Annotated in this window: 53 protein-coding genes; 28 read left to right on the forward strand and 25 right to left on the reverse strand. The window is 31.7% G+C overall.

Features of this window, described 5'->3' with window-relative positions; genetic code table 11:
* Positions 1-158 precede the first annotated feature (158 nt).
* A complete protein-coding gene (locus AC2D8I_RS13210) occupies positions 159-638 on the reverse strand; it encodes a Dps family protein (RefSeq protein ID WP_484706493.1) in 480 nt (159 codons plus the stop codon).
* A gap of 121 nt (positions 639-759) precedes the next feature.
* On the opposite strand from AC2D8I_RS13210, the gene AC2D8I_RS13215 reads away from it, so the two are divergent.
* Entirely contained in the window at positions 760-1,698 is a 939-nt protein-coding gene (locus tag AC2D8I_RS13215; protein WP_484706494.1) for a LysR substrate-binding domain-containing protein, read from the forward strand.
* A gap of 125 nt (positions 1,699-1,823) precedes the next feature.
* On the opposite strand, the gene AC2D8I_RS13220 is transcribed toward AC2D8I_RS13215, so the two are convergent.
* The 5 genes from AC2D8I_RS13220 to AC2D8I_RS13240 form a co-directional block, all read right to left on the reverse strand.
* The gene (locus AC2D8I_RS13220) at positions 1,824-2,861 is read right to left on the reverse strand and encodes a transporter family protein (RefSeq protein ID WP_484706495.1); all 1,038 of its coding nucleotides are present in this window, start codon (positions 2,859-2,861) and stop codon (positions 1,824-1,826) included.
* Positions 2,862-2,903: 42 nt separating this feature from the next.
* Positions 2,904-3,272, reverse strand: coding sequence for a hypothetical protein (locus AC2D8I_RS13225; RefSeq protein ID WP_484706496.1), 369 nt, complete (start codon positions 3,270-3,272; stop codon positions 2,904-2,906).
* Between the two features lie 107 nt (positions 3,273-3,379).
* Positions 3,380-3,577: a hypothetical protein gene (locus AC2D8I_RS13230; RefSeq protein ID WP_484706497.1), complete on the reverse strand. Its 198-nt coding sequence runs from the start codon at positions 3,575-3,577 to the stop codon at positions 3,380-3,382.
* A gap of 147 nt (positions 3,578-3,724) precedes the next feature.
* The gene (locus AC2D8I_RS13235; protein ID WP_484706498.1) at positions 3,725-4,522 is read right to left on the reverse strand and encodes a TIGR00266 family protein; all 798 of its coding nucleotides are present in this window, start codon (positions 4,520-4,522) and stop codon (positions 3,725-3,727) included.
* A 65-nt stretch (positions 4,523-4,587) separates the two neighbouring features.
* On the reverse strand, positions 4,588-5,049 hold the full coding sequence (locus AC2D8I_RS13240) for a DUF4442 domain-containing protein (protein WP_484706499.1): 462 nt from the start codon (positions 5,047-5,049) through the stop codon (positions 4,588-4,590).
* Between the two features lie 142 nt (positions 5,050-5,191).
* Here AC2D8I_RS13240 and AC2D8I_RS13245 point away from each other — a divergent pair, with 142 nt between their 5' ends.
* The 4 genes from AC2D8I_RS13245 to AC2D8I_RS13260 all read left to right on the forward strand — a co-directional run bounded on the left by AC2D8I_RS13245 (position 5,192) and on the right by AC2D8I_RS13260 (position 8,920).
* Positions 5,192-5,638 (forward strand): DUF4870 domain-containing protein, encoded by a 447-nt coding sequence (locus AC2D8I_RS13245; protein ID WP_484706500.1) that lies wholly within the window; start codon positions 5,192-5,194, stop codon positions 5,636-5,638.
* A 70-nt stretch (positions 5,639-5,708) separates the two neighbouring features.
* On the forward strand, positions 5,709-6,053 hold the full coding sequence (locus AC2D8I_RS13250; protein WP_452597166.1) for a PadR family transcriptional regulator: 345 nt from the start codon (positions 5,709-5,711) through the stop codon (positions 6,051-6,053).
* The gene (locus tag AC2D8I_RS13255) at positions 6,046-7,923 is read left to right on the forward strand and encodes a PspC domain-containing protein (RefSeq protein WP_484706501.1); all 1,878 of its coding nucleotides are present in this window, start codon (positions 6,046-6,048) and stop codon (positions 7,921-7,923) included. Before AC2D8I_RS13250 ends, AC2D8I_RS13255 begins: the two co-directional genes overlap by 8 nt.
* Before the next feature lie 166 nt (positions 7,924-8,089).
* Complete coding sequence (locus tag AC2D8I_RS13260; protein WP_484706502.1) at positions 8,090-8,920, forward strand: GIN domain-containing protein; 831 nt, start codon at positions 8,090-8,092, stop codon at positions 8,918-8,920.
* A gap of 53 nt (positions 8,921-8,973) precedes the next feature.
* Here AC2D8I_RS13260 and AC2D8I_RS13265 read toward each other — a convergent pair whose 3' ends face one another.
* The 10 genes from AC2D8I_RS13265 to AC2D8I_RS13310 all read right to left on the reverse strand — a co-directional run bounded on the left by AC2D8I_RS13265 (position 8,974) and on the right by AC2D8I_RS13310 (position 16,961).
* Entirely contained in the window at positions 8,974-11,193 is a 2,220-nt protein-coding gene (locus tag AC2D8I_RS13265) for a tetratricopeptide repeat-containing hybrid sensor histidine kinase/response regulator (RefSeq protein WP_484706503.1), read from the reverse strand.
* A gap of 121 nt (positions 11,194-11,314) precedes the next feature.
* Entirely contained in the window at positions 11,315-12,280 is a 966-nt protein-coding gene (gene trxB, locus AC2D8I_RS13270) for a thioredoxin-disulfide reductase (protein ID WP_484706504.1), read from the reverse strand.
* A 216-nt stretch (positions 12,281-12,496) separates the two neighbouring features.
* Positions 12,497-12,838 (reverse strand): heavy-metal-associated domain-containing protein, encoded by a 342-nt coding sequence (locus AC2D8I_RS13275; protein WP_484706505.1) that lies wholly within the window; start codon positions 12,836-12,838, stop codon positions 12,497-12,499.
* A 119-nt stretch (positions 12,839-12,957) separates the two neighbouring features.
* Entirely contained in the window at positions 12,958-13,317 is a 360-nt protein-coding gene (locus AC2D8I_RS13280; RefSeq protein ID WP_484706506.1) for a hypothetical protein, read from the reverse strand.
* A gap of 21 nt (positions 13,318-13,338) precedes the next feature.
* A complete protein-coding gene (locus AC2D8I_RS13285) occupies positions 13,339-14,313 on the reverse strand; it encodes a permease (RefSeq protein ID WP_484706507.1) in 975 nt (324 codons plus the stop codon).
* Between the two features lie 22 nt (positions 14,314-14,335).
* Positions 14,336-14,572 carry a thioredoxin family protein gene (locus AC2D8I_RS13290; RefSeq protein WP_484706508.1) on the reverse strand — a complete coding sequence of 79 codons (237 nt, stop codon included), beginning with the start codon at positions 14,570-14,572 and terminating at the stop codon, positions 14,336-14,338.
* A 250-nt stretch (positions 14,573-14,822) separates the two neighbouring features.
* Positions 14,823-15,407 (reverse strand): sigma-70 family RNA polymerase sigma factor, encoded by a 585-nt coding sequence (locus tag AC2D8I_RS13295; RefSeq protein ID WP_484706509.1) that lies wholly within the window; start codon positions 15,405-15,407, stop codon positions 14,823-14,825.
* Between the two features lie 79 nt (positions 15,408-15,486).
* Positions 15,487-16,113 (reverse strand): low molecular weight phosphatase family protein, encoded by a 627-nt coding sequence (locus tag AC2D8I_RS13300; protein ID WP_484706510.1) that lies wholly within the window; start codon positions 16,111-16,113, stop codon positions 15,487-15,489.
* A gap of 35 nt (positions 16,114-16,148) precedes the next feature.
* Positions 16,149-16,598, reverse strand: a complete 450-nt coding sequence (locus tag AC2D8I_RS13305) for a DUF6428 family protein (protein ID WP_484706511.1) — start codon at positions 16,596-16,598, stop codon at positions 16,149-16,151.
* Positions 16,599-16,628: 30 nt separating this feature from the next.
* Positions 16,629-16,961: an ArsR/SmtB family transcription factor gene (locus AC2D8I_RS13310; protein ID WP_484706512.1), complete on the reverse strand. Its 333-nt coding sequence runs from the start codon at positions 16,959-16,961 to the stop codon at positions 16,629-16,631.
* A gap of 266 nt (positions 16,962-17,227) precedes the next feature.
* Here AC2D8I_RS13310 and AC2D8I_RS13315 point away from each other — a divergent pair, with 266 nt between their 5' ends.
* The 7 genes from AC2D8I_RS13315 (at position 17,228) to AC2D8I_RS13345 (ending at position 28,186) form a co-directional block, all read left to right on the forward strand.
* A complete protein-coding gene (locus tag AC2D8I_RS13315) occupies positions 17,228-17,641 on the forward strand; it encodes an HYC_CC_PP family protein (protein ID WP_484706513.1) in 414 nt (137 codons plus the stop codon).
* Positions 17,642-17,775: 134 nt separating this feature from the next.
* On the forward strand, positions 17,776-21,570 hold the full coding sequence (locus AC2D8I_RS13320; RefSeq protein WP_484706514.1) for an efflux RND transporter permease subunit: 3,795 nt from the start codon (positions 17,776-17,778) through the stop codon (positions 21,568-21,570).
* A complete protein-coding gene (locus AC2D8I_RS13325; RefSeq protein WP_484706515.1) occupies positions 21,560-22,795 on the forward strand; it encodes a TolC family protein in 1,236 nt (411 codons plus the stop codon). The genes AC2D8I_RS13320 and AC2D8I_RS13325 overlap by 11 nt, the downstream gene beginning before the upstream one ends.
* 3 nt (positions 22,796-22,798) lie before the next feature.
* Complete coding sequence (locus AC2D8I_RS13330; RefSeq protein ID WP_484706516.1) at positions 22,799-24,580, forward strand: efflux RND transporter periplasmic adaptor subunit; 1,782 nt, start codon at positions 22,799-22,801, stop codon at positions 24,578-24,580.
* Between the two features lie 18 nt (positions 24,581-24,598).
* Positions 24,599-25,159, forward strand: coding sequence for a helix-turn-helix domain-containing protein (locus tag AC2D8I_RS13335; RefSeq protein ID WP_484706517.1), 561 nt, complete (start codon positions 24,599-24,601; stop codon positions 25,157-25,159).
* A 77-nt stretch (positions 25,160-25,236) separates the two neighbouring features.
* Positions 25,237-25,611 carry a heavy-metal-associated domain-containing protein gene (locus AC2D8I_RS13340; RefSeq protein WP_484706518.1) on the forward strand — a complete coding sequence of 125 codons (375 nt, stop codon included), beginning with the start codon at positions 25,237-25,239 and terminating at the stop codon, positions 25,609-25,611.
* Positions 25,612-25,702: 91 nt separating this feature from the next.
* A complete protein-coding gene (locus AC2D8I_RS13345) occupies positions 25,703-28,186 on the forward strand; it encodes a heavy metal translocating P-type ATPase (protein WP_484706519.1) in 2,484 nt (827 codons plus the stop codon).
* A 75-nt stretch (positions 28,187-28,261) separates the two neighbouring features.
* Here AC2D8I_RS13345 and AC2D8I_RS13350 read toward each other — a convergent pair whose 3' ends face one another.
* From AC2D8I_RS13350 to AC2D8I_RS13360, 3 genes are all read right to left on the reverse strand, one after another.
* Positions 28,262-28,966 (reverse strand): DUF2490 domain-containing protein, encoded by a 705-nt coding sequence (locus AC2D8I_RS13350; RefSeq protein ID WP_484706520.1) that lies wholly within the window; start codon positions 28,964-28,966, stop codon positions 28,262-28,264.
* A 2-nt stretch (positions 28,967-28,968) separates the two neighbouring features.
* On the reverse strand, positions 28,969-29,610 hold the full coding sequence (locus AC2D8I_RS13355; RefSeq protein ID WP_484706521.1) for a class I SAM-dependent methyltransferase: 642 nt from the start codon (positions 29,608-29,610) through the stop codon (positions 28,969-28,971).
* Between the two features lie 248 nt (positions 29,611-29,858).
* A complete protein-coding gene (locus tag AC2D8I_RS13360; protein WP_484706522.1) occupies positions 29,859-31,490 on the reverse strand; it encodes an ABC-F family ATP-binding cassette domain-containing protein in 1,632 nt (543 codons plus the stop codon).
* 220 nt (positions 31,491-31,710) lie between these two features.
* Between AC2D8I_RS13360 and AC2D8I_RS13365 the strand changes: the two genes are divergently transcribed.
* The 3 genes from AC2D8I_RS13365 (at position 31,711) to rplS (ending at position 33,599) form a co-directional block, all read left to right on the forward strand.
* Positions 31,711-32,277 (forward strand): hypothetical protein, encoded by a 567-nt coding sequence (locus AC2D8I_RS13365; RefSeq protein WP_484706523.1) that lies wholly within the window; start codon positions 31,711-31,713, stop codon positions 32,275-32,277.
* A 140-nt stretch (positions 32,278-32,417) separates the two neighbouring features.
* The gene (trmD, locus tag AC2D8I_RS13370) at positions 32,418-33,095 is read left to right on the forward strand and encodes a tRNA (guanosine(37)-N1)-methyltransferase TrmD (protein ID WP_484706524.1); all 678 of its coding nucleotides are present in this window, start codon (positions 32,418-32,420) and stop codon (positions 33,093-33,095) included.
* A 150-nt stretch (positions 33,096-33,245) separates the two neighbouring features.
* The gene (rplS, locus tag AC2D8I_RS13375) at positions 33,246-33,599 is read left to right on the forward strand and encodes a 50S ribosomal protein L19 (RefSeq protein WP_484706525.1); all 354 of its coding nucleotides are present in this window, start codon (positions 33,246-33,248) and stop codon (positions 33,597-33,599) included.
* Positions 33,600-34,225: 626 nt separating this feature from the next.
* Here the strand turns inward: rplS and AC2D8I_RS13380 are convergent.
* The 6 genes from AC2D8I_RS13380 to AC2D8I_RS13405 form a co-directional block, all read right to left on the reverse strand.
* A complete protein-coding gene (locus AC2D8I_RS13380; protein WP_484706526.1) occupies positions 34,226-34,459 on the reverse strand; it encodes a DUF6095 family protein in 234 nt (77 codons plus the stop codon).
* The gene (murQ, locus tag AC2D8I_RS13385) at positions 34,437-35,267 is read right to left on the reverse strand and encodes an N-acetylmuramic acid 6-phosphate etherase (protein ID WP_484706527.1); all 831 of its coding nucleotides are present in this window, start codon (positions 35,265-35,267) and stop codon (positions 34,437-34,439) included. The genes AC2D8I_RS13380 and murQ overlap by 23 nt, the downstream gene beginning before the upstream one ends.
* A gap of 99 nt (positions 35,268-35,366) precedes the next feature.
* Positions 35,367-36,182: a DUF4249 domain-containing protein gene (locus AC2D8I_RS13390; protein WP_484706528.1), complete on the reverse strand. Its 816-nt coding sequence runs from the start codon at positions 36,180-36,182 to the stop codon at positions 35,367-35,369.
* 1 nt (position 36,183) lies between these two features.
* A complete protein-coding gene (locus AC2D8I_RS13395) occupies positions 36,184-38,559 on the reverse strand; it encodes a TonB-dependent receptor (protein ID WP_484706529.1) in 2,376 nt (791 codons plus the stop codon).
* A gap of 130 nt (positions 38,560-38,689) precedes the next feature.
* Positions 38,690-40,912, reverse strand: coding sequence for an NADP-dependent isocitrate dehydrogenase (locus tag AC2D8I_RS13400; protein ID WP_484706530.1), 2,223 nt, complete (start codon positions 40,910-40,912; stop codon positions 38,690-38,692).
* 155 nt (positions 40,913-41,067) lie between these two features.
* Positions 41,068-41,640 carry a pentapeptide repeat-containing protein gene (locus tag AC2D8I_RS13405; RefSeq protein WP_484706531.1) on the reverse strand — a complete coding sequence of 191 codons (573 nt, stop codon included), beginning with the start codon at positions 41,638-41,640 and terminating at the stop codon, positions 41,068-41,070.
* Positions 41,641-42,270: 630 nt separating this feature from the next.
* Here AC2D8I_RS13405 and AC2D8I_RS13410 point away from each other — a divergent pair.
* From AC2D8I_RS13410 to AC2D8I_RS13470, 13 genes are all read left to right on the forward strand, one after another.
* Positions 42,271-42,729, forward strand: coding sequence for a hypothetical protein (locus tag AC2D8I_RS13410; RefSeq protein WP_484706532.1), 459 nt, complete (start codon positions 42,271-42,273; stop codon positions 42,727-42,729).
* A gap of 33 nt (positions 42,730-42,762) precedes the next feature.
* Complete coding sequence (locus tag AC2D8I_RS13415; protein WP_484706533.1) at positions 42,763-44,124, forward strand: DUF5458 family protein; 1,362 nt, start codon at positions 42,763-42,765, stop codon at positions 44,122-44,124.
* 301 nt (positions 44,125-44,425) lie between these two features.
* Positions 44,426-44,854, forward strand: a complete 429-nt coding sequence (locus AC2D8I_RS13420) for a GPW/gp25 family protein (protein WP_484706534.1) — start codon at positions 44,426-44,428, stop codon at positions 44,852-44,854.
* 18 nt (positions 44,855-44,872) lie between these two features.
* Positions 44,873-46,648: a hypothetical protein gene (locus tag AC2D8I_RS13425; RefSeq protein WP_484706535.1), complete on the forward strand. Its 1,776-nt coding sequence runs from the start codon at positions 44,873-44,875 to the stop codon at positions 46,646-46,648.
* 5 nt (positions 46,649-46,653) lie between these two features.
* Complete coding sequence (locus AC2D8I_RS13430) at positions 46,654-49,092, forward strand: AAA family ATPase (protein ID WP_484706536.1); 2,439 nt, start codon at positions 46,654-46,656, stop codon at positions 49,090-49,092.
* Positions 49,077-50,066 (forward strand): hypothetical protein, encoded by a 990-nt coding sequence (locus tag AC2D8I_RS13435; protein ID WP_484706537.1) that lies wholly within the window; start codon positions 49,077-49,079, stop codon positions 50,064-50,066. The genes AC2D8I_RS13430 and AC2D8I_RS13435 overlap by 16 nt, the downstream gene beginning before the upstream one ends.
* A gap of 18 nt (positions 50,067-50,084) precedes the next feature.
* Entirely contained in the window at positions 50,085-50,981 is an 897-nt protein-coding gene (locus AC2D8I_RS13440; RefSeq protein WP_484706538.1) for a TssN family type VI secretion system protein, read from the forward strand.
* A gap of 167 nt (positions 50,982-51,148) precedes the next feature.
* Positions 51,149-52,300, forward strand: coding sequence for a hypothetical protein (locus tag AC2D8I_RS13445; RefSeq protein WP_484706539.1), 1,152 nt, complete (start codon positions 51,149-51,151; stop codon positions 52,298-52,300).
* Between the two features lie 59 nt (positions 52,301-52,359).
* Positions 52,360-52,866: a hypothetical protein gene (locus tag AC2D8I_RS13450; RefSeq protein ID WP_484706540.1), complete on the forward strand. Its 507-nt coding sequence runs from the start codon at positions 52,360-52,362 to the stop codon at positions 52,864-52,866.
* Positions 52,867-53,322, forward strand: a complete 456-nt coding sequence (gene tssO, locus AC2D8I_RS13455) for a type VI secretion system TssO (protein WP_484706541.1) — start codon at positions 52,867-52,869, stop codon at positions 53,320-53,322.
* Positions 53,323-53,327: 5 nt separating this feature from the next.
* A complete protein-coding gene (locus AC2D8I_RS13460) occupies positions 53,328-54,272 on the forward strand; it encodes a PKD domain-containing protein (RefSeq protein ID WP_484706542.1) in 945 nt (314 codons plus the stop codon).
* Positions 54,269-56,674: a type VI secretion system protein TssR domain-containing protein gene (gene tssR / locus AC2D8I_RS13465; protein ID WP_484706543.1), complete on the forward strand. Its 2,406-nt coding sequence runs from the start codon at positions 54,269-54,271 to the stop codon at positions 56,672-56,674. Before AC2D8I_RS13460 ends, tssR begins: the two co-directional genes overlap by 4 nt.
* 2 nt (positions 56,675-56,676) lie before the next feature.
* Positions 56,677-57,444: a DUF5457 domain-containing protein gene (locus AC2D8I_RS13470; protein WP_484706544.1), complete on the forward strand. Its 768-nt coding sequence runs from the start codon at positions 56,677-56,679 to the stop codon at positions 57,442-57,444.
* Positions 57,445-57,671: the final 227 nt, after the last annotated feature.

Here is a 57,671-nt window from a genome sequence, read left to right on the forward strand (position 1 = left end):
AATCTTCTGGTTTCATAAATGTGTTAAAGTTAATAAATAAAAAAATCTCGAGGGTGAATTAAACCCCGAGATTTTTAAACTTACACAGTTTATGAGATACTGCCATAAATATTAATCTTATTGCGCTTTTTATTTTATTAGTTTTGAAAATATATCAATTAAATACTTTCTTCTAACCAAGCGTTCATCATCCAAACTGTTTTTTCTTGCTCTGTAATAAAATCACTCATCATAGAGTTGGTACCTTCATCATTAGCATTTCCTGCTTTTTCTAAAATTTGTCGTTCCAGCTTCAATAATACCGTTAACGAATTTACGATTAAACGTACTGCCTTATCATCTTTAGAAATATTTTTTCCAATAGGTACTTTTGTTATAGCATTGTAATCTTCAAAAGTATGTAATGGCGTTTGCCCTAAGGTTAAAATTCGCTCTGCGAGCAAATCGACTTTTACATTGGCATCTGTGTACAATTCTTCAAATTTTATATGTAAATCAAAAAAATTCTTTCCCTTTATATTCCAGTGAATTCCTCTTAAGTTTTGATAATACGTTTGAAAATTAGCCAATAAATGATTTAAATCATCTGCTAATTCCTTAGTTATCTCCGTTGCTAAACCTAAACTATTATAATTCATTTTATTGATACTTTTGTTTTTTATTAAATGTATTCAAATTTAATTCTTAATTAAACATTAAAACCTATAACCTTTATCGATGCTTTTTATATTTTTATAGTCTAAAACTATCTAATCAATTATGACTATTACACAATTATCTTATGTTTTGGCTGTAGCAGAACATCAAAATTTTACCAAAGCTGCTGCAAAGTGCTTCGTGACACAGCCAACCCTAAGTATGCAAATTCAAAAATTAGAAGATCAATTGGATATATTAATTTTCGACAGGAGCAAAAAACCAATAGAGCTTACAGAGGTTGGGCGAAAAATAGTAAATCAGGCAAGAAATATTGTAAATGAATCCAATAGAATACAAGATATTGTAGATCAACAAAAAGGATATATTGGAGGCGAGTTTAAATTGGGCATTATTCCCACTATTATGCCTACTTTACTTCCTATGTTTTTAAAGACTTTTATAAAAAAACACCCCAAAGTAAAACTTATCATTGAAGAATTAACAACAGAGGAAATAATTTCTAGAATAAATGACGGACATTTAGACGCAGCTATAGCTGCAACACCGTTAGAAAACGAAAACATAAAGGAGCGTGTTCTATATTTTGAACCCTTTGTAGCTTATATTCCCAAAAACCATAGGCTATCTGAAAAGAAAAAAATAGATGTTTCCGATTTAAACATTCAAGACATGTTATTGCTTGAGGATGGGCATTGCTTTAGAGATGGTGTAATTAACCTTTGCAATGTATTCAAAGATCACAATGATGATATCTTTCAACTAGAAAGTGGTAGTATAGAAACGTTAATGAAACTATCGAATGAAGGCCTAGGCATGACCCTACTCCCCTACTTACATACTTTAGATGTAAACGACTCTGCCAAAAGCAACATCCATTATTTCAACGATCCATCTCCTGCTAGAGAAGTGAGTATTATTTACCATAAAAGCGAATTAAAGATGCAAATAATAGAGGCGGTACAAAGCGTAATCTCTGGTATTATTAGAGGTGCGATCGCATTTCAAAATGTAGAAATAGTAAGCCCATTATCAAAATAAAAATAGTACTGTTATTTTTTGTAGCACAAATATCCTTAAGTACAATATTTAAAACAATGTGATTTTAATAAAAAAGCTGTATAAATTTATACAGCTTTTTTATTTATTGATATATAGAATGCTAATTACATAGCATACTGTAACCCTAAAGTAATTGTTTCTTTAGTTTTTAACTGTACCCCATTTACATCTTGAAATACTGGTGTTGCAAACTCAAAACCAAAGCGTAAGTCTTTAAGAGTTCCTTTAGGTACTATAATATTAAAACCTAGCCCTGTATTTACAAACGTGCCACCAGAATTATTAGTATCGGCTGTAATAACCATCATAGGATTTAAATTTGGATTAACTCCTGAAATTTCGTCTACAACAAGACCTTCAATTCGTGCCGAAAAACTAATCCAATCACTCGCGTTTAAAGCAAACCAATTATTTAAGCTATAACGATTCCCTAATCTGTAATCGTTATCATTTTCTCCTAGACGTAGCACTCCTTTTAGTTGCGTCCCAAAAGACATTATATCCCAAACTTTCCAATAGGTTAATCCCAGTTCTGTATCAAAAGTACCACTTCCTATTTGCATTGGGTAAGGTAAAATAACATCATTCCCATTCGATGCAGGTATAACATCTTCATTTTCGATAGAACCTGTAGGAATAGACACTCCTATTTGTCCGTGTAACTTGCTCCCGTTTTTATTATAGAGCTTGTATAACATGGCCAGTTTTACATCACTAAATCCAGAAGACTCAGTTGTAAAAGTCTGCCCCATAGCTGTTATATGATCCATTTCCATAGTGATATAGTTAAACATTGCGGCCAAAGTTATTTTATCGCTTGGCGCATACATACCGCCTAGCATATGCATCTGCATAGGCATTTTTGTGGGAGTAACCATATATTTACCGCCGTTAGGAAGCAATACACTAGAAAACGAAACATCTTCGTCTCCTAAAATAAGATCTTCCATATTCATAGACATATAGCGGTAAGAAAACATAAACTCACCTTTTCCATGCGTATGATCTCCCATTACCGAAATGGGTGCATGAGCATCAGGCCTAGCAGTCTTAGTCGTTTCTATATCTGTTTCTTTATTATTATCTTGTGCGTACAGCACTGTTGTTGCCATAATTAATAGGGCAGCTATATATTTTGTCATTATACTAATGATTTTGTCTTTAAGTTGATTTTTTTGAGAATGTTATACGGAATATGCTTTTCTCAATTTGGGAGGGTGATAAGGTATGTTTATATAACCTTTTGGCTTACAACAATTATAATTCCAGTTATTTTTTATATCGAAGTCTTTGACAATTAATAAAGAGCAATCAACTTCCTTTTGAAAATAAACGGGGTAAAAAACATCTATAAAAGTCGTATAGCCTTCAAAATCATTATCTGTTTCTGACACTGAAGCTAATTGGGCTGTTAAATGGCAATTACCATTACATTGCAATTCTGGCTTGCTCTTATTTTTACAATATGTTTCAACAATATAATCTATATTTAATTGAAAATAGGCCACATAACCAGTATAATAAGCAGGCCTGATTATAAAAGTAAAAAACAATAATATGGTATAATATTTCTTCAGTCTTGTTTTTTATACAAATATAAAAACTAATTAAATATAAATTCTTTTTAACAAGTAAAAAGCGACTAAACAGTCGCTTTTTTTTATGCTTTAAGGTAAATTAAACATTGATTTAAATCAGGGTTCTTCTGTATTAAAGATTCGATGTAAATTTTAAGCTCTTGTATTTCATAAGGTAACAACCTTTCAAGGGCTTTTTCTACTTCCCTGCAAAACAAGTTAGTATCAAAACTTACTTTATTGAGTATGGTTTTGGTATACTCAAACATTGCTCTTGCCATAATTAAGTAATAAGGTTTTAGTTAATATTAAACGTAGTTTTTGTTATAGGCAAACGGTTTTATTATATAAATTAAAGGTAGTAAAAAAAAGAATTCTTTAAACATCCTTAAGCTTTTTTTAATAGTTAAAAAAAGTATAATTATAATCTAAAACTTATTATCACCATCCAGAATATCTCCAAAACTACCAAGGATGCTACCTTCTCCTTTACTATTTCCACCTTGTGGTATCCCCGCTAATACACGCCCTGCCAATCGACTAAATGGTAAGGACTGTATGTATACAACTCCAGGGCCTTTCAATTTCGCAAAAAATAGGCCTTCTCCTCCAAAAACAGTATTCTTTATACCGCCTACAAACTCAATATCGTAATCAATATTTTGCGTAAACCCTACAATACATCCCGTATCGACTCTAAGTGTTTCTCCAGCTCGTAATTCTTTTCTAGCCATTGTTCCACCAGCATGTACAAATGCCATCCCGTCTCCTTCTAACTTTTGCATTATAAAACCTTCGCCTCCAAACAACCCTCTTCCTAGTTTCTTACTAAATTCTATTCCAATACTTACGCCTTTTGCAGCACACAAAAAGGCATCTTTTTGACAAATAAATTTCCCATTGTACCCTGTTAAATCTATAGGGATGATTTTTCCTGGGTAAGGAGATGCAAAAGATACATTTCGTTTTCCTGTAAGAGTATTATAAAAAGCGGTCATAAACAAACTTTCCCCTGTAAGAATACGTTTACCTGCGCCTAGAATTTTTCCAAAAAATCCAGAATTATTTTGTGAACCGTCTCCAAAAATGGTTTCCATCGTAATACCATCATCCATCATCATAAAGCTTCCTGACTCTGCAATAACTCCTTCTTGAGGATCTAGTTCGATCTCTACATATTGCATTTCTTCACCGTATATTCTATAATCTATTTCATGTGCAGTCATTTTTTAATTTTTTGATTAATATATCTATTAGTTCGTTTATTTTAAGTTTTGTTACACTATGGCTATTATAATTTCGTTTTTAATTTTACAGACCATTCAAAATTAAAAGTTGAAACAATAACGCCATCTGCATTAGTCCCAATTGATTGCATCCAAAAGGTTTGTCCTTCTCCTGTTTTTATTGTTCTTTTTATAGCTGCATCTATTAAATGTCCATCTCGACATTCAAATACGATTTTCCCTGTTGCTTTTTTAGTAAACGTGGCATTATTGTTGGCCACTAGCATAGAAATTTTTTCGCCGCTCTCCCTAATTTTCATTAACACCAAAGCTCCTGTTGTTAACTCGGCTGCCATACCTTGAACAGCCCAAAACATAGATTTAAAGGGGTTTTGGTTAATCCATCGGTATTTGACTTTAACGGTACAAGATGCTTGGGAAATAGCACTTACGCGCACTCCTGTAAAATAAACCGCAGGTAATTTAAACAGGTTAAAAATATTAATTCGTCTAGGTGTTAACTTCATATTTTTCATATTTAAACCAAAAATATTGAAAAAAAAAGACTTTACTAAATGTTAATTTTATGTTAATTTTTAGTACTGTGCGTAACATAATACCTTTTTTTAAACATATATTTGCATAAGAAACTATTATATCCTTTTAAAAATGACCGAAAATAATCATAACAATATTGCAACGTTTATACATTTATCTACTTTTAGTAGATTCATCATTCCTTTTGGTAATTTTATTGGCCCTATAGTTCTATGGTCTATAAATAAAGGGAAATCAAAATTTATAGATGCACATGGTAAACAAGCCATTAATTTTCAAATGAGTATTTTATTGTATGCCATATGCATTGGTATGATTAGCATTCCTTTTTTTGCTTTTAGTTTGCTGAGTGATCTTAATTTTTTAGATTTTAATGCTTTTGATAGCATACATATTAATATTAACAAACCTTCACCATTATTATATATAGGAGGTTCCATAGGTTTTTTAGCACTCTTTGGTTTTATAATAGAATTGGTGCTTATCATTACCGCAAGTTTAAAAGCAAGAGATGGTATTTTATATAATTATCCTTTAACTATTAATTTTATAAAATAAAACGCATAATCAATTTCATCAATCCAATCAATCAAAAAATGAACAGTTTAAAAATTAATCTATTTAACGTATGAAAATAGAAAACACAAAAGCACAAATGCGAAAAGGTGTCTTAGAATATTGCATTCTATCCGTTTTAAAGGATGATGATGCATACGTCGCTGAAATATTAGGGACGTTAAAGGATGCTAAATTACTAGTCGTTGAAGGGACTATCTATCCTTTACTTACACGGCTTAAAAACGCAGGACTTCTTAATTATCGTTGGGAAGAATCAACCTCTGGACCACCTAGAAAATATTATGGTTTAACCGAAACAGGCAAATTATTTTTAAAAGAACTAACCACTACTTGGGACGAATTACAAAACGCAGTTAACATAGTAACAAGCTCAAAAACAACTAAAAATGAATAAAACAGTTAACATAAATTTAGCAGGTATATTTTTTCACATAGATGAAGATGCTTACTTAAAACTGCAACGCTATCTTGAAGCTATAAAACGCTCATTTACCGACTCTCAAGGACGCTCTGAAATTATTGCTGATATTGAGGCAAGAATTGCAGAATTATTTTCTGAACTTATAAAACACAATAAGCAAGTTATAGGTAACAAAGAAGTCGATCAAGTTATTACTATTATGGGACAACCAGAAGACTACCTTGTTGATGATGAAATCTTTGAAGACGAACCTAATACAGCTCATAAAAAACGTAGTACAAAAACCAGAAAATTATTTAGAGACACAGATAATTCGTATATAGGTGGTGTTTCGGCAGGTCTTGGACATTATTTTGGTATTGAAGCCATTTGGGTACGCCTTGCTTGGTTACTTTTAGTTTTTGGTGCGGGAACAGGTATTATTCTATATATACTACTGTGGATTTTAATTCCTGAAGCAGTATCTACTGCCGATAAAATTACAATGACGGGAGAACCTGTAAACATTAGTAATATTGAAAAAAAAATTCGTGATGGGTTTCAAAATGCTTCAGAAAATGTAAGTACACATCTTGATAAAGCAGGAAGCAAATTAAAAGAAGGTATAGGTAATGCTAGCGATAGTATTACAGAAGGCGTAAAACGCGTGGATACTAACCGTATTAAATCGAGTTCTAAAACATTTTTTGACACCATTACAGAGGTCTTAATGTTCTTTCTTAAATTGCTTGCCAAATTTATAGGTATCATTTTAATGATAGTCGGTGCGAGTACTTTAATAACACTTATAGTTAGTCTTGTTTCCCTAGAAATGGTAGACTCGGCAAGCTTTGAAGGCATCGATTGGTTAGATATTGTTAATGCTACAGGTGTTCCATTATGGGGCCTTTCAATAATTCTATTTTTATTTTTCGGAATTATTGCATTTTTTATCTTTTATCTAGGATTAAAAATATTGATAAACAATTTAAAATCTATTGGTATTTTTGCAAAGTCTACTTTATTAGGTATTTGGTTGATCTGTTTAATTACAATTATTGTTTTATCTGTAAAGCAAAGCGTCTCTTTTAAAGAAAAAGGAGCTTTTATCTCTACTGAAACGTTCAAAAGCGTAGCAGCAAATGATACACTAGTAATTACGATGAAAGGAAATGATTATTTTGCAGAACATTTTTACAGAAATTCTAATTTTAAATCTGGGTTTAATGAAAATGGAGATAAAATAATTTACTCACAAAACATTGGACTTATAATAAAATCTACAAGAGACAGTATCGCTAAAATTAAAGTTGTAAAGACAGCACGAGGGCGTTCCTACGATTCTGCAAAGCACAAAGCCGAAAATATTTCGTATCATTACCAATTAATAAATAACGAATTACTATTAGATAATAATTTTACCATTCCTGAAGGCACAAAATATAGAGATCAGGAATTAAAAATCACCTTATATTTGCCAATAGGTTCTATATTTTATGCCGATAGTAACACCTCAAGTTATCATCATAACTACAGGTATATCAACAATTCTTTAAAAAGGAGACATATGGAAGAACATTTTTTAAAGATTGAAAATAATGACCTAAAATGTATGGATTGTAAAGTAGTAACAGAAGAAAATGATGCCAACGAAAATGATAATGCTTTTAAGGTTAAAGTAGATTTAAACGGAGAGCACTCTAAACTAAAAATTGATAACAATGGATTTGAGGTAAAAAATAAAACTGTAGAAGTTAAAATTAACGAGGAAGGCGTTGAAGCAGAAAGTAGTAATGTTGATGTTAAAATAGATGACGATGGGATAAAGGTAACCTCTAAAAAAGACACTAAAAACAATAAATAACCATAACAAATACAATAAATAATGATCGCTTTAGTAAAATTAATCACAGTAATATTGGTTGCCATACTATTTTAACCAATTTAAACAACCACTAAAAACCATTTTAAGCTTTTAATTAAGTTTAGAATGGTTTTTTTATATTTGTTTTATAAAAATGAACCCACGAATGAACAAAAAATCAATACTGCTCTTATTTATACTGTTAGTAGCTTTTAATGGCTTTTCTCAAAAAAAGAAAAAAATTAAAGGCAGTAGAAATGTCACAAATGTAATTACAGAAATTGATGCTTTTGAACGTATCGTAATTGGGGAATCGTTTGAAATAAAACTAATCCAAGGTTTAACGCCTTCTATTGAAATAAATGCCGATGACAATCTGCACGATGTTATTGAATTCTCCGTACAAAATGGCAGTTTAAAATTTAGTTCAACGCATCGTATTACATCTCATAAAACACTAGAAATTATAGTTACAGCTGCAGATCTATTAAATACAATAGAATTAAAAGATGATGCTGAAATTAGTAATTTAAGCACCTTAACATTTAAAGATTTAACCTTGATTACAAAAGGGGATTCAGAAGCTTATTTAACTTTAAGAACAGATTTATTTAAATTAGTTAATGGCGATAAAGGTAAAGTAAAATTAAATGTAACAGCTAATAAAGCGACTCTAGAATTAAGTGAAAATAGCAAAATAGAAGCTTTAATAAATGCAACTGGAATAGAAATGGATATGTACCAACGTACTATTGCTGAAATTGAAGGGAATACAGACAGTTTAAAATTAAGGTTAGATAATTATTCCCGATTTAAAGGGAATAAGTTAACTGCTAAAAACTGTTCCCTAGCTATAGAAACTAAAGCTAGTGCATATATAGAAACTATAGAATCGCTTACCATTGAAGCTTCCGGGACTACTGAGACATACATTTATGGCAATCCAAAAATAGAACTAAAATCATTTAATGATCAAGCTCTTTTGAAAAAAAAATAAACACACCTCTGTTATAAGTAATTAGGCCTACCATTTGATTTGATCATCTTCTTCTAAATGGCGTTTTTTTTTATTGCTTTTGTTAAAGTAGAATATAGCTTTTCAATCTCTATGGGTTTCCATAAAATACCATCGAATAATTCTAAATCGGCCTTACTCTCATTGGTCATAACATCGGCAGTTACAGCAAAAATAGGCGTATTATTATTAAAATTATCTGTTGTTCGTATTAATCGCGTAGCATCTAATCCATCCATTTCTGGCATATGAATATCCATTAAAATAAAATCATATTGCTTCTTTTTAGCAAATTCTACAGCTTGTTTTCCATTTACAATATGATCTGTAAGAACACCCCAATTGGATAATAATTTTTTAATAAGCATGGAATTAATAGGAGTATCTTCAGCTAATAATACTCGTGTTCCGTTTAATTCGTGAAAATCATTATTTTTTTCAACATTAACAATCTTTACTTTTTCTAAATCTATGGTAAAATAAAACTCTGATCCTTTATGTTCCTTACTTATTACTTTAATTTCACTCTTGTGTAATTTAACTAGTCGTTTTACTATTGCTAAACCTAAACCTGTGCCGCCTTGTTTTCGAGTTGTAATAGGTTTTACTTGAGAAAAACTTTTAAAAATCATAGCTCTATCTTCCTCATGTATTCCTTCCCCTGTATCTGCAACACTTAATCTTACCGTATCGTAATCCTCATTTTCCGCTACTAACTTTGCTTTAAAGGTAACGCTTCCGTTTTCTGTAAACTTAATGGCATTGTTTATTAAATTACTAAGAATTTGTGCCAATTTTGTCTCATCAATAAGATAATGCTGTTTTTTTGGAATATCATTTTCCCAAAAAAGATCTAAACCTTTTTTATTTGCTACGTTTAAATGTAAATTTAAAATTTTATCACATAGCTTATGAAAACTAGAATTAGCTAACTCTAATTTTGCTTTTTTAGCATCTAATTTGGTGAAATCTAATATATCATTAACAATATTAATTAAGTTATTAGAAGCAAATTGAAGACTTTGTAACAATTCTTTACTTTCCCCTTTTACTTTCTTTTCCAAAAGAAAAACTATTGTTGTAATAGCGTTAAGAGGTGTTCTTATCTCATGACTCATTATGGATAAAAATTGTTCTTTCAACCTTACGGAACGCTGTTCTTCATTATTTTTTTTATCAATATTCTTTTGTTTAATTTTTTGAAGAAAAGCTTCACTCTCCAATTTATTCATTTTATTGATTAAATCATAACTCTCAATAATTTTTAAAGTTTGCGTGTTAATTACGGCTTCCTTCTCTGTTAAATAAATTTCCAGATACTCTAGAGCTTTTTCTGTATTACGTTCTTCCTTTTGAATTAAATATAAAAGATGATAGTTTTTAATTTTTAGCATAGACATATTGTACTTAATACTTAATGCCAAGCCTTGCTCAATAAATTGTTGTGCTTTTTTTAAATAGCCTAACGTAAAATACATATACCCCACCTTATGGAGTCCCATAGCTGCTCCCATGTTTTCCACAATGTCTCTATGAATGGTAATCCCTTCTAAAAAATCGGTCTCCGCTTTTTCATAGTCCTTATTAGCGAAATGTACTTTCCCTCTACCATAAATTGCAAAACCATAGCCTCTAATATCTTTGGTTTCTTTTTTTATTTTAATAGAATGCTCTATCATTCGCATCGCAAATTTTACCATTTGCTTTTTTAATAATAATCCTGATAAATTATTACAGACATTTGATTCCAAATCTAAATCTGAAATTCTTCTTGCTATTTGTATAGCGCTTTTGTAAGATTTAAAGGCATTGTATGTATCTCCGATATACTCATAAATAGTACCAATGGATTTCTCTACTTTAGATTGATTATGTAAATCGTTATACTTTCTATAAACACTCAAGGACTGAAGAAGATATTTCAATCCTAAATGATAATTATTTGTTTTATAGTGGATACTTCCAATATTATAATTAGAGTCTGCAATACCTTTTTCATCATTTATTGATGTAAAACACGCTATTGCTTCTTTAGCATAAGTCTTAGACTTATTAAAGTCACTAATAATCATATAATAAAGAGACAATTGATTCAAGCTTTTTCCAATGGCTGCTTTATCATTTAAGCGCATACTTACAGTTAAAGCTTCTTTGGCTGTTTTAATACTCTTGGGTAAATCACTTGTCCGTCCTGAATAGGCTTTTTCTAAAAGTAAGTTAATACTTTCTATATTTTGGAGGCTATTAATAGTCATTAGGGATAACTAGTTTAAAGGTGCAAAATAATAATTTTAAGTTAATGATTTGCGTTTTTGGAATAAAAACATAAAACCGAAGCCATGGCTTCGGTTTTATAAATCTTACTATTATTTTTTTTTAAGAGACTTCAACAGGCTCTTCTTTTGCGGCGAGATAACGTTCTGCATCTAATGCAGCCATACAACCTGTACCAGCTGCTGTTATAGCCTGACGATACGTATGATCTGCGGCATCTCCACTTACAAAAACACCGTCTACATTTGTCTTAGACGTTCCTGGCACATTAATAATATAACCTGTTTCATCTAAATCTAAAAAGCCTTTAAATATATCTGTATTGGGTTTGTGTCCTATAGCCACAAAAAAACCTGTTGCAGGAATATCTTGTACTGCTTGAGTTTTATTATTTTTAACCTTAACCCCTGTAACAACTTGTCCGTCTCCTAAAACTTCTTCTGTTTCGGTATTAAACAATATTTCAATATTCTTTGTATTAGTTACTCTATGTGCCATAATTTTGGATGCTCTAAACTCATCTCTTCTTACCAACATAGTCACTTTTGTACATAATTGAGATAAATAATGAGCTTCTTCACAAGCACTATCGCCTGCACCAACAATAACGACTTCTTGATTTCTATAAAAGAACCCATCACAAACAGCACAAGCGGAAACACCGCCTCCTAATTTTAAATATTTTTGTTCAGATTCTAAACCTAAGTATTTTGCTGCTGCCCCTGTAGATATAATAACCGTATCACAATGAATTTCTTTCGTTTCATTGATCCAAACTTTATGTACAGCTCCTGAAAAATCGACTTTAGTAACCCAACCATCTCGTACATCTGTTTCAAAACGTTCTGCTTGCGCTTGCAATTCCATCATCATCGCAGGTCCAGTAATTCCTTCTGGATAGCCTGGAAAATTCTCAACTTCGTTAGTTGTTGTTAATTGTCCACCAGGTTGTGTTCCTTGGTACAAAACAGGTTTCATATTTGCTCTAGCTGCGTAAATGGCTGCAGTATAGCCTGCAGGTCCAGATCCTATTATTAGGCATTTTACTTTTTCGATTGTATCTGACATTTAAATTCTTTTTATATTAGGCAAAAGTAGAATTTTTACAATAAAACTTACATGCAAACTATTAAAAGTTGTTATGCCTTAATAATTTATTCTTATGAAGTATGATAAATGAAACTTATTATAGTCTTACTTTTCTAAATATATTAAGCGCATTCTGCTATTAACTTACGTGCGTTTTTTAACAGCAGAATGATTAAAATATAATCGCTTTTTAACTTAAAGTGTCTTCTCTATTTTATATGGTGTTTTATTGATTGCTTTTTTTATTTCTGCTTCTGAACATTTCTCAGTATTATACCAAACAGTCAATTCTTGATTCTTAACATTAGCTTCAGATTTAATAAATCCATCCACTTCTTTTAAAGAATAATTGATAATTCCATAGCAGCAAGATTTATTAAACCCTTTTAATTTATAGGTTTTCTTTACATTCTTATTAAGAACGACTTCTTTTGAATGGGATTCTTGTTCTGAGTTTTTTGATTGGCTTACTCCATCACAAGAGGTTAAAAGTACAGCGCAAAAAACAAGCGCTGAAAAAATGTTTTTTAATTTCATAATATTAGTTTTAATAATTGTTTAGATACACAAGGACGCCCCTTGCCATAATATTTATTGTGCGTTATAAACGCCACTATTGTTAAGGTATACTTAATAATGCTACACAGAAATTGAACCTATAAATAAGGAAGTAGCAATATAATAACGGTAAGTACCGCTATGGCCCACAGGAATTTCTTCGATTGAAAAATGGAAACTGTTTTTTTCTCCGTAGCATTAAGTTGGTCTAAAGCTTCAGATTGATTTATGCTACAGCAGTCTTGTGTTTTTTTAGGGTAATACGCTCTATATAAGTTATATCCGATAGCCAATAAACTAAATGTTACAAGGTACCCTTTAATATTCGATAACCAGACTAATTGAGAAGCTGTTACTCCTAAGAGTCCTGCTAATGCCATTAAAGGGCCAATGCAACAAGTACAAGCTGCTAATGCAACAAATATAGCGCCTATAGAAGATAATAATGATTTTTTCATAAGTATGTGTGTAAATTGGGGTTAAAAAATAAGGTTAAAGAAGAATCCAGAAATAATCATTCCGATACCAATAGTAGTAAAGAATGCTATAATTAATTTTTTTTGCATTACTTTTTTAAGTAATAAAGCTTCTGGTAAGGAAAGCCCTATCGACGCCATCATAAACGCTATAGCCGTTCCCAAAGGCACGCCTTTAGCAACTAAAGACTCTATAATAGGTAAAACGCCAACAGCATCTATATATAAAGGTATAGCCAAAATAACGGCAATTGGAACTGCTAAAGGATTGGATTTAGAGATATATGTTTCAAAAAAGGATTGTGGTACATAACCATGAATAAAAGAACCAATAGCTAAGCCTATAAAAATATAAGGAATTAGTTTTTTAAGTGTTTTTAAAGCTTCTGTATTTATCTCAGGTAAACGTTCCATAAAACGTCTATTGTCTTTAACTACCTCAGCTTTATTTTCACCCAATTCTTTAATCCATTCTGCGACATATTTTGCCATTCCTAACTTTTCTAATAAAATCCCGCCTAAAACACCTAAAACAATTCCTGTTATAACATAGATTACAGTAACCTTCCAACCATAAGACACCCAAAAAATAGCTATTGCAATTTCATTTACTAATGGTGATGTTATTAAAAAAGACAAGGCTATACCTAAAGGAATACGTGCCTGCATCATTCCCACAAAAAGAGGAATCGAAGAGCAAGAACAAAAAGGAGTTATAGCTCCTAATAAGGATGCAAAAATATTACCTAGACCAGATTTTTTATTTTTTTCTAAATAAACGCGAATCTTATCCATTGGTAAGTAACTGGTAACAATCCCCATAAGGTATGTTACCAGTATAACTAAAATGACAATCTCTGTAAATCCTATTATAAAATAATGCAACGCACTACTAAAGACTTCTGCTTGGGCCAGTCCCAGTAAATCGTAAACTAAATAATCTGCGATACTGGAAAGCCATTGTGTTAATGTTTCCATTTCTAAAATGTAATAATGATTTTTATAAAATGGAGACTAATTTTTCGTCTTCAATGTATTTTTTATAATCGTACACTTTTCCATTAATCACTAATGCTGGAAAAGTCATCGTACCATAACTCATGGTATCTTTTAGATCTGAAAATTCTTCAATAGTAACCGCTATGTTATTCTCTAAGGCTACTTTTTCGATATGTTTTTTTATAGGTGAATTTGCTCCACAACAAGACGCGTGTAATATTTTAATTTCAGTTTTCATAATTCTGTTATTTATTTTAATAATTAAACTTTACTATGAAGTCTGAAAGCCTCCCTAAAAGACACATTATTTTTGAATTATTTTAAAAAAAAATTATACTCACCTCTTTTTTATTCTAAAAAACCACACAAAAAACCCTGAATACAAGAGCCTTACAACTTAAACAAGTAGTACTATAGTTTCAGAAATAAAAACAATGAAATAAAAAAAAAAACGATTAAGACTGTCTCAATCGTTAAATTCATTTAAATTATTTTTTTAATTGTTTTGAAACATTATGAAGTGGTTCACAGGACTGTTTTATTGTACAGCTCATAAAATTCCCATTTTTATCGTACTCTATATAGCAACAGTCTGTAAAAAGTTCCTTTAATTTTACTCTTGCCCGTTGAATACGCATTTTGGTAGCCGATACACTGAGATTAAATTGTTTCGCGATCTCCTTTTGTGGCATTTTATCGATATCACTTAAATGAAGCGGTAATGCATATTGTTCTGGTAATAATTTTATCATAGGGATAACATAATCTGAAACTACAATTTTTGAAAACGTAGACGTTGGTTCTTCTCCAAGATCCCAATCCTCGTCAAGACTAAATTCTAAATTATTTTTTTTATAATAATCATATATTGTATGCCTACTTACCTGGAAAAGCCATGCTTTAACATTTGTAACCTTTTTAGATTTTTGGTGAGATTCTATAAGTTTAATCATTACTTCTTGAACAACATCTTCAGCTATGGCTTTATCTCTAACTTTTTTAAAAATATATGCTTTTAAGTAATTATAAAATTCTTGTACAACCTCATTTATATTGCAACATTCATTTTTCATCGTTAACTTATTAAATCATTATTGTCATTACAGTACAAGTAATTGCATTAAATATACAAACACTCAAGCTTCACATCCTTTACTCTTTTGTTTTTAAATTATTTACCTGAGAAAACACATAATAAAGTTCTGTGCCTATTTGCACACTTCTTTCATTGTATTTTTCATTTTGTAAAGAAGTACCATCAAACATTTTTGGATCCTCAAAAGAGATCGGTATTCTTTTTTCTGCACCAATTATAAAGGGACAATCTTCATCCGCCTGAGAGCAGGTCATAATCGCTGCAAAATTAGATTTAGGATTAAAATCATCGTCTAATGTTTTTGAAAACCCTATCACAGAATGCGCATTATCTGCATATTTTATACTATAAACAGGATTATTGTTTTCGCTCAGTTTTTTTATTTTAAACCCTGATTCCACCAATGTTTCTGCTACCACAGAAAAAAGAGCTGTAGCCTCCGTACCGCCAGAATAACAAAATACGTTTTTTATATTAAAGTAATGCGCTAAAGTTTGTGCCCATACTTGAGAAAAATGACTTCGTCTAGAATTATGTGTACAAATAAAATTAAGCGCAATTATTTCTTTTGCTTCCTTCTTTTTTATAATATAATCTATTAAAGGCTGTAAAATAAGTTTACGTGTTTTAGATATCTGATCAACCCTTAAAGATTGAATTCTCTTTTCTAATTTCAAATACATAACGCTATTATATAAATTTAATACCCGTTCTTAACTTAACAACAGCCACTATTAGGTGTACAAACTGATGCTGTTTTTATATCTTCTTTTACAGGAACACCGCAGTTATCCTTGGCTAAACAATCTGTAAACTGGGTGGTTAGCAAAAAGTTTTCACCATTAAAATCTAATCCAAATTTACCTATCGTATTGGCTTGGTATTCCACTTCTATTTCTAAATCACCTATTCCAAGTGTTTTTTCAGACAATTCGATAATACTTAATAATTTTTCAGGATGCAGTCTATGGTCGTAATCATTTGCATTCCACAATTGAAAATTCACAACTTCTTCTTTTCTAACAGTCCCCCCACAATCAATAAAATCTTTCTGTATTTTACCGACTTCTGTAACATGAAAATGATTAGGTACAAGATCTCCGTTAGGCAATTGAAACGCGATTTGATCCAGCTGCTTTAGTTCTTTCTTAATTTCAGATAATTTCATTTTATTTATTGTTATAATTAAACGTTCTTGTTAGCAACACTGTTTTTCTATTATAATATCTTGGTCTAAAAACAAGGTCATTATTACTTTCATTTGTGTCCATTTTTCTATATCGATACAGTAACACACACTTGTCCCTTCTATATTACCTTTAATTAACCCCAAGTGTTTTAATTCTTTTAAGTGCTGAGATATGGTTGGCTGAGCTAATCCTATCTCCCCTACCAAATCACCACAAACACATGCGTTTTTCTTAAAAATATACTGCAAAATGGCAATCCTAGCTGGATGCCCAAAAACCTTTGCAAACCTTGCAATTTCATTTTGCTCTTCCGAAAATATTTCTGTTTTTGATACACCCATATCTAAATATTGTTATATCGCAATATTACAATTAATATATGTATCCCAAAAACTATTATAGTTAATCTTTCTATTCATTACACAGGAACTCTAAACATATATTAAAAGCTTAACTGGCTAGCTTAATTGATAAAATACATCCAAAATTATGCACAAACTTTTTTATGTTTTATATGACATTTGTATTAGCAAGTGAATTAAAATATAGTCTTGTTTAACATATTTTTCAGCAGTTTTTATCTGATTTTAATATCTTTGCATTTGAAATGAAACACGTATTCTCTAAAATAATATCTTTTATAATGGCTTTTGTAGTGCTTTTCTCTACATTGTCATTCACTATAGATATGCATTATTGCGGAGATACTTTAGTAGATACTTCTGTTTTTAGCAAAGTACATTCCTGTGGAATGAAAACGCAAAATGCCCCCAAAGAAGCATGCACTATCACTCAAAATAGCTGTTGCAACAATGAACAAATTGCTATTGATGGCCAGGATGAATTAAGTCTATCGTCCCATACTTTTTCTAAAACTCAGAAACTTTTTATAGTTTCATTTTCACACACTTACATTAGCCTTTTTGAAGGCACAAATAAAAATACAACTTCCTACGAAGAGTATATCCCTCCTTTGTTCGCAAAGTCCATATATAAGCTTGATGAGACTTATTTAATTTGATTTTTAAACCATAGATTTAGACTATATTACCCAATAACGTACTGTTATTATGGTAATGCTCTGCCTATTTCATTGCAGAAAAACTATATGGTGTTTTCTACACCAATTGTTAAATTGTTTAAAAACCATAAATAATGCTAAATAAAAGCATAAAATTTCTAATAGAAAACAAACTCGTAGCTGTATTATTACTCGTTCTTTTTATAGGCTGGGGAACTGTAAATACGCCTTTTAATTGGGACACCGGTATCTTACCTAACAACCCTGTAGCTGTTGATGCTATTCCAGATATTGGAGAAAATCAACAAATTGTATTCACAAAATGGGATGGGCGCTCCCCTCAAGATATTGAAGATCAAATCACCTATCCATTAACCACTTCTTTACTTGGAATCCCAGGAGTTAAAACCATTCGTAGCTCGTCTATGTTTGGCTTCTCAAGCATTTATATCATTTTTGAAGAAGATATTGAATTTTACTGGAGCCGCAGTAGAATTTTAGAAAAACTAAACTCATTACCAAATAATTTATTACCAAATGATGTTAATCCTGCTTTAGGTCCAGATGCAACAGGATTAGGTCAGATCTACTGGTATACACTTGAAGGACGAGATGAACATGGAAATGTTACTGGAGGTTGGGACTTACACGAATTAAGAAGCATTCAGGATTACTATGTAAAATATGCATTATCCTCTGCAAGTGGCGTTTCGGAAATAGCCTCTATTGGCGGTTATGTTCAAGAATATCAAATTGATGTTAACCCAGAATTAATGCGCCAATATAACATTGGATTAGACCGTATTGTAAAAGCAGTTAAAGAAAGTAATAAAGATATTGGAGCACAAACTCTGGAAATTAATCAAGCGGAATATTTAGTCCGGGGTTTGGGCTACGTAAAATCGATTGCAGATATAGAAAATGCAGTCGTAACCTCCGAAGATTTTACCGCAATAAAAATAAAGGATGTCGCAAAAGTCTCGCTCGGACCAGAAACACGTAGAGGTATTTTAGACAAAGAAGGTGCCGAAGTTGTTGGTGGCGTTGTTGTTGCAAGATATGGCGCAAATCCAATGGAAGTAATCAATAATGTAAAAGAGAAAATAAACGAATTAAGCCCTGGATTACCTTCTAAAGTGCTATCAAATGGGAGTACTTCACAAATAACTATTGTCCCTTTTTACGATAGAACAGAGCTTATACAAGAAACATTAGGCACACTTAACGAGGCCTTGACTTTAGAAATACTCATTACTATTTTAGTCATTATTGTAATGGTCTTTAACTTACGAGCCTCTATTCTTATATCGGGGTTACTGCCTGTTGCCGTGTTGATGGTTTTTGTAGCAATGAAATTATTTAACGTCGATGCAAATATTGTTGCCTTATCGGGTATTGCTATTGCCATTGGAACTATGGTCGATGTAGGGGTCATACTTTCTGAAAATGTGATACGCCATTTAGATGAAGACACTAAAAAACGCCCCATAAACACCCTCGTTTATAACGCAACAGCAGAAGTTTCTGGAGCCATAGTAACAGCAGTAATGACAACTATAATCAGTTTTATTCCTGTATTTACAATGATTGGATCTGAAGGGAAATTATTTAGACCATTAGCCTTTACAAAAACCTTTGCCTTAATTGCAGCACTTGTCATTGCGCTGTTTTTAATACCACCTTTTGCAGCCTTTTTATTTAGAAAAAGAACGCTAAGAACAACTTCTAAATACATCATTTCAGGCCTATTAATAATCTTAGGTGTTATTACTATTATATATGGAAATTGGTTAGGCTTAGTTTTACTTGGTTTTGGAATAACGGCTTTAATACCTCAAAAGGCATTCAATATCTCACTCCTATCCTTTCGTTTTGTACTTACTAAAAATGTCATTAACATTATTATTTCAATACTCGCTATTGTTTTTCTTTTGGCTAGCTATTGGAGACCATTGGGTGTAGATAAAAGCCTTTTCTTAAACCTTGTTTTTGTTGCCATTATTTGCTTTGGACTGCTAGGAATTTTTACTGTATTCCAAAACTATTATACTCGCATTTTAAAATGGGCACTTCAAAATAAAATACTGTTTTTAACTATTCCAACAAGCATTGTCATCTTTGGCTTCTATATAATGAAAAACACAGGTAAGGAATTTATGCCTTCCTTAAACGAAGGCTCTTTCTTACTAATGCCAACCTCTATGCCTCATGCTGGCGTAGAAGAAAATAAACGCGTATTACAACAATTGGATATGGCCGTTGCGAGTATTCCTGAAATTAAAACAGTAGTTGGAAAAGCAGGTAGAACAGAATCGGCTTTAGACCCTGCACCATTATCGATGTATGAGAATATGATTCAGTATAAGCCAGAATATATGCTGAATGCACATGGAGAACGTCAGCGTTATAAGGTGAATTCAGATGGCTTTTTTGAATTAAAAGATGGCCGTTTGATCTATAATGAAAACTTAGCCGTTAACTCAAAGACGACCATAAACAAAGAGATGCACATTGCTACAGCATATAATATCACCTCAGATAATTTAATTGAAGATAATAACGGTGCTTTTTACCGTAATTGGAGACCTAAAATAAAAAATCCAGACGATATTTGGAATGAAATTATTAAAGTTTCTAAATTACCAGGAATAACATCTGCTCCAAAATTACAACCTATAGAAACACGCTTAGTTATGTTACAAACAGGAATGCGTGCTCCAATGGGAATAAAAGTAAAAGGACAAGATTTAAAACAAATTGAAGCCTTTGGAGTTCAATTAGAAAACATTTTAAAACAAACTGAAGGCGTAAAAAAAGAAGCTGTATTCGCAGATCGTATTGTAGGAAAGCCCTATTTATTAATTGATATTGATCGAGAAAAAATTGCACGTTATGGCATTTCTGTAGAAAACGTACAAGATGTTTTAAAAATAGCGGTTGGTGGGATGCAAATTTCACAAACGGTTGAAGGTAGAGAACGCTACGGGATTCGCGTACGCTATCCCAGAGAACTAAGAGCTACTCCTACCGATTTGGAAGGTATTTATGTTCCTGTAGAAAAAGGTAAACCTGTCCCCTTAAAAGAATTGGCAAGTATTCGTTACGAACAAGGCCCACAAATAATAAAAAGTGAAGACACTTTTTTAATAGGTTATGTGTTATTTGATAAATTAGATGGATTCGCAGAAGTAAGTGTAATTGAAAATGCGCAACGTTTAATTCAAGAAAAAATAGACTCTGGTGCCTTAGTTGTTCCTAAAGGTATTAATTATCAGTTCACGGGGACCTATGAAAATCAATTAAGAGCAGAGAAAACATTAGCTGTTGTAGTCCCATTAGCATTATTTGTTATCTTTTTAATACTCTATTTTCAATTCCGTTCTGTAACCACTTCTTTAATGATTTTCACAGGAATTACTGTTGCATTTGCTGGTGGTTTTGTAATGATTTGGTTATACGGGCAGGATTGGTTTTTAAATTTCAACTTTTTTGGAGAAAACATAAGAGAACTCTTCAATATGAAAACTATTAATTTAAGTGTCGCCGTTTGGGTTGGTTTTATAGCTCTTTTTGGCATTGCTACAGATGATGGCGTTGTTATGGCAACCTATCTTACTCAAGTCTTTAATGACAAAAAACCCACAACTAAAAAAACAATACGATTGGCCGCTTTAGAAGCCGCTAGTAAACGCATTAGACCGTGTTTAATGACAACCGTTACAACCATTCTTGCTTTATTACCAGTATTAACCTCAACAGGAAGAGGTAGCGATATAATGATTCCAATGGCAATCCCCATTTTTGGCGGAATGATTATAGATATTACATCCTATTTTATTGTGCCTGTTTTGTATAGTTGGAAAAATGAAATAACTTTAAAAGCAAGACTTAACAACAAGAATAAAATCTTATTAACAAATGAAAAATAAGACCTTAAATATAAAGACAGTCATCACTTTTGTATTACTTTTCTTAAGCTTAGTTGCAAACGCTCAACAGTTAGCAATATTAATTGATGAAGCGATGGCGAATAACCCAGAGATTCAAAAATTTGAATTGCAATACCAAATTGCTTCAGAAAAAGTAAATGAAGTAAATACACTTCCAAATACAGATGTTTCAGCAGGTTATTTTATTAGCGAGCCAGAAACACGAACAGGAGCTCAAAAATTCAAGGTCTCGGTAGCACAAATGCTCCCTTGGTTTGGTACAATTACCGCTAGAGAAAATTATATGAGCGCATTGGCAGATACTAAATATGAAGAGGTTGTTATTTCAAAACGAAAACTAATGACTTCTGTATCACAATCCTATTACAACTTATATGCACTTAATGCAAAACAAAAAGTTTTATCAGAAAATATTGACTTACTCAAAACGTATGAAACTTTAGCTTTAACTGCTGTAGAAATTGATCAAGCTTCTGCTGTAGACGTATTACGACTACAAATGCGTCAAAATGAACTAGAACAATTAAAGCAAGTATTAAGTCAACAGTATTTGGCTGAACAAACGGCATTCAACAAATTATTAAATAGAGATAAATCTATCGCCATTAACGTAATAGACATATTAGGTATTCCTTCAGAAAACAGCTTGATTAATACAGAAAATTTAAGCATACACCCTGAATTAATTAAGTATGATAAGTTGTACCAATCTGTTGAACAATCCGAATTATTAAATCAAAAAGAAAGCAAGCCATTACTAGGTTTTGGCTTAGATTATGTTGCTGTTGCAGAACGCCCAAATATGAATTTTAGCGATAATGGTAAAGATATAACAATGCCATTTGTAAAGTTGTCAATTCCTATTTTTAATAAAAAACACAAATCAAAAACAAGGCAAAACAACTTAAAACAGCAAGAAATAATCTTTCAAAAACAAGAACGACTAAACACACTGGAAACGCTATTAGATAAAGTAGTAAACCAACGCATTTCTGCAAGAATTAGCTATAATACGCAATCAAAAAATTTAAAACAAGCTAAAGATGCTGAAGAAATTTTAGTCAAAAATTACGAAACAGGAACGATTGATTTTAATGACATATTGGATATTCAAGAATTAGAATTGAAATTCCAAATAAACCAAATTGAGTCTATTAGAGACTATTATACACAAACAACTCTTATTAATTATTTAAGTAATTAAAAAATGAAAAAATATATCATTTATATCGGCATACTAATCATTGGCCTACTAATAGGCTGGTTAACTTTTGGAAATACAACACATAATACCGTTACAGAAAGCCAAGAAACGACTCATAATCATAGCGAAGCAGAAACTACAAATGAAATGTGGACCTGCTCTATGCATCCGCAAATTATGCTACCAGAACCTGGAGCATGCCCCATTTGTGGTATGGATTTAATCCCTGCTGAATCTACATCTGAAGGTTTAAAAGTCGATGAATTTAAGCTTACAAAAAATGCTATGGCATTAGCTAACGTAGAGACATCTATTATAGGGAACAATACTATAAAAGCTAATACGCTAACCTTATCTGGTAAAATAATGGTTAATGAAGATATAACCGCAACACAACCCGCTCACTTTAATGGCCGCATTGAGAAATTATATGTAAATTCAATAGGTGAATATGTTACAATGGGTCAAGCCATTGCTAAAGTTTATTCTCCCGATCTAGTTGCAGCACAACAAGAATTAATTACAGCATATCGCATTAAAGAAACGCAACCACAATTATATAAGGCCGTTCGCAACAAATTTAAAAACTGGAAAATCCATGGTTCTCAATTATCAGAAATAGAAACAACAGGTCAAGTAAAAACTGAATTCACTATCTACTCCCATGTTTCAGGAATCGTTTCTGAAATTATAGTTAACGAAGGAGCTCATATTATGGATGGACACCCCATTTTTAAAGTCACAAACCTTGCTACTGTATGGGCCAACTTTGATGCCTACGAAAATCAAATTAGTCAAATTAAAAAAGGCCAAGAAATTGTTGTTAAAACAAAAGCATACCCTAACAAAGAGTTTAAAGCAAAATTAAGCTTTATAGACCCTATCTTAAATACAAAAACAAGAACCGTTGTAGTAAGAGCGGTATTAAATAATAAAAATAAAGATTTAAAACCAGGGATGTTTATAGAAGGGAAGATTGAAAATACAACTTCCGAAAACACTAAACTATTAAGCATTCCATCGTCGGCTGTTTTGTGGACAGGGAAGCGCTCTGTTGTATATGTTAAAACAAATCCAGACGCTCCTATTTTTGAAATGAGAGAAGTTGTTCTAGGCCATCATACTGGTAGCTATTATCAAGTTTTAGATGGCTTAGCAAACGGTGATGAAATTGTGACTAACGGTGCTTTCACAGTAGATGCAGCAGCACAATTACAAGGTAAAAAATCGATGATGAACCAAAAGAAAAGGCAAATGGATATGACAATGTCTTCTATGGATATGTCTTCTGAAAAACATATGGGTGATCACACGACAATGACTAAAAGAATAAAAGTCCCTGTTACATTTCAAGAACAATTAAAAACTGTTTTTGAAGATTATATAACCTTAAAAGACATCTTAATCACAGATAACTCAAAAGAAGTTGTTAAAGCGTCTAAAGCGTTACTAAACAGCTTAAATCAAGTGGATATGACGCAGCTTCCAAACAACAATGCACATATGCAATGGATGCCATTAGAAAAAGAGATTAAATCTGCGGCTAATGCAATAGCTAAAACAACAGCGATTAAAGCACAGAGATTACATTTTAAAGACCTCTCATCGCATTTAACAACAGCTGTTCAGTTATTTGGCATCAATAAAAAAGTGTATCGCCATTTTTGTCCAATGGCAGATAGTAACGAAGGCGCCCACTGGCTAAGTGAAAAAGAGCATATCGTTAATCCATATTTTGGTGGCGCTATGCTAGCTTGTGGCAGTGTAAAAGAAACCATTGAATAACCTAAAAAAGATTCTAAAATGAGTAAAGTTTTGTACATAAAAAATATGGTTTGCAAACGCTGCATCAAAGTCATAAAAGAAGAACTTATAAAACATCATATAGACTTTAACGAAGTCCTTTTTGGCACGATTCATTTCGATACTGAAGTTACTGAATCCTCAAAAAGTAAAATTAACTCGATTCTCGAAAAGGAAGGTTTTGAAATATTGGAAGACAAGGATAAGCAACTTATTAATAAAGTAAAATCGTTACTTATTAATCGTATTCACCATTCTAAGGATCATCATGAAACCAATACTTCAAAAATACTAACCCGTACATTTAATGTAGATTACATAACAATAAGTAAACTATTTTCTGATGTAGAAGGTAAAACTATTGAAAAATATATTATCCATCAAAAAATTGAAAAAGTAAAAGAGTTATTAAAATACAATGAATTAAATCTTTCACAAATATCATACGAGTTAAACTATAGTAGCCCACAGCATTTGTCTCGACAATTCAAACAAGTAACAGGGCTAACTCCGACACAATTTAAGGCCGTTGGAATAAGAAAAACATTAGATGAAATTTAACCAAAATTATGCACAATAAAGCAACCATAATATTGCAATTTCACAGTATAATTAATAAACCATTAAATTTAAAAAAAATGAAAAACATAATTTTAAGTATCGCCATTGTCCTTTTTACCATAACAGCTAGTTTTGGGCAATCTAAAACAACAGAATCTTTTGGAGTTCGTGGTAATTGCGGGTTATGTAAAGTAAACATTGAAAGAGCTGCTAAAAGCGTTACAGGTGTCGCAAGTGCAACTTGGAACATTAATAAAAAGAAAATAGATATTACCTTTGATGCAACAAAAGCCGATTTAAAAACCATCCATAAAGCTATTGCTAACTCTGGTTACGATACAGATTTGGAAAAATCGGATGTTAAATCATACAATAGTTTACCAGGATGTTGTCAATATGATCCCGAGATGGTCATGAATCAATCGAGTGAAAAAAAAACAAACAAGCTTTAAAACTTAGATCTAAAGCTTAATTTATCTTTATTTATAAAAAAATGGACTTATCCTAAATTGGTTTTTAAGTATAGTCAAAAAAAATAGCCCTATGGAAACGACTTATCACATACACGGCATGACATGCAACGGTTGTAGAAACCATGTTAAAAAAATACTCTCTGAAGTTAAAGGGGTTTCTAAGGTTACTATTAATTTAGATAATGCTATTATTGAAATGGAATCAAACATTCCATTAGATCATTTTCAAAAAGCCTTAAAAAAGGATGGTGAGACTTATAGTATCCATAATATTGGGGCACACGTCCCACCTAAAAACACCCCTGTAAAACACAATAACAACGGGACAGGAGTCTTTTATTGCCCGATGCACTGTGAGGGTCATAAAACCTATAATAAAGCAGGGTCTTGCCCTATATGCGGGATGGATTTAGTTGAAGAATTAAAATTAGCCTCAGAAAACACGCAATACACATGTCCTATGCACCCTGAAATTATTAAGGATGAGCTAGGCTCTTGTGGCATATGTGGGATGGATTTAATACCAGTAGTCCCTACTCAAAATAAAAAAGACACGAGTTATTTAAAGCTCCTAAAAAAAATGAAAATTGCGATATTATTTACAATTCCCATTTTTATTATGGCGATGTCCGATTTAATTCCTAACAATCCCTTACCCAAAATAGCATCGCCTATACTATGGAATTGGGTACAATTAGCGCTATCGATTCCTGTAGTATTTTATACCTGTTGGATGTTTTTTGAACGCGCCTGGAAATCCCTCATCTCATGGAACTTAAATATGTTCACTTTAATAGGCATTGGAACAGGCGTTGCATGGTTATTTAGTGTTGTAGCCCTATTATTTCCGAGTGTTTTCCCTGAACAATTTAAAACAGACGCAGGCACTGTTTTTGTTTATTTTGAAGCCACAACAGTTATCTTAACGTTAGTCTTATTAGGACAATTATTAGAAGCAAGAGCACATAATCAAACTAGCGGAGCCATTAAGGAACTCTTAAAACTAGCGCCATCTAAAGCTACATTAGTACATACTGAAGGTGATAAAACGATCGCAATTAACGATATAAAAAAAGGGGATTTATTACGTGTAAAACCAGGAGAAAAAGTCCCTGTAGACGGGAAAATAACTGAAGGGCTGAGTCATTTAGATGAAAGTATGATAACAGGCGAACCCATTCCTGTAAATAAGACAATAAATGATACGGTGATTTCAGGTACTATTAATGGTACAAAATCTTTTATAATGAAAGCAGAAAAAGTAGGTTCAGAGACCTTGCTTTCACAGATTATACAAATGGTAAATACAGCCAGTCGCTCTAGAGCACCTATACAAAAAGTCGCAGATAAAATTGCTAAATTTTTTGTTCCAACAATATTGGTGGTTGCCATTCTTACTTTCATCACTTGGAGATACTTAGGTCCAGAACCTGCTATGGTTTTTGCTTTTGTAAATGCTATTGCCGTTTTAATTATTGCCTGTCCTTGTGCATTAGGTTTAGCAACTCCCATGTCTGTAATGGTTGGTGTTGGTAAAGGTGCTCAAAACGGTATTTTAGTAAAACATGCTGAAGCACTAGAACTTCTTAACAAAATAGATGTTTTAATCATTGATAAAACAGGAACAATTACAGAAGGAAAACCATCGGTTGATAAAGTAGTAAATACTTTAGGGACCTTTGATTCCAAATTGATTGAATACATTACAACGCTTAACCAGTATAGTGAACACCCTATAGCCGAAGCTATAGTCTCCTATGGTAGAAGAAAAAATGTTAGCCCATTAGCTTCTACAAATTTTGAAGTTCTAATAGGCAAAGGCGTTATGGGTACTGTAGCTAATAAAAAAATTGTTCTTGGCAATAAAGAGCTAATGACACAAGTAAATGCCTCCCTTTCAAATGAACTTAACAAAGCTGTAATTAAAGAACAAAACGAAGGAAAAACAGTCTCTTATATTGCTGTAGATGGCAAAGTTAAAGGCTTTGTAGCTATTACAGATGCTATAAAAAAAACCAGCAAGCAAGCGATTAAAATATTACAATCGCAAGGTCTTGAGGTTATAATGTTAACAGGCGATAATAAAAGAACAGCCAAAAATATTGCAAAGGCTTTAAATCTCACTCATTTTCAAGCAGAGTGCTTACCCGAAGACAAATTAAGCATAATTAAAAATTTACAAGCTAAAGGAAAAATCGTTGCTATGGCTGGTGATGGTATTAATGATGCTCCTGCATTAGCCCAAGCCAATATTGGCATTGCAATGGGTACAGGAACCGATGTTGCTATAGAAAGTAGCGAGGTAACTTTAATAAAAGGAGATTTATTAGGTATTATAAAAGCGAAAACACTAAGTGACAAAGTGATGAAAAACATTAAACAAAATTTATTCTTTGCATTTATTTATAATGCACTTGGAGTCCCCGTCGCTGCTGGTTTATTATACCCTTTTTTTGGTGTTTTACTTTCTCCTATGATAGCTGCCCTTGCCATGAGTTTTAGCTCTGTCTCTGTTATTATGAATGCTTTAAGATTAAAAAACATAAAGCTATAATTGCCTTTTGTAATAAAGTTAATGTATTCTTTTACGACTTATTTATACCTCTTTAAAGGTAATTCATGACTATGATTAATGCGTCTTTTTTATAAAATCTAAACGATGTAATAGTCCAATCATGAGTGTATGGTTATTTTCTATTCTGTTTTTATTAAAAAAAAGATGCTGATTCATATACCCTAAGCTCAAAGTAAAACTAGTATTTATAGGCATATCAAATCCGCTATAAACTCTATTTTGTTTAAAATGATTGTGATTAGCATATTTATCTATATCTAGAAATAGTTGATTATAAAATGACATTCCCAGTTTTGTTTTCCCTTTTTCTGAACGTATTATGGGTAGCTTTATCCCTAATATAACGCGCAATCGGTGTCGTGTTATATCCTTTCTAATGCGCTGCTCTAATAAAACGCCATAATTAACCAAAACATTTTGGATTTTATTTTTTAATATTACCTGTTCATAAATTCGATGCTCAGTTCTTTTTTCTTTAACAGGATACGCACCATAGGGGAAAAGTACAATCCATTCATACCCTACACCAAAACTTACATTTTTTAAATATTCATAGCTAATTCCTGTTCGTAATTTGGATTGTTGCCAATCCTTAATGAAGTTATGCCTACTCCAAGAATAGAGTGTTACTATACTCATTTTCTCTGTTAATTTGTATTTTCCAGAATAATACCACCAAGAATTAAACTGGTCTACTTTTTGTCCATTTACATTTAAAATCATAAACGCAAAAAGCAATGTAACTAATGTTTTCTTCATTTTTATAATGCACGCTTCCTTCCTACAAATCGAATTACACTTCCGGCACCATTATGATATTCTCCTTCATTTAAAACCACTTTTACTTCTTCTAGCATCTGGACTTCAAAATCAGGGAAATCCTTTTGAATTTGTACTAAAGAAAATAACATATCCAAATCTTTGGGGCCACCTGCTTTTGGGTTTATTTTTTGAAAATCGATTTGCTTTTTACTAAAGGCTTCAAATATTATTAACCCGCCTGGTTTAAGAAGCTCGATTAATTTTCTGTGAATAGCTGAAATTTTCCAAGCTGAAAAATGAGCATAAATTAAAGCAATAGCGTCAAATGAAGCTTCAGGGAATTCTAAATCTTGTAAATCGCCTACAACATATTTTAAGGAAACACCGTTTGCTTTTGCTAATTTCTCGGCTTTATTTTTACCTTCAATACTTAAATCTGTTGCCGTAACATTCCAACCCAATTTTGCAGCATATACACTATTACGACCTTCTCCTTCCGCAGGCATTAATATTGAACCTACTGCTAGTTTTTGTAGTTCTTCTTTAAAAAAAAGATTGGGTGTTTTACCATAGGCAAAATTCGATTTCTGATATCTTTCATTCCAAAATTGCTTGTATTTTAACGCTGTCGCTTTCTTCATAATTATTGTTTTGTTTTGATATTACAAAACTAGGCAGTGACATCGTGTCTTTAATAGCACAAAATTGAAGTTATCTAGTACTTATATTAAATTTTATTGAAAATAATACTTTGACTGTTTTTTTATTAAGAAAGCTAGTCAAATACTAGTATTATTACGATAAAGGTTTAAGACCTATTTAGTAAAAAATAGGTCTTGAATTCTAAAATCCACAAAAAGTATTCTTATAATTTTGGAAGCGATTTACTCTACAAATCCATTTCCTTAATACTCTTAATACGGTTACGTTCCAAAAAGGCATCTATAGTTTCAAAATGTTCAATTACACGTTGATTTTTGAATTCAAAAACTTTCTGTGATAAGCCTTGTAAAAAATCTCGATCATGAGATACCAAAATTAAAGTCCCGTCAAAATCTAATAAAGCGTCTTTTAACACATCTTTAGATTTTAAATCTAAATGATTTGTAGGCTCATCTAAAATAAGTAGATTAACAGGTTCTAATAATAATTTCACCATAGCTAATCTGGTTTTTTCGCCTCCAGATAACACCCCTACCTTCTTATCTATATCGTCTCCTTTAAACATAAAACGGCCTAATATATTTTTTATCTGAGTACGTATATCCCCTTTAGCCACCTCATCTACTGTTTGAAAAATCGTTAAATCTGGATCTAATAAAGCGGCTTGATTTTGAGCAAAATACCCGACATGTACATTATGCCCCAAGCTACATTTACCTTCAAAATCAATTTCTCCTAAAATAGACTTTAACATTGTAGATTTTCCTTCTCCATTTCGTCCTACAAAGGATACTTTCTCCCCTCTAGCGATAGACATATTAGCATCTTTAAACACTATATGATCGTCATATTTTTTAGTTAAGCCTTCTACAGATACTGGGGAATCTCCAGAGCGTTGTGCCGATGGAAACCGTAATTTTAAAGCCGAATTATCAACTTCGTCTATTTCTATTATTTGTAATTTTTCTAACATACGCTCTCTAGAAGCTACCTGATTGGTTTTAGAATAAGTTCCCTTAAACCGCTCAATAAAGGCTCTATTATCGGCAATAAACTTTTGCTGTTCTTGATACGCTTTTATTTGATGTAATCGGCGTTCTTCCCGTAATTGTAAATAATGAGAATAGTTTGCTTTATAATCGTAAATTCTCCCCATAGTTACTTCTACTGTTCTATTGGTAATATTATCTATAAATGCACGGTCATGAGAAATTACCATAACGGCATTTGCTTTATTAACCAAAAAATCTTCCAACCAAATTACAGATTCTATATCAATATGGTTGGTAGGCTCATCTAGTAAAATTAAATCTGGCTTTTGCAATAAAATTTTTGCCAGTTCAATTCGCATACGCCAACCGCCACTAAATTCACTCGTTAACCTAGTAAAATCGGTTTGCTTAAATCCCAAACCTTTTAATGCCTTTTCAACTTCTGCATTATAATTTACATCTTCTAATGCATAAAAAAGTTCTCCCAGTTCAGATACTTTTTCGATAATAGACATGTATTCGGCACTCTCATAATCTGTTCTAATTTCTAAGGTTTTATTTAAAGCCTCCATCTCATCACGCATTTTAAAGATATGACTAAACGCTTTAGAAGCTTCATCAAAAACAGTACAATTATCTTCCGTCAATAAATGCTGTGGTAAATATGCAATTACGGTATCCTTTGGACAACTTACTTTTCCTCGAGTAGGTTTTTGCACACCAGCTACAATTTTCATCATCGTTGATTTTCCTGCTCCATTTTTCCCCATTAAAGCAATTTTATCATTAGGGTTAATCACAAAATTAACATCGCTAAACAACGTGGTACCACTAAATTCTACTGCTAAACCATCTACTGTAATCATACTATTCTTAGTTTTTAAGATTGCAAAACTAAGAAAAAGACAGAAAGAGAAAAGCCATTATGCATCATTATTACGTATCTAATAATCCATAATAAAATATAACGTCTGTTTTTTTTGAAAAAAAGATTTCAATTACTAAATCTTTGGCTTAAAAATTGATGACTTATGTAACACAAATTTAAAAAGACATACCCATACGGTATACCCAAATTTATTGTAAATGATTAAAACTGAATTTAAACGTATTAGCGAAAAAACAAACGGAAATCTTTCTTATCTAGATAATGAAACCTCTATTGGTGGAGGTATAAAAAGTCCTAAGGTTGTCTATGCTTTAAATATAAATCATAAAGATTATGAAATCGCTATTATAAATCAAACAGGAACTTCTTTAGTCGCTAAAATAACTTGTAATTTTTATGTCCATAGAAAATCATTAAATTTCAACCTTGAAACAAGAACGCATGCCTCTACTTCATTTTCTAGACGTAAAGACCGCTTTATAATTACAAGCACAAACTCTAATTTAAAACTATTTTTTAAAAAAAATGATGCTGTAAAACAACTCAATACTATTGCACAAAAAACAGCTTTCGAACCAAGTATTTATGGAAGATATAATGCTGATGGATACGAATTAATTACCAAGTACCACTTACAATTTGATGACTGGACTCAAGTTATAGAGCCGTTTATAGAGTTTTACAAAGCATTTATTGACACTTTTGCTAAAAAAGCAGCACCTGAAGAAAGCAACAATTTAAAAACTCTAAAAATGGAATACTAGTTTATATTAAGCTCTAAAAAACACGCATAATTCACGCTTTTAAACCATTGCATTTATTAAACTCTCACCGAATACTTTCTTAAAGTTATAAATCGCCTTCCAAAGATTTCAATTATCTTTGCACATTATAATAAAGCCTTATGAGAATTGACATCATTACAGTTTTACCAGAATTATTGAAAAGCCCATTTGAAGCTTCAATATTAAAACGCGCCATAGATGCCAAATTAGTCGAAGTTCACTTTCATAACTTAAGAGATTATACTACGGACAACTATAAAACTATAGATGACTACCAATATGGTGGCGGCGCTGGCATGGTTATGTTAATTGAACCGATAGACAAGTGTATTTCTACTTTAAAAGCAGAACGTAATTATGATGAAGTTATTTATATGACTCCAGATGGAGAAACGCTAAATCAAGGTACTGCAAATTATATGTCCTTACAAAAAAATATTATCATTCTTTGCGGACATTATAAAGGAGTAGACCAACGTGTACGCGATTTATTTGTTACTAAAGAAATTTCGATCGGAGATTATGTGTTATCTGGAGGAGAACTTGGAGCTGCCGTTTTATGTGATGCCATTATTAGGTTGATACCGGGTGTACTCGGCAACGAGACTTCTGCCCTAACCGACTCTTTCCAAGATAATTTATTAGCGCCTCCTATTTACACCAGACCTCGAGAGTATAAAGGTTTAAAAGTTCCAGAACTGTTATTTAGTGGCAACTTCCCAAAAATAGAAAAATGGAGAGAAGAGCAAGCTTACCAACGTACTAAAGAGCGACGTCCAGATTTATTAAAAGACTAATATTAATAAAAACCTACATCATACAACCTAAAAAAAGTAAGCTGATTCATTGTAAATTAACAATTAATACTTACTTTTGCAGCCAATTTCGGGCTAACCTCTGGCGAGATACGTGAATGTTACTCTGAATTAATTTAAAAAAATATAAAGATGGAATCTTTAGTAAAATTTGTACAAGACGAATTTGTAACCAAAAATGAACTTCCTGAATTTTCAGCAGGAGATACAATTACTGTATACTATGAAATTCGCGAAGGTGAAAAATCACGTACACAGTTCTTTAGAGGTGTTGTCATTCAAAGAAGAGGAAGTGGAACTTCTGAAACATTTACAATTAGAAAAATGTCTGGAACTATTGGTGTAGAACGTATTTTCCCAGTAAATTTACCAGCGTTAAAGAAAATTGAAGTTAATAAAAGAGGTAAAGTTCGTAGAGCGAGAATCTTTTACTTTAGAGGTCTTACTGGTAAGAAAGCTAGAATTAAAGAAGTTAGAAGAAAATAATTTAATCTTCTTAAATAATAAAAAAAGCCTGTTTTTAATAAAACAGGCTTTTTTTATTAAAAATACTCAGTATTAACTCACAAGAATTTAATTATTCACATATAAAATGTTAAATAATTTGCTATTCACTAAAAAAGATTATACTTTAGTCATCCGTTATAAGTGAAGTCTTTAATATTTGATTAAATTCTCAATTAAACAACTTATCATTAAAATTGTTTTTTGATGTTTTTTAATACTTGTTTTGATAAAGAACAATGTTTTAAATAGTATAGTAAAGTACGGTAAGTGCTAACAATTTCAAAACAAGTGGTCTGAAAGCTTTAAATTATACCTTAATAAAAGTTATAATATTAAGCACAATGCTTTTGAAGAAGCTATTATAAATAGCAATACATCTAAAACAATTATTTGATGTAAATTAAGTACATTTCAATACATTTTGAAAGTAACTTAAATGCATCATTGATTTAACACCTTTTGAATTGAAAAGATGCTAAATTTATATTTAGGATCGAGTTAGTGAAAGCTAAATAGGTCAGTTGATGTTATTTCAAAGAAAGCCATAACAACCCTAGTTAAATCTATCGTGTTATGGCTTTTATTTTAATAATTAAATCGTTCGTTTAATTTTTTTTAAACATACTATCCATAATAGTATTTATACCTTTAAATGCAAAATAGACTGCTGTAGCACAAATAGCAATAGCCGCAATTAAAAGTGGTATATACAATATTTTTTCTTGATTACTAAAGGCTATATATAATAATGTAGGGCCCAGAAACATTAATAGAAGGGCAATTCCCATTTTTTTTAACCCTTTAAATAAAACCTCTTTATTTGTTCTTTCTGTTTCCATTATTATAGTTCTTTATTGCTGTTCGTACATTAGTATTTTCCTTTAGAAGCTTTTCTGCCTCTTCCCTATTAATTGTTAATTCAGACATAAGCATTTTTATACCTCGATCTACAAGTTTATGGTTACTCAATTGCATATCTATCATTTTATTCCCTTTTACTTTCCCCAATTGAATCATTGTTGCCGTACTTATCATATTTAACACCAACTTTTGTGCTGTACCTGCTTTCATCCTAGAGCTTCCTGTAATAAATTCTGGGCCAACAATAATTTCTATTGGAAATTGAGCTGTTTGAGACAAGGGACTATTTGCATTACAGGAAATACTTCCTGTTATAATATTATTTGAGTTACATTGTTCTAAAGCATTTATAACATAAGGTGTTGTTCCCGACGCTGCTATTCCAATAACAACATCTTTTGTTGATATGTTAAATGCTTTTAAATCTAGCCAGCCTTGGGTCTTAGAATCTTCTGCAAATTCAACAGCTTTCCTTATAGCTGTGTCGCCTCCTGCTATTAATCCTACCACTAATTCAAAAGGTACTCCAAATGTAGGTGGACATTCTGAGGCATCTACAATGCCCAATCGGCCACTAGTCCCTGCTCCTATATAAAATAATCGGCCACCGCTTTTTAATTTCGTTACAATTTGTGAAATTAAACGCTCAATCTCGGGTAACGCTTTTTTTACCGCTAACGGAACTGTTTGATCTTCTTTGTTTATATTGCTAAGCAACTCATTAACACTCATTTTTTCTAAATGATTGTATTTAGAGTCTTTTTCTGTAGTTTTTATAAAATTCATAGCTCAAAAATACGCTTTTTTACTGTGCATTAATACTCATAACTATATCTCGTTATTCACAGCTAAAGAACTTAAAAGCTGTGCTGTAATCTAAAATAATTATTGTACTATATAAGCAAACTCATAAGCTTGTGAAAGCCTAAAGTAACCTAGTGGATAATTATTAGAATCTGTTATATTTATACAGTTTCCGCGAACTGTAGCTGGCTGTGTTTGAAAAGGCCCTCCATCGGTTTGTGTTTGCTGTAATAAAATAAACATAAACTCATAAAATTGCTCTGAGATACCATAATTACTTATAATTAACTCATCACCACTTTTTATATCTTCATTTGAATAAAAGGCAAATATTTGATTTCCATCTGTAAATTCATCTTTATAAACTTCAAATTCTGGGATCAATAATGAAGCGTTTAATACTTCGAAAAAGTAATAATTCTCTATCCCCTCAGGATCTGTATAAAAAGCTTTAATCTCAATATCTTCGCCAGCAAACCCTCCATCATTCTTTTGTTCTATATAATCTATGGGCACTGTAGCAGTAAGCGTTTCTGTAGCCACATAGGTTTCGCCTTCATAGTTTATAGTAAGGGTGTAAGTTTCATTTATTTCTGGAATAAAGCTATTGGTTTTATATATTCCTGTATTCCCTTCTTCCTCAAAATTAAAAATATTACCATTACTATTAGCTATTGAAACTGTGGCGTTATTTACTACTGGCACTTCTGTATCAAAATAAGGCGCGGTTAGTGTCAATATAATCTTTTGTTCATTTCCTGCTGTACCATCTAACCAATTTATAGAAGCATCTATTACTAAGCGAGGTGTAGCAAATGGAACCTCAACCTCTATGACTTCCTCACATGAAACTATTGAAATAAAAAACAGTACTAGATATATTATTTTTTTCATCATTCTAGAATTTAAAATTATAAGTTACTGCGGGCACAGCTCCAAAAATAGATAACCGTGTTGCTTCATTAACCCCTGTTGTTGTATTTTGGGAAAATGTTATGGAAGCGGCATTTTCGCGATTATATATATTGTAAATCCCAAAATCCCAATGGCTTTGCCAAGAACTATTTCGACCTTGAATTGGAGTATAGGTCATTGAAATATCTAAACGATTATATGATGGTAAGCGTGTAGAATTCCTATCGCTATAATTGGGAATACTTATTCCATTAAAAATATATTGACCATTAGGATAGGTTGTTGGTTGCCCTGTTTGAAATAGGAAATTGGCATTAAATTTCCATTTTTTATTAAATTCATAATTACCTGTAATGGATATATCATGTGTTTTATCATAAGCTGTATTATACCAATCGCCATTATTTATTCCTATTTCATTAGGTCCAATCCCCTTAGTTTGCTGTTCCGATTTAGACAATGTATAGGAAAGCCATCCTTTTAAGCGTCCTTCATTTTTTCTAAAAAGCATCTCAAAACCATACGCTCTAGCGCTTCCGTTTAAAATAACTTGCTCAATGGCATCATTGGCTATTAAATCGGCTCCATCAATATAATCAATTCTATTTTTTATAGTTTTATAAAAAGCTTCAACTTCTAATGAATAAACATTTTCTTTAAAATTATTAAAATACCCCACCGCAAATTGATCTAAAAGTTGTGGTTTTACATATTTCCCGCTAGGCGTCCAAATATCTAACGGCGTTGGAGAACTTGTATTAGACAGTAAATGTAAATATTGGCTCATTCTATTGTAGCTTCCTTTTACAGAAGTATGATCACTTAGTTGATAAGCTGCTGAAAAACGTGGTTCTATATTAAAAAACGATTCTATAACATCGCTTCTATTAAAAGATTCTGTACCTATTGGTGTTGCTTTCTCATAAATTTGAAGCGCACTATTAAACACTACAGCTTGATCATTTTCATAAGTATTTAATTGCTCTTGCCCTAAACGCAAAAAAGAACTAGCTCTTAATCCATAAGATAATGATAAGCGTCTAGATATTTTATGCTCAAAATCTAAATATAATGCATTCTCAAAAGCATATTTATTTATAAGTTTTTGAGCATTAATTCCAGAAGTTGGTGTAGAAGGTTCAATCTCTCCAGGATTAAAAGTGTAGTGAATACTATTTAGGCCATACTCCATTTTTAAGGCATTACTTAAATAATGTTTCAAGTCGTATTTGACATTAAAGTTTTTAATTCCTGAATTCCAATCAAACCCTACAAAATCTAGATTTAGGCCATAATAATAATCTGAATAGATCAAAGATACGTTTGAGAATAGTTTATCTGAAAACAAATGATTCCATCTAAAATTAACAATAGTATTGCCGTAGGTATTTTCAAAACTATCAGACAAGCTAAAGACGTCTCTTCCAAAATACCCCGATAGGTAAATATTATTATTGGTATTTATCTTATAACTCAACTTAGTGTTTAAATCGTAAAAATAAGCTTTATTATCAACCTCAAATAAAGGTAAAAACAAATGAGCGTAAGAGCTTCTCCCTCCAAGTAAGAAAGCTCCTTTATCTTTTTTAATAGGCCCTTCTGCCAACAATCTACTAGCCACAATACCAATTCCGCCATTCATATGAAATGTTTTGCTATTTCCTTCTTTTTGATAAATATCTAAAACCGATGATACACGTCCGCCATAGCGTGCTGGTATGCCGCCTTTATATAGTTTCAAATCTTTTATAGCATCTGGATTAAATACAGAAAAGAAACCAAAAAGATGAGAAGAATTATAAACAGTAGCCTCATCCAACAATATTAAATTTTGATCGGCAGCGCCTCCACGAACATTAAAACCTGAAGCCCCTTCTCCTGCATTTGTAACCCCTGGTAACAGTGTAATGGCCTTAATAACATCTGCTTCTCCTAAAACGACAGGTATTTGTTTAATAGTAGAAGATGCTAAGGCATTAACACTCATTTGTGGTTTTTTAATATTCAACTTTTCAATATTCTCTGTTATTACTATCTCATCTAAACTTTCTGTAGATTCTAGTAAACTAAAATCTTTTTTTATATTTTCATTTAGTGTAATTGTTTCCTTTTTATTTGTGTAACCTAAATAACTAATAATTACTTTATAAGTCCCTTTTGGTAAGGTAATGGAATAAAAGCCATATTCATTTGTTATGGTTCCTGTCTTTAGTTCGGGTATTAATATGTTTACTCCTATAAGCGTTTCATTGCTTTTTTCCTCAATAATAGTTCCGCTAAGGGTAAATGACTCTTGGGCAAAGCAAAAGATACTATTACAACATAAAAAGAGGCATAGTAGGATTTTAGTTGTATTCATTTATGAATATTTAGTCTTTGTAATGGTTGATGGGTTTTATCCGCTCGAGTTTTATATTATAAATTTAAGATAAAAGATTATAAAAAAAACTCCCGAAAAGGAGCTTTTTTTTATAATCTTTTGCACGTTATTATCGCTTTAATATACTGTTAAGTGTTACACTTGGCCGCATAGCCTTATTTATTAAATCTTCTTTAGGTTCGTAGTATCCTCCTATGTCTACAGCTTGTCCTTGAATTTCATTTAATTCATTAACAATAACAACTTCGTTTTCAGACAACTGCTTAGCAATTGATGTGAATTCTATTTTCAAAGCAACGTCCTTTGTTTGATTAGCCAAAGCTTCTGCCCAATATAATGCAATATAGAAATGACTCCCTCTATTGTCTAACTCCCCTACTTTACGAGAAGGTCCCTTTTTGTTTTCTAACAACTTTTCTGTAGCGTCATCTAAAGCATCTCCAAGGATTTTAGCTTTTGTATTATTATTAACTTGGCTATAATGTTCTAGCGATACTGCCAATGCTAAAAACTCACCCAAAGAATCCCAACGTAAATGATTTTCGCTGGTAAACTGTTCTACGTGTTTTGGAGCAGAACCTCCAGCTCCTGTTTCAAATAAACCACCGCCATTCATTAAAGGTACAATAGATAACATTTTAGCACTAGTCCCTACTTCTAAAATTGGAAATAAATCTGTTAAATAATCCCGTAATACATTACCTGAAACTGAAATAGTATCCTTTCCATCCTTTATACGCGTTAAAGTAAATTTAGTAGCTTCTATAGGAGATAAGATTCTTAAATCTAAACCGGTTGTATCATGAGCTTTCAAATAAACATTAACTTTCTTTATTAATTCAGCATCATGCGCTCTATTTTTATCTAACCAAAATACAGCTGGCGTTTGTGAAGCTCTTGCTCGGGTAACAGCTAATTTCACCCAATCTTGAATTGGCGCATCTTTAACCTGACACATTCTCCAAATATCTCCTGCCTCAACAGTATGTTCTATTAAGGTTTTTCCAGAAGCATCTATCACACGAACGGTTCCACTGGAAGCTATTTCGAAGGTTTTATCATGAGAGCCATACTCTTCTGCTTTTTGCGCCATTAACCCTACATTAGGCACTGTTCCCATTGTTGTGGGATCAAAAGCACCGTGTGCTTTGCAAAAATCTATTGTAGCGGTGTAAATTCCAGCATAACTACTATCTGGAATAACAGCTTTAGTATCTTGTTGTTCCCCATTTGCATTCCACATTTGTCCAGAAGTACGTATCATTGCTGGCATAGATGCATCAATTATAACATCACTAGGTACGTGTAGATTCGTAATCCCTTTATCTGAGTTTACCATTGCTAGAGCTGGACCATTTTCAAAAGCAGCATTAATGTCTGAAAGTATTGCGTTACGCGTTTCCTCTGGTAAATCACTTAATTTATTCAACAGGTTTCCAAAACCATTATTTACGTCAACTCCAATGTCTGCGAAGGTTTCTCCATATTTAGTAAAAACATCCTTAAAAAATACGCGCACTGCATGTCCAAAAATAATAGGGTCACTTACTTTCATCATCGTTGCTTTCATATGCAATGAAAATAAGACATTATTAGATTTTGCATCTGCTATTTGCTCCTCTAAAAAGCTTAGCAAAGCTTTCTTACTCATTACAGTTGCATCAATAATTTCACCTTGCAGCAATGCTAGGTTTTCTTTTAATGTTGTCACTTTTCCATTAAGATCTGTATGTTCAATCTTTACTGTAGTTGGTGCATTCACTGTTACCGATTTCTCATTATGAGCAAAATCTCCGGCTGTCATTGTTGCAACATGTGTTTTAGAATCGCTAGCCCATTTCCCCATTGAATGTGGGTTTTTCTTAGCATAATTTTTTACAGCTTTTGGCGCTCGCCTATCACTATTCCCTTCACGTAATACTGGATTTACTGCACTTCCTTTAATTTTATCATAACGTGATTTTATCTCTTTTTCTGAATCATTTGCTGGCTCATCTGGATAATTTGGTATTCCAAAACCTTGAGATTGTAATTCTGCAATAGCTCCTTTTAATTGAGGAATTGAAGCACTAATATTGGGTAATTTTATAATGTTAGCTTCTGGTCGTTTTGCCAGTTCTCCAAGAAATGCTAAATCGTCTGAAACACGTTGATCTTCTTTTAAAACCTCTGGAAAAACAGCCAACACTCTAGCTGCCAAAGAAATATCTCTCGTTTCAATGTTTATACCAGATGGCTCTACAAAAGCTTTCACAATTGGTAAAAAAGAACGCGTAGCTAAAGCTGGTGCTTCATCTGTTTTTGTGTAAATAATTTTTGGTGCTTGTGACATATATAAAATGCTTAGTTATTTTTGAAAATTCGTGTTGCGAATATACAAAATTCAGACAGTATTTTAAACTTTGTATCGCAAGCTAGCACCTATTAATAATATACTATTTTTTAGTCTATCAAATTATTAGATTGATAATTTATACCCCTTTAAAATTAAATAATATCAATATTATAGTGTGATAATAATCCTAAGGCATTTTCTTTTGTAAACTTAGCTTGTTTTAATCTATTTCTTTCAGGGTTTATTCTAATATTTTTTGAAGTCGTAAAATCTACTTTTTCAAGAATTGATTTATCAAAAATGGCTTGATAAAAATCACAAGCATCAAACGTTGATTGTGTTAGATCTGTATTAGTAAAATCTACTTGCTCTAATTTACAGTCCATAAAAGTGCTATTCTTTATTTTTAAATTAAAAAACGAAGACAAATTAAGTATACAATTTTTAAATGATACCGAAAATAAAAACGGGTTACAATCGTGAAAAGGCACTCCTAGAAGTTTACAATTCTTAAAAACAACGGTTTTAAAAGCAGTTCCTTTTATTTTTACCAAACTTAAATTACATGCTATAAATTCACAATCTAAAAAAGAAACACTAGAAAGGTAACTATTGCTAAAATCGCAGTTGATAAAAGTACAATTATCATATTCTGCTTCTGGCAATTTATGGATAGTATAATTTTTATTTTCGAAAGTTTTATCTGCAATAAAAGGTAAATTCATTTTATGTTTTTGCTTGCTAATTCTAATTTGGCTATCGATTTTAATTATATTGACCTCCTTCCTTAAATCGAACTACTTTTAATTAGAGAATCTGAGTTATTTGTTGTTTATTCTAATTACGATGCTTCCCTAACTAAAGCTAAATCTTCTTCAAATAATATCAGAAAATTCTCTAATCAAAAACAGCATTAAATAGGGTTAATTTACAAAAACCCCTTATATACTTATTATTTATACTTCATTTTAAAATTAACATCATTACTAAAAACATCTTTCTTCACAATTTCAAAGCAAAAAAAGAACTGATAAGGTCTATTTAGTAAATGTACTAAATAGAGAAAAACATACTAAGAGTTTAATAAAAAATAATTAAAAACATTAAATAAACTTCTTAAAAAAATGAATATCAAGTTTTTTTTACACACACAAATACCTAACAAACAATGCCTTACATATTTTATTAGATATTAGTAAAATTTAATAATAATAATTGGTTACATTTTAACTAATTTTGAGACATACAATATGACCATCATATAGTTTTTGATTTTCATTATTCATCTTAGAAAAAGAATAATGAGTTTCATTTACTAAATAATATAAATTATAAATAATAAAACCCCTTTTAGTATGTCAATGTATAATTACGGTATTGGAGGAAATGAAGTAAAGGTTGATGCAAGTGAATCTATTGCTGATATCCCTTCTAACAAAACTTTATTAATCCAAAAATTAACCAACGAACCTCCTGTAAGCCCAGAAGCAGTCTATGATCTTAAAACGGTAGAAGATGTTTTCGAAAAGTTTGCTCCTAAATTAAATCTTGAGTTTCAAGATGAAAATGGGACAGATGTAAAAGAGACAATGCACTTTAAAAATCTAGGTGATTTTGGCGCCAAAGCTATAAAAGAAAATAGCGATTTTTTAAGTAAACTTAATATTGAAAAAGAACAAAACACAAAAATAACCCGCCAACTTACTTCAAACAGAGGGCTAAAGAAAGCTCTAGATAATCCTGAGACAAGAACCGCTATTGTTGAACTATTACAAGAATCTTTGAAAGAAATCGAAGCTGCAAGTACCAAATAGTTCATTAATCACATTTTAAAATAAGAAAAAATTATGGCAACAAAAGTCCAGGAAAACAAGGCGGCTTCTATTCAAGAAAAAGCAGCACCAAAAGTAGGTTCTTCAATTAATGCTTTAGCAGAATATGGCGGATTTTCATTTTTAGAAAATATAATAGATGGGTTCTCAAACCTAAACCCAAAACGAAAAGCAAGAAGAAATATTTTTCTTAATGACGAGCAATGGGAAACAGAACGAAAAAACCTTTCAAGTAGACTCAATGTATGGATTGATTTATTACAAAGTGGTAAAGATATCGAAGGCATGCTCGATGTAGCAAAAGAGAATGGAACAAGAGCAGATAAAACATTAAATCTAAATTTAAAATCGGCCTTAAAAGCAACAGAAGAACTGGAAAGATCATACCGATCTGTCGCATTGTTTTATAAAAATTCAGAATCTGATAAAGTTAAGAATGTTACGATTTTAAATGCAGATCTAGATCAAATAAAAGATTTAGACAATTCTTTATTTATCGATTATGTCTCTAATGAATTAAAACAAAATTTTGACCGATTAGACCTAAGAGAAAATTACGGTATACTTAGTATCCCTGGGTATTTAGGCTCTAATGCAGTTTTAGATAAATGGTCTAAAATTGCTTATGATAACAAAGCGATACTTGTTACAGATTTTCAAGATTTAGAATCTCCAGATGATGTGGTAGACGTTTTTCATAATGCCAACCATACAGGAGGAGATGTTTTTAAATCAAACACTGTAATGACCTGTAACTGGTTATTAGGCCGAAAGAAAGATAATGTAGTAGGCGAAGAAGAAAATCTCTATGTTCCACCATCTACTGCATTAGCAGGGAAAATATACAGCACATTAATGTCTCAAGTTGTTGCTGGTAAAAAGTTTGGCGGTATTAACGAAGTAGAAAGTGTTCGTTTTGATCTTAAAAAGGGAGAAATCTCCGAATTAGATAAAATGGGATTAGTTCCTATGGTAAATGAGTATAGTAAAGTAATGGCCTTTTCTGCTAAGACACTATTTAATGGTGATAATTTAGGACTACAAACATACTCTGTAGTAAGAGTATTTGATCATATTACTAAAGTTCTTTTTGACTTTTTAAACAGAAGGGCTTTTGAAAACTGGACAACCCGTACAGAAGCAGACTTAAGAAGTCAAATCGTTAAATTTTTAGACAGTATTCAAGGGCCTACAAATTTAATCGAACGCTTTAAGGTTATGAAAATAGAACAAGATCAAAATCAAAAAGATCGTGTTTTATTAGATATACATATCACCCCTTATTTTCCAGCTAAAAGCTTTGTGATTCAATTAGATGGACATAAAGGAGATGGTCCCGAAAGTGCCGAGTGGCATAGCGAATACAAACAGCAATAATAATCTGTTACATTTTTCTTTTATAAAAATTTAAGCTATTTATTTTCAAACTCAATAAGAGAACTACTTACTGCTAGATTAAAATCTAGCAGTAAGTATTCATTACATTTAATTAGAGATCATGAATGGATAACATTCGCCTCTAGTAAGTGATTATTGTAGCTCTTTTGAAAAAGAAACACAATTCGTTAGTGACTTTAATGGTCATGGGCTCGTTTTATTTTGTTATATCTACTTAAGTTATCGTTTTATATTACGTGAAGCCGTATTATAAAACAAATAAAAGATTGATCCTTTTTTTATGAAGCATTTAAAATTACCCATAGGTTTTTCTGACCTTTTAAAAGGGAAAGCAAAAAAAGAGTGCTCTTTAGAAGAGTCTATAGCTCAATATATTATGATGCTAATAATTAGCAGGTATGGAGAAGTCGCTGGAAAAGATGACTTTGGATCGGATATATGGGAGTTAGAGTTTAATCAATTGGTTAAAACATACGAATGGGAAGAAAAAGTAAGGCTCTCACTTGTACATGCAATTAATAAGTATGAAACCAGGCTTTCAGGCATAAAAGTCGTTGTAAATTTAAGCGAGGTCGATACAGATATAGATTCAAAAAAACACTCTCAAATAAGACGTAAAGCAATCATAAGTGTTTCGGGAAGCATTATACAAACTGGAGTCCCTTTTCATTTTGACACAACAGTATATGTAAGCCCTGTATCTCAATAACACCACCACCTATAAGATATGGTTGATAATAATTATAAAAAAATTAAAGAACGTATGAAAATGCGTTCTATGGAATTGTGGGGTATCGACAATAATCAAAAAATAGACCCCTTAATAGAGATGTTTTTGGATGTATTCTCTTTTGAATTGTCCAAAATATATCAAGAAGTAAAAATATCTGATGCAAAATTACTAGAACGTATCTCTAAAATCCTGGTTAATGAAAATTGGTCTTTACCAACACCTGCTCATGCACTTATAAGCGCACAACCTTCAGAAACAGTTGGCGAAATTGATAAAACAACACAACTATATTTTCAAAAAATAACCCAAGGTAATTTAACCGATTTGTTTTTTACCCCTATAAAAAAACAAGACTTAATAAAAGCAAAAGTATACTGTACTGTATTAGAACGAAAACTCATTTTTAACGATGATAAAAAAGTTGCTAAGCAGATCATAGAATCATACCAAGAAAGTCGTGTCCCCGAATATACAATTTGGGTTGGAATTGATATTGATAAAACATTACTAAAAAAACAAAATAAAATTCCGATTAGTATCTTATTAAAGGATTCAGATCTTAATTCATACCTAAAAATGGCAAAGGTCTATGATTTTGAAGGTAATGAATTAAACCTGTATCAAGAAACTGAAGATCAATCCATAAATAAAGAGCATTACTACACAGCAATACATCGCTATTATCAAGATTATTTATACACCCTCGATCTTACAAATAGCTCTAGAAATAAACATGCCTTAACAGAAAAATGTAAGGATATTTTTGATGAAAACACTTTGGAAGCACATAATAAAGAGCTTTTTTGGTTACAATTGTCTTTTCCTGTAGCCTTTGTAAAAGAGGAACTAGAGAAAATAAGTATTTCATTAAATACATTTCCTATTGTTAATCGCAAGTTTTCATATAGACAACATAATATCAAAAGAAATGGAAAAATAATTTCCTTATTTTCTAATGATGAGGAGATTTTTCTTAATGTAGAATCGCTTATCGATAATAAAGGAGCCGTTTATAAAAACACTTTAAAAAATGATATCGATAGCCTAGCGGGTTCATTCTCTCTTTATTTTGGAGAGATAGAGCAATTTGACGAACGTAATGCTAAGTTTATTTTAAAACAGGTTATACAAACAATTAGAGAAGAAGGGAGTTCTTTTTCTGCTATAGGCTATGATTTACTTAATGCCTATCTGGAGGATTTAAATGACAAGCTAGACGTTCTAGAACGCAAAGTCAATTACAGATATAAAAACGTTAGTGACAATAGTGAAAAAGTCTACCTATTAACAATCCCTCATAAAACATCACAAACCTACGAATGTAGTTATTGGACAACCAATGCTGGTTTGGCTAACGATATAAAAGCAGGCACACTACTTAATCAATACCAAACCATTGGATTAGACACAAACAATATACGCTTACAAACAGATACTATAGGTGGTTTAGTAAAAAATGGAACCAAAGAAAAAATAAGCAGTTTTAGATATGGATTACTATCTAAAGACCGAATTGTTTCTAATGAAGATATCAAGGAATTTATATCGATGACCGTAGGAGAAATTGTTGAAAGCGTAAACGTAAAATCTGGAGTAGGCATCTCTTCAAACAAAAAACAAGGCCTTGTTAGAACCACAGATGTTGATGTTGCATTAATCCAAAGTCGTAACCTTAATAGTGAAAACAAAAAGCGTTTAAGTCATTTTTTACAGTTAGAATTACAAAATAAGTCGGTACATAATACGCCGTATCGAGTAAATATAATATAAAATTCATGATCGAAAATAATTTCAGTCCCAGTGTAGTATCTGCAGTACGACTCGCAAAATCTTTGGCTTCCAAAGATATGCATTCAACCTATGGAGTCGCCCATTTGGCATTAGCTTTATTGTATGAAGCTACTGGAGTCAGTGATATTTTATCAAGTATGGGTAAAGACCCCGATTACCTTCAAGAATGGTTTGAGATGCGAAAAGAAATGTATGAGTCGCAAGAAAGAAAAGCAGGAGAACCCATTCCAGATAATAATGTTGAGAATGTTTTTGAAGAATCTGAACGCTCTAAATTAAGACTTGGTACAGACTACATAGATGGGGTTTGTATATTTACAGCAATACTAAGAAAAGGCGTTATATATAACGATAAACAATTAGAAACCATTTCGGTTACAGAGGAAGAGTTTTATAAACTCTATGAGTCACCTCTCTCCGCTTCAAAAACCCTGACCGATAGCGAACAGACCGAATTACTACAATCGATACCGTATTGTACAAATCTCATTAGCCAAAAAAACATAAATGACGGGACTCTTATCTTGGGAAGAGATAAAGAAATACGCAGTATATTAGAAAACCTAGAACGTCAGGAGAATAGAGGCATTCTTTTAGTAGGCGATTCTGGAGTAGGAAAAACAGGGATTATTAAAGGCTTAATTAAGCATATCGCAGAATCTGAAAACCCTATGCTTTCTGAAAAACAAATCATAGGCCTTAACGCTTCTAAATTATTAGCAAATAGCGCCAATGAAAATGATGTCTCTAAAAAATTAAGCGATAGCTTCGATAAAATTGAAAAATTAGATGATTGTATTCTAATCATTGACGATATCCAAATTCTTACAGAAGGCTCACAAGGCAGCTCTGGTACAATAACAAACCTGATTTCGGCACAACTTAATGATGGAAAAATAAACCTTATAGCAACCATTAATCCTGATGCTTACAGAAAAACAATCGAGAAACACTCCATCCATCGTAAGTTAGAAGTCTTACAGTTGGAAGAGTTAGAAACAATGGTACTCCTAAAATGTTTAGACAATCACAAGTATAAACTAACCGCTTACTATCAATTAAAAATAGCAGAAGAAGCCATTACAGAATCGGTAAACTATTCCACAAGATATTTTAAAGAAAATAAGTTACCCTATGGTGCAATCGATTTACTAGATCGCACTTTAGCATCTGTGCACACGAGTAATACAAACTCTTTAAAAGAAATAGAGTCCATAGAAAAACAACTAAAAGCCATTTTATTAGGAAAAAGCGATACGGTTTTAAACCTTTGGTTTTTATACCGTTTAACCACTGATAGAATTAGTCCGGTAATTCTAAATAATATCTCCAGTAAGTATGATATATTAGCCATAGAAGACGAAGAAAAACTAATTCAAAAACTTGGAGAGTATTTACAAGAAGCTAAAAAAATAGCACAAGCGCCTATAAAAGAAGTCACAGCACATGAAGTATCGGCTTTGGTGGCTAGCATTACTGGGATTCCTATAGGAAAAATTCAAGCCGAAGAAAAAGAACGCCTTCTAAATATAGAGACACGTTTACAACAACGGGTAAAAGGACAAGAGCATGCCATTACAACATTATCAGATGCCATTATAGAATCTAGAAGTGGTTTAAGTAATCCTAAGCAACCTATTGGTTCTTTTTTCTTTTTAGGCCCTACCGGAACAGGGAAAACAGAATTAACAAAATCGCTTGCCGAATTACTCTTTGATGATGAGAGTGCTATGATACGGTTTGATATGTCTGAGTTTAAAGAAGAACATTCTGCAGCGCTCTTATATGGAGCACCTCCAGGATATGTAGGGTATGAAGAAGGTGGTATGCTCGTTAATAAAATTAGAGAAAAACCGTATTCAATCATTCTTTTTGATGAAATAGAAAAAGCACATAGTTCTGTATATGATGTCTTTCTACAAATTATGGATGAAGGACAAATTCATGACAAGCTAGGACGTGAAGGCGATTTCTCTAATGCAATAATTATCTTTACTTCAAATATTGGAAGCCAATGGATTTCTGAACAATTTAATGAGCAGAAAACCCCAACTTCAAACCAGTTAATAGATGTAATGAGTAATCATTTCAGGCCAGAATTTTTAGGTAGAATTACAGAAGTTGTTCCCTTTGCTCCTATTAATGAAAAGATTGCGCAATCCATCTTTAGGCTTCAGCTTAAAAGCCTTCAAAAACAACTGGAAAAACAAAAAAATATCACACTTAACTTATCCGAAGAAGCACTAAAGCATCTTTCTAGTAAAGGTTATTCCCAGAAATATGGTGCACGCCCCATATCTGGAGTCATACGATCCTATATCAAAAAGGCCATATCTAGAATGATCGTTTCAGAACAGATCGTTGCTGGAGATACCGTTTTTGTGGATTACAAGGATGACAGCTTAATTTGGGAAAAACAATAGCCATGACCGTAGATCTGGATGAAATAAAAAGAAGTGAGATTACAAGCTTTAAAGCTGAAGTTTTTTATGAAGAACTGAAATTTATTCTCGGAAATACCGAAGGGAAAGATATCTGGATTAAAAACCATGGGATGAACAGTAGGGCTTTCTCCGTAGATGTTCTAGACATTACCAGTTACATCCCACTGAGTATGCAATTACAGCAAGACACTATTTTTATTCATTTAAGTCGTAATAGTATATACCACCAATTACCGGAAATTCTGTTTCATCCACTAGTCATTAGTAATCCCTCGATGAGTAATCGGGAAATTGTAGAAGCGATACGACAAAACAGAAAAAAAGAAGAAGAAAGCTTACATTTCTTTATTCCTTTTGATACCGAGTTATTTAATGAAAAGCTAAAACTTACCAATAGGTATATTAACATTTTTACAGATGATTATGCTAAACAAAATTTATTTGCCTTAGCAAACGCCATTATAAAGAAAGAGATTCCCCTTAGTAAAGAACAATCGTATAAGTTATTTTTAAACCTATGTAATGCAGAGCAATTAAAAGAAAACTTATCAGGATTAGAACAATTATTCCGATCAATATTAGGATTTGATGTTATTTTAGAATATCAAGCATGTACATTAAACGATAGCCCATTTATGGCTTTAGGTACTGGGATTTTGGGCTACAACTTTGGTACACAAGGCCCAGTAATTAGTGAGCAGGATGACATATATGCGACCATACTACTAAAGGAACAATTAGATTATAAAACACTAGAAAAAAATCGCAACATTATTAAAAAAATATTAGCCTTTTTTATCTTTTCTAATAGAGCTATAAAAGTTACGTATCGTTGCCTTAATACTAATGGATTTGTATTAGGGTCCAATTACTTAGGATATGATACGCTAACAAATACAAACAAAAAAAACAAAACGCTAACCCCTAAAAAGGTATTAGAACCAAGTATTTAAAACATATCGACATTATTTATGAATGTATTATTATTATTTTTTCTAAAATATTTACTAGCGCCACTTATTATTGTTTTGGCGGCGTTCTTACTTAATACAATTGCAAAAGGTAAAGCTGTACTTAAGTTAAAAAAAATGATCATTTTTGTCCTCCTATTATCTTTAATATTGGCATTACCAAGCTTATTAGGGTTACTTAAATATGAGTTTATCTGGGGAGGCCTCTTAATCTCTATAGGCTATTACTTGCTTATGGGAGCGCTTTTTAATTTATTTTCACACTCTAAAGCCTTTGAAAGTATTGGTTTTAAAAAACACCGATGGTTAATCATTCTGGGCTTATTTATTACCGTTATTTTATCGGGATGGATCTACTATTTGGTATTTTCGTGGGTAAATACGCTAGGCTATGCCTTATGGGCTATGCTTACCGTATTCTGGTTTTTAGTCCCGCCATTTTATGCGTTTTCAAGAGCTATGTTTTTAAAAATACCAAGCCCGTTTTATAAACTATGGATTATGGATCATGATGTTAATGATGAGGAATATTGGAACAACGTAGACACCTTCAGACTAATGCAAGTAACCGTAAAAATAAAGCGTACCCCTAATGCTAAACAATACGCTTCTTTTTCGGTAAAATTACCAGAAGATGTAACCCTTGGGAGATGGTTTAATCGATTTGTAGACGATCAAAATATACGTTTCCCAAATAACGTAATCGAACTGGAAAACGAAAATGGCTCCTATGGTTGGATTATATATACCAATAAATGGCTTCCTATTCCCATTTTTACTAGAATGCTAAATTTTGAAGAAGATGTCATCTACAACAAAATAAAAAACAAGAAAGTCCTTTATGTACGTCGTGTTTCGCAAGGAAGTGTCGTTAAGGAAAATACGAATCCAGAATAATGATATTTAATAAACATCCATAAAATATTATCAAGAAAATTGGAGTTTTACAAGTGAGTCAATGTCACATCAAACGGTAGAAATCGGACAACAATTTTAAAAAGTAATAACACAGATCGCAAGAACGGAATGTACGATTGGGGTCAATGGAATAAAAATAAAAACAAATGAAAAATAACAATCACTATGCTGTCAATTGGACAGATGGAGTAAAAATAACCAAAGATCATTTTACCGAAAGTTATTTTAATTCGGTAAATACAGTTAGAGATGCAGTAGAAACAAGAATCCATAGTTATGATTATGGTTTATTAGAAGCCAGAAAAGGAATGCTGTCTGCCTTAGAGATTGAAACAAAAACGCATACTCAAGAACGATTGGTTCTTGAATTACATAACTGTAATGCATTAACCGCTAAGGGCTGCAAAATAGAATTTAATATCGATATGTACGGGGGATTAATCCCTACTGCAACTCTTGAATCGAAAGATATAGACACTAATAATAATCTCGAATTTTATTTGGTGGTCATAATTAACCCTTTTGAATTAATTCCTATTGGAGAACCAGATCCAGAAGTGATTCCGTTACACCACCCTTACGTATTACCTAAAGTAGATCTTAAAATAATATCCAAGAGTCAGTTTAACAGTAGTTTTTTAGAAAAATATTATTTGTTAGTAGGGCAAATCCAATGGAAAAATGGAAGTTTCGTAATCGATAATGACTATACGCCTCCTGTTGCTCGCATCATGTATCATAAACCATTATATGGTTTTTATAAAAAAATAGCACAAATCCTATTACGCCTACGTAATTACTCTGTTATTATTAATAAAAAAAACAAAGAGAAATCACAAAGTAATGCCTTGGTTCGTAATACCTTTTTATTAAGTAATAAAGTTATGGATTTTGTAAGCCAGCATATCTATGAGTTTAATCAAATAGGCGAAGAACAATCTCCAATTTATATCGGTCAAAAAATATCCATTTTAGCAAATTATCTCTATAACGAACTAACCATTATGGAAGAAACCGAAAAAGAAAAATTGTTACAATACTATTATGAATGGATAGACATCAAACCTTCGGTATTCGAAACAACGCTAGGTAATGTTATCGATATTAAGTATAACCATCAAGATATCAATGATACGCTTAATAAAGCCGATTATTTTATTACAATATTAGATAAATTATGGAAACGATTAAGTGATCTAGAATATATAGGGCAACGAAAAGATAATATTGTAATTAGCGAAGAAAGTATGATTACAAAAACAGTGTCCAAAAGTAAATCGTGGTCAATTATCGATTAAAATAAAATCTGTTCGCAATTGTTTATACAAGCCAATAATAACCCTTAACCTCTTTATAAGTGAAACCATTAAATCATAAGAAGAGAATGCTCTCTCAATTACAATTTGTGTTGGTCTTTTTGATCACACTTCTTGTGATTTTCTCTAGTAGTTTTTTTGCGATTTCTGCTGGAAAAAAAGGAATAAATGTTTTAGAAACCAAACATGCAGAATACAACAAAGTGTTTGAAAAACAAGCAGCAATTACCTTTGAAATAGATGAAATCACAAAATTGATCTATAAATTAAAAAATAAAAAAAGGACAATAGGAGAACATAAGCAATTTCAGAGTTTAATATCCAACCTTAGAATAGGTATAGAAAACGAAATAGCTAGCACAGAATCTATAACTACAAATCAATTTCAATTGTATAATGAGCTCTTATTTCAAATAAAAACTATTCAATCTATAATCGATGATTATGAAAATGAATCGGAAGAATATATATACAATAAAGAGTTGTTAGAAAAATGTAGAGAGAAATATAGAGAGGACGGTGTAAAGTCTAATAAAAATAAAGAATAAATGAAAGTCGAAGATTTAAGCGAGGTTTTTTGGAGAAAAGTCAAATACGTATTGTTATTTATTTTATCCATTGTGCTATTGTATATTTTACAAACAAAATTTATCCTAAAAATCCCCACAGTCGATAATGCTGAGCTACTAGAAGCGATCGATAGCTATGAAACTATTATAGAAAAACAAACAGCATATGCCGAGCAAGTAAAAAATATCCATCAAGAAATAACGGCTATGGAGTTCGACATCCATCAAGTACAAAAGCAAGATGAGATCAATAAAAAAATATTTAATATTAGATCTATCTATAAAGAAAACAAAATGAATTCTAAGTATTTTTTTGGCATACAATCTGCTAATATTTTACAAATCTATTTTGACACCAGAGAAGAACATAGCTCTTTAATAAAAAACAAAAAAATTATTTTAGATAATCTTAAAGAGTGTAAGGCCAATATTTAAAAGTTATGAGATTTAATAAAACAATAGTAATCTTGATAGTGTTTGCAATAGCAATTATTGTAGCACTTCTTATAGCTGTTAGAATGCCGTTTAAGGAAACGATTAGCAATATTGATTTTAGTATCCACGATTCTAATAATGATTACCATTATGAAATAAATGAAGAATTAGAATTTCTAGTTAATGATATTAACCAGTATAAAAACAGAGAGATGATCTGGCATTTAGGTAATGGCGATACACTAATGCGCAACCATAACATAAACTATACCTATAAGAAAAAAGGAAAGTATATGGTTACACTAGAGCTAGATGCTAAGTATAAAATCTCTAAATATATAGAGGTTATTTCATTACCTAATAAAAAAGCAATAGATTCGGTACCAAAAATCCATGGTATAGATCTAGGGTATGTAGGAGAAGAATTGGTTTTTTCATCATATGCTCCTGGAGTAGACTCGTGGTTTTGGGAATTTGGAGAAACAGGAACCGTAGATGCTTATGAGGGCCAGGTGGTATATGTTTATAAAAATGAAGGCACTTATAATGTGAAATTAAAAACCAACACCTCTAAATATCCAGTATATCATCAAATAAAAATCTTACCATTATTTGAGGTAATCGAAGAATCTGGGCGCCTAGACTCTCTCTCTCTTGCGCAAGAAGATATAAAAGAAAGACTTCAAACAATTGCGGATGCAACAACAAGTAATAAAAAAGATTATTATAATAGCTTAAAACATATCGAAAACAGATACACCTGTGAAAAGGCCGACGAAGTCGTTGTCGTTATTAATGGCGCGCGATATAATGACCTATATAGTTACTGCCAAGGCTTGCATTATCTAGAAGGAAAAGGAGCAAAAACAGTTGTAATTAATGAAGTTGCGATCGATACTTTTAATTGCCTAAAAAAAATAAAAGTAACACAAAGCGTTATCAATAAATGATTCAGTACATAAAAAAATCATATAAAAGAAGGACTATAGTCTTACTTCTAGGCCTTTCTCTAGGGCTTTTTCCTGTATTAAATACGCAACTGCAAGCGCAGGTTCGCAAATATGCTATAATTGATAAAATAAAAAGAGATACATATAATTTTTTAGATACAACTAAAACAAAAAAAAAACAACGCAAAGATAAGGGATATTACACCGTATACTCAGACCGATCGCGTAATAAAGTCTACCTTAGTCCCGATGCACAAATAGCAGGCGACAAACAAAGTTTTTTAGCGCCCTATTACGTTATTGATCAAAAAAATAATTATCTAGAAGTCGTAACACTAGACCCTAGCTTAATAGGCAAACCTAAAGGGATTTTCGCTCTTTTTTTTAGAGGAAAATACTCCTTTTCCGATGCCACAAAAATGAAGTACATAGGATGGATTCATAAAGATAATGTACTCCCCTACCCGCACCCAAAATTAAGTAAACATAATTATAAACCGATAAGGTATCTTGTAGGAATACATGACATAAAAACCCTATATAATACTGAAGATTATGTAAAAAAACAAACCGTTTTTCTCTATAAAGATCCTATGTTTCAAGAGAAAAGTGATAAAACCTTAAATTTAGATCAGTTAGTCTATTTATATAAGTATAACAGCAATAAAAACGCTGCACTAGTTTCCAACCTAGAACATATGAAACCCGCAGATTCTGCAACTAGGGTTATGGGTTGGATTCCTAAAGCGTTAATAAAAGCAATAGGTCAGCAAAGAGTATATATAGTAGATAAAGCAGATTCATTAGGCTTTTATAACAAAAAAAACAAAGCCATAGAGTATGTGTATAAAAAAGACATCGGCTCTAATATTATCTATGATCTTTCAGAACATGAAAAAACACCTATAAAACAACAAGATTCTTTAGAAATAGCGCTCCCATTAGCCGTTTGGGATCACTCTGATAATAAACTTTTTAATATCGATGGTGAAACTGTATTATTAAATAAAGTAGAAACAATAAAAAAAGAACACAAAGTCATCAATTTTCATTACATTTTTGACTGTAGTAGCGCTTTAAAAAAAAAGCACCTTATGTTGATGAGTTCTTTACAACAAATATGGATTTTACTCACTTCAGATAAAAAATATAAGGATTACGAAATTACCTTTAGTGCCAGTTCCTATGGCTGTGATCAATTTTACTCATTCCCTAAAACGACTGCCTTTTCTTCATGGATCGATTATCTTCATAATATTTTTATAAGTGACGAACTAATAGCAACCAATACGTCCAATACGCCTAATACAAAAGGATTAGAGCAATGTTTTGAAAATGCAATAACAGGTATACCACAACAGAGTTTTACAAATAACATCATTTTAATAGCTGGAGAAAAGCGTTTCCCTACACTATCAAATATAAAAGATATCACGACCAAGCTAGGGCAAACTTCTTCACGATTAATTTTTTATCAATTAGAGAATAAAGCAACCGATCAACACCAAGACTTCATCTTACATTCGAAAGATGTTTTAAGCAGAGTGAGTAGTCATCATACGGACTTTATTAGAGCGTTTATTGTAGACAATACTTTGATAAAAAATGAGAATCTATTTAGTAATATCCCCGCAATAGATAATATATATGTTTACGATGCGCCTAAAAATAGCACTTACCAAGGCGGCATCGCTTTTCCAAAAATAAACAAGAGATTACTGGCCACCTCTTTAGATACAGCTGTAGATTCTGTACTGACTTCAGCATTGAAATTTAATTCCGAATTGATTAATTCATTAGAGTACCATATAGATAAATTAGGGTTTTTAAGAAGTAAAGCAGGAGCTAAAATTAAAGCCTCTATTATTAAAGACGTTACCTATGCAGACAGTTTACAGCTAATCCCTAAAGACTATATGTATGAAAACTATTATGAAGATAAACATTATAGCCCACAAGATAACCCCAATACCAGCACTGCATATTTACTTAGTAGAGATGAATTAATAACAGTAATCGATGAGTATAAATCCTTGTTCCCTTTATTTCGGAAAATCGCAAAAAGAAAAGACAGGGCTAAATTATATGCTAACTACAGAAAAAATAGTAGAGCCGCTAATAAAAAAATGTTTCGAAAAACACTTCGAAGAAACGATTATATAGCAGATCTCATTTTTATGAAAACGGGATTACCTGTACAAAGCGAATTTTTACAAAAAACGAAAATCAAATACATTCACAGGAAGAGAAAAATATCGCATCTAGATTTTACCAAAACAATTAAAGAGTTAAGACATAAGGTAGATGCCTTAGAAAAGATTCTTGCCGAAAAAGAACCTTTAATTTACACCGACGGAGGCAAAACAAAATTTTATTTAATCCCCAACGATTATATACTATAAAAATGAGCAAACGAACAGAGTTACCAATACATGACGTTATTTTAAAAATCATGTATAAAGAAGATAAAGAGAAGCCAATAGGCTTGTCTGCCAGCGATGTCCTTTGGAAAATAGACAACCCTGAGATTACAGAACGCTACATTAGAGAAGTACTCGATTGGTTAGTTCGTGAAAATAAGGTAAAACTATATCTAGACAAATATAGTTTAGATAGGTATGAGTTTTTAGAACAAAAAGCCAAAGATGATGAAGAAGACGAATTAATTACAGATAACACTAGTTTTTATATAGCCCCATCAAAAAAAAAGAGTGGAGCTATTAAAAATAAAATCATTCTTTTTACGGGAGTACTCGCATTGCTTTATATTACTTATTTATATTCTCAAATGTATCGAAATTATGAAGTTTCCACAAAAGAAACACTCCCTACAGTATCAATAACAGCCAAACAACTGGAATTAAAAAACCTGTATTTATCTAAAGAAACGGAACAAACAACGACCAATGATAAATTTAATGATATCTCATATTCGTTTTCAAGGCAAAACAACAATAATAAAAAAATAGATTCAAAAATAACAAAACTGTATCGTATAATAGACTCTTTACAGCAACAACAGCAAACCAAATTAAATAGAATTCAGAAACAAATAGATCGTAATATTAACTATAATCAGAAGTACACAAATTCATTACTTCAAAAAATAATGCTTTGTAATTTCATTTTCCTGGCTATTATCGTTTTAACATTCTTTAAAGGGAAGTTTTAAGGCTGTTAATAAATATCGAAAAGAGAAAAGTGAGGCACTTTATTTAGCTTAGAAGTTAAACACTTGTTTATAAGTTATTTCCGTAATGGCACACTGTTTTTACGAAGTGGCGTAGAAGTGAATTGAAATGTGTGTAACATGGGGTTTTAGCTAAAAAGGTTAACTAACCGCAATTAACCGCAACTATATAGGGCTTTAATAGGGAGTATCTATGGAGTAAACATTAA

The organism is Lacinutrix sp. YIN62, from assembly GCF_057219185.1.

Bases quoted from the DNA above. Each gene is read 5' to 3' on its own strand.
- AC2D8I_RS13210 (WP_484706493.1), bottom strand. From the start codon at position 638: ATGAATTATAATAGTTTAGGTTTAGCAACGGAGATAACTAAGGAATTA.
- AC2D8I_RS13215 (WP_484706494.1), top strand. From the start codon at position 760: ATGACTATTACACAATTATCTTATGTTTTGGCTGTAGCAGAACATCAA.
- AC2D8I_RS13220 (WP_484706495.1), bottom strand. From the start codon at position 2,861: ATGACAAAATATATAGCTGCCCTATTAATTATGGCAACAACAGTGCTG.
- AC2D8I_RS13230 (WP_484706497.1), bottom strand. From the start codon at position 3,577: ATGGCAAGAGCAATGTTTGAGTATACCAAAACCATACTCAATAAAGTA.
- AC2D8I_RS13235 (WP_484706498.1), bottom strand. From the start codon at position 4,522: ATGACTGCACATGAAATAGATTATAGAATATACGGTGAAGAAATGCAA.
- AC2D8I_RS13240 (WP_484706499.1), bottom strand. From the start codon at position 5,049: ATGAAGTTAACACCTAGACGAATTAATATTTTTAACCTGTTTAAATTA.
- AC2D8I_RS13245 (WP_484706500.1), top strand. From the start codon at position 5,192: ATGACCGAAAATAATCATAACAATATTGCAACGTTTATACATTTATCT.
- AC2D8I_RS13250 (WP_452597166.1), top strand. From the start codon at position 5,709: ATGAAAATAGAAAACACAAAAGCACAAATGCGAAAAGGTGTCTTAGAA.
- AC2D8I_RS13255 (WP_484706501.1), top strand. From the start codon at position 6,046: ATGAATAAAACAGTTAACATAAATTTAGCAGGTATATTTTTTCACATA.
- AC2D8I_RS13260 (WP_484706502.1), top strand. From the start codon at position 8,090: ATGAACAAAAAATCAATACTGCTCTTATTTATACTGTTAGTAGCTTTT.
- AC2D8I_RS13265 (WP_484706503.1), bottom strand. From the start codon at position 11,193: ATGACTATTAATAGCCTCCAAAATATAGAAAGTATTAACTTACTTTTA.
- trxB (WP_484706504.1), bottom strand. From the start codon at position 12,280: ATGTCAGATACAATCGAAAAAGTAAAATGCCTAATAATAGGATCTGGA.
- AC2D8I_RS13275 (WP_484706505.1), bottom strand. From the start codon at position 12,838: ATGAAATTAAAAAACATTTTTTCAGCGCTTGTTTTTTGCGCTGTACTT.
- AC2D8I_RS13280 (WP_484706506.1), bottom strand. From the start codon at position 13,317: ATGAAAAAATCATTATTATCTTCTATAGGCGCTATATTTGTTGCATTA.
- AC2D8I_RS13285 (WP_484706507.1), bottom strand. From the start codon at position 14,313: ATGGAAACATTAACACAATGGCTTTCCAGTATCGCAGATTATTTAGTT.
- AC2D8I_RS13290 (WP_484706508.1), bottom strand. From the start codon at position 14,572: ATGAAAACTGAAATTAAAATATTACACGCGTCTTGTTGTGGAGCAAAT.
- AC2D8I_RS13295 (WP_484706509.1), bottom strand. From the start codon at position 15,407: ATGAAAAATGAATGTTGCAATATAAATGAGGTTGTACAAGAATTTTAT.
- AC2D8I_RS13300 (WP_484706510.1), bottom strand. From the start codon at position 16,113: ATGTATTTGAAATTAGAAAAGAGAATTCAATCTTTAAGGGTTGATCAG.
- AC2D8I_RS13305 (WP_484706511.1), bottom strand. From the start codon at position 16,598: ATGAAATTATCTGAAATTAAGAAAGAACTAAAGCAGCTGGATCAAATC.
- AC2D8I_RS13310 (WP_484706512.1), bottom strand. From the start codon at position 16,961: ATGGGTGTATCAAAAACAGAAATATTTTCGGAAGAGCAAAATGAAATT.
- AC2D8I_RS13315 (WP_484706513.1), top strand. From the start codon at position 17,228: ATGAAACACGTATTCTCTAAAATAATATCTTTTATAATGGCTTTTGTA.
- AC2D8I_RS13320 (WP_484706514.1), top strand. From the start codon at position 17,776: ATGCTAAATAAAAGCATAAAATTTCTAATAGAAAACAAACTCGTAGCT.
- AC2D8I_RS13325 (WP_484706515.1), top strand. From the start codon at position 21,560: ATGAAAAATAAGACCTTAAATATAAAGACAGTCATCACTTTTGTATTA.
- AC2D8I_RS13330 (WP_484706516.1), top strand. From the start codon at position 22,799: ATGAAAAAATATATCATTTATATCGGCATACTAATCATTGGCCTACTA.
- AC2D8I_RS13335 (WP_484706517.1), top strand. From the start codon at position 24,599: ATGAGTAAAGTTTTGTACATAAAAAATATGGTTTGCAAACGCTGCATC.
- AC2D8I_RS13340 (WP_484706518.1), top strand. From the start codon at position 25,237: ATGAAAAACATAATTTTAAGTATCGCCATTGTCCTTTTTACCATAACA.
- AC2D8I_RS13345 (WP_484706519.1), top strand. From the start codon at position 25,703: ATGGAAACGACTTATCACATACACGGCATGACATGCAACGGTTGTAGA.
- AC2D8I_RS13350 (WP_484706520.1), bottom strand. From the start codon at position 28,966: ATGAAGAAAACATTAGTTACATTGCTTTTTGCGTTTATGATTTTAAAT.
- AC2D8I_RS13355 (WP_484706521.1), bottom strand. From the start codon at position 29,610: ATGAAGAAAGCGACAGCGTTAAAATACAAGCAATTTTGGAATGAAAGA.
- AC2D8I_RS13360 (WP_484706522.1), bottom strand. From the start codon at position 31,490: ATGATTACAGTAGATGGTTTAGCAGTAGAATTTAGTGGTACCACGTTG.
- AC2D8I_RS13365 (WP_484706523.1), top strand. From the start codon at position 31,711: ATGATTAAAACTGAATTTAAACGTATTAGCGAAAAAACAAACGGAAAT.
- trmD (WP_484706524.1), top strand. From the start codon at position 32,418: ATGAGAATTGACATCATTACAGTTTTACCAGAATTATTGAAAAGCCCA.
- rplS (WP_484706525.1), top strand. From the start codon at position 33,246: ATGGAATCTTTAGTAAAATTTGTACAAGACGAATTTGTAACCAAAAAT.
- AC2D8I_RS13380 (WP_484706526.1), bottom strand. From the start codon at position 34,459: ATGGAAACAGAAAGAACAAATAAAGAGGTTTTATTTAAAGGGTTAAAA.
- murQ (WP_484706527.1), bottom strand. From the start codon at position 35,267: ATGAATTTTATAAAAACTACAGAAAAAGACTCTAAATACAATCATTTA.
- AC2D8I_RS13390 (WP_484706528.1), bottom strand. From the start codon at position 36,182: ATGATGAAAAAAATAATATATCTAGTACTGTTTTTTATTTCAATAGTT.
- AC2D8I_RS13395 (WP_484706529.1), bottom strand. From the start codon at position 38,559: ATGAATACAACTAAAATCCTACTATGCCTCTTTTTATGTTGTAATAGT.
- AC2D8I_RS13400 (WP_484706530.1), bottom strand. From the start codon at position 40,912: ATGTCACAAGCACCAAAAATTATTTACACAAAAACAGATGAAGCACCA.
- AC2D8I_RS13405 (WP_484706531.1), bottom strand. From the start codon at position 41,640: ATGAATTTACCTTTTATTGCAGATAAAACTTTCGAAAATAAAAATTAT.
- AC2D8I_RS13410 (WP_484706532.1), top strand. From the start codon at position 42,271: ATGTCAATGTATAATTACGGTATTGGAGGAAATGAAGTAAAGGTTGAT.
- AC2D8I_RS13415 (WP_484706533.1), top strand. From the start codon at position 42,763: ATGGCAACAAAAGTCCAGGAAAACAAGGCGGCTTCTATTCAAGAAAAA.
- AC2D8I_RS13420 (WP_484706534.1), top strand. From the start codon at position 44,426: ATGAAGCATTTAAAATTACCCATAGGTTTTTCTGACCTTTTAAAAGGG.
- AC2D8I_RS13425 (WP_484706535.1), top strand. From the start codon at position 44,873: ATGGTTGATAATAATTATAAAAAAATTAAAGAACGTATGAAAATGCGT.
- AC2D8I_RS13430 (WP_484706536.1), top strand. From the start codon at position 46,654: ATGATCGAAAATAATTTCAGTCCCAGTGTAGTATCTGCAGTACGACTC.
- AC2D8I_RS13440 (WP_484706538.1), top strand. From the start codon at position 50,085: ATGAATGTATTATTATTATTTTTTCTAAAATATTTACTAGCGCCACTT.
- AC2D8I_RS13445 (WP_484706539.1), top strand. From the start codon at position 51,149: ATGAAAAATAACAATCACTATGCTGTCAATTGGACAGATGGAGTAAAA.
- tssO (WP_484706541.1), top strand. From the start codon at position 52,867: ATGAAAGTCGAAGATTTAAGCGAGGTTTTTTGGAGAAAAGTCAAATAC.
- AC2D8I_RS13460 (WP_484706542.1), top strand. From the start codon at position 53,328: ATGAGATTTAATAAAACAATAGTAATCTTGATAGTGTTTGCAATAGCA.
- tssR (WP_484706543.1), top strand. From the start codon at position 54,269: ATGATTCAGTACATAAAAAAATCATATAAAAGAAGGACTATAGTCTTA.
- AC2D8I_RS13470 (WP_484706544.1), top strand. From the start codon at position 56,677: ATGAGCAAACGAACAGAGTTACCAATACATGACGTTATTTTAAAAATC.